Raw genomic sequence first — 55019 nt, 5'->3', positions numbered from 1 at the left:
TATTGCTGTTGCGCGAGCGCCAGGGGCTGGAACTGGAGGAGATCTGTAATCTTCTCGAGATTTCGCTCTCTAATGTCCGGGTACTGCTGCACAGGGCCCGACTGAAAGTCTTCGCGACCGTGGAGCATTTTGAGGAAACCGGCGAATGCTGACCTGCAAGGAACAAGTGGCACGCTCCAGCGACTACCTCGATGGCCAACTGAGCTTTCGGGAGCGCCTGATGGTGCGCCACCACCTGATGTTCTGCCCCAACTGCCGGCGTTTCATTCGCCAGATGCGGTTGATGCAGGGTGTGCTGAGGAAAATGCCCGAACCGCCGGTCGAGAATCTCGACGCTTTGGCCCGGCAGTTGTCCGCCGAGCAGCAAAACGCAGAAAAACCCTGATCCGCGATAATCTCAAAAAGCCACTATTTTCCGCGCAAAGCTCCGTCAACCGGGGCTTTGCGCTTTTTTGAATGTGTTTCAAAAAGTTCCGTTGTCATAAAACCTTAATGTACCAGCAACTCCGCTGAAATAACCCCACGCCAAGATTCCCTCCCAACAAAGCTGGTCGGGCCCTACGCAACGACCGCACAGGCGTTTGATGGCAATGGATGGCGCTCAGAACAGAAGCGTTTGAACCTTGAGGAGCGAAACAATGAAAAAATCCACCTTGGCCCTGGCTGTGGCCGTAGGGGTTTTGGCCCAGCACGCTGGCGCCGCCGGTTTTATCGAAGACAGCAAGGCTTCTATCAGCTCGCGTACTTTCTACTATCGCGCGGACACCCGTGAAGGCACTGCGAACGACCAGGATGAAACCGCGCAAGGCTTCAAGCTTGACTACAAGTCGGGCTTCACCCAGGGTACCGTTGGCTTTGGTCTCGACGCCCAGGCTCTGATGGGTATTCACCTGGACGGTGGCCGTGGCCATCACCCGGACAGCAACTCCTTCTTCCCCAGCGATAGCGATGGTTCGGCCTCCGACACCTGGGGTCGCGTAGGCGCGAACGCCAAGTTCCTCATTTCCAAGACCGAAGCCCACGTGGGTAGCGCCCTGGCGCCAAACCTGCCGATCCTGGTTTCCAACGACAGCCGCCTGCTGCCGCAAACCTTCGACGGTGGCATCGTCACCTCCAAGGAAATCGACAACGTCACCCTGACCGCAGGTCAACTCGAGCACGTCTATGGCCGTGCATCGAGCAACGACACCGGTTTTTCGGTTGCCGGTGCCACTCGTGACAGCAACCAGTTCCGCTTCGCCGGTGGTGATTGGAAAGTTACCAAAGACCTGATGCTGCAGTACTACCACGCAGAGATGCAGGACTTCTACAAACAGGACTTCCTCGGCTTGGTACACGTATTGCCGATCGGTGAAGACCAGTCGTTCAAGACTGACCTGCGTTACTTCGACAGCCGTTCCGACGGCAAGAATGGCGACGCCGGCTACCAGTTCAACAACAACGGTGGCTATGCCAAGAACAAGGGCGAGGTCGATAACAAGACCTGGACCGCCATGTTCACCTATACCCTGGGCGGCCATGCCATCATGCTCGGTCACCAGAGCGTCAGCGACGACGGCGGCTTCGTGTTCAACAACGAAGGCAACGTGGTCGATGGCAACGGTCGTGCCGAAGGCAACGGCGGTTCCAGCTTCTACCTGTTCACCGACAGCGTGGTTGGCAGCTTCATCCGTGCTGGCGAGCAGACCAACTTCGGTCAGTACTCGTACGACTTCGCCAAGCTCGGCGTACCTGGCCTGAAGGCATCGATCGCCTACCTGCGCGGTACCGACATCAAGGCCACCACCGGTGTCGGCAAGGACCAGACCGAATGGGAACGTGACCTGCGTGTGGACTACGTGATCCAGAGCGGCATGCTCAAGGGCTTCGGCACTACCCTGCGTACCGGTACCTATCGCGGCGACACCAACGTCGCGGCGCAAGACCAGACCCGTCTGATCTTCAACTACACCTACAACTTCCTGTAATTCAGGAAGCTCCAGCGTAATGGTCGCCTGGCCTGAGGGCCGGGCGACTTCGTGATCCCAAGCTTTTTCTTCATCCGTTAAAGCTTCCACGGCTCCTTGACCCTGCTTCGGCGGGGTCTTTTTTTGCCCTGGCGATCGTACGCTCGCCGCAGCGTTCCAGGCCGTTGCCAGCGCCCTTCAAGATGGGAGCAAGATTGCCCCCGCCGCCCGCGCAAGTCCAATGAAGAACTTTTTAACATCGGGCCGGCACAGGACTGCTGGTTCTCATGGCAGGGCACTTGCGCGATACTCCCACGGCGTTATGCACCTGCCTGGGGATACCGATGCCGCTACAACGTCTGCAAAGCCTGTCCGAGATCGTTCCCGCGGATTGGGATGCGCTGGTGCCCGCAGGGCAACCGTTTCTGCGCCACGCCTTCCTCAGCGCCCTGGAGGACAGCGGCAGCCTGGGTGAACATTCCGGCTGGCAGCCCGAGCACCTGCTGCACGTCGAGCAGGGACGGCTGATCGCGGCGCTGCCCAGCTATCGCAAGTGGCATTCCTACGGCGAGTATGTGTTCGACCACGGCTGGGCCGACGCCTGCGAGCGCGCCGGGATCGCCTACTATCCCAAGCTGTTGACGGCGGTGCCGTTCAGTCCGGTCAGTGGCGCGCGCCTGCTGGCGGCCAGTGCCGCGGATGGTTTCGAACTGCTGGCGGCGCTGCCGGGGTACCTGGAGATCGAGGAGCTGTCCAGCGCCCATATCAATTTCACCGACAGCCTGGCCGATGCCGCCCTGGCGGAACAGCCGGGCTGGCTGCAGCGTTTCGGTTGCCAATACCATTGGCAGAACCGCGAGTACCGCGACTTCCAGGATTTCCTCGACGTCCTGAGCTCGCGCAAGCGCAAGCAGATGCGCAAGGAGCGCGAGCAGGTCGCGGCCCAGGGCTTCGAGTTCGAATGGCTGGAAGGTCGCGAGCTGAGCGAGGCGCAGTGGGACTTCGTCTACGCCTGCTACGCCAACACCTATGCGGTGCGCCGCCAGACGCCGTACCTGACCCGGGAATTCTTCAGCCTGCTGGCCGAGCGCATGCCCGAGGCGATCCGGGTGGTCCTGGCCCGCCAGGATGCACGTCCGGTGGCCATGGCCTTCAGCCTGATCGGTGGCGACAGTTTCTATGGCCGTTACTGGGGCTGCCTGGCCGAGTTCGATCGCCTGCATTTCGAAACCTGCTTCTACCAGGGCATGGACTACGCCATCGCCCACGGCCTGCAACGTTTCGACGCCGGGGCCCAGGGCGAGCACAAGCTGATTCGCGGTTTCGAACCGGTGATCACCCATTCCTGGCATTACCTGCGCCATCCCGGCCTCAAGGCGGCGGTGAGCGATTTCCTGGCACGCGAGCGGGTCGGCATCCTGGTCTATGCCGAAGAGGCGAGGGCGGCGCTGCCTTACCGGCAGGCCTGACCTTCGCCGTTGCCGTATCAGCCATCGTCCTTGCCCAGCCAGCGATAGACCAGGCCACCGAACAGCGCCCCGAGCAGCGGTGCGAGCCAGAACAGCCACAACTGCTGGAGCGCCCAACCGCCGACGATCAAGGCCGGTCCGGTGCTGCGGGCCGGGTTGACCGACGTATTGGTCACCGGGATCGAGATCAGGTGGATCAGCGTCAGTGCCAGGCCGATGGCGATTGGCGCCAGTCCGGCGGGAGCGCGTGGGTCGGTGGCGCCGAGAATGATCAACAGGAACATCGCCGTCATGACCAGCTCGCAGACAAACCCCGCGACGACCGAATAACCCCCGGGAGAATGCGCGCCGTAGCCGTTGGCGGCCAGGCCCCCGGCCAGTTCGAAGCCGGGCTTGCCGCTGGCGATGAAGTACAGCAACGCCGCTGCGACGATGCCACCGATCACCTGGGCGAGCACATAGGCCGGCAGTTCCCGCAACGGAAAGCGCCCGCCGACCACCAGCCCGACGGAAACCGCCGGATTCAGATGACAGCCACTGATATGGCCGATGGCGAAGGCCATGGTCAGCACCGTCAGCCCGAACGCCAGGGAGACGCCGAGCAGGCCGATGCCCACGGCGGGAAATGCCGCCGCCAGTACCGCGCTGCCGCAACCTCCCAGAACCAGCCAGAAAGTACCTATTCCTTCTGTGATAGAACGTTTGAACAGAGACATGCGTCCCGTCCTTGATAGGTCAGCCTATCGCTTCGATAACGCGATGATGCATCCGTGCAGTCTGACAACAGGTCCCCTGCCGGAACCTGGGATGAGTACAGCAGGATCTACCGACAATTCCAGTGCCTGGAAACGACCACGGCCCTTGTTTTCAAAGGGCCGTGGCATCATCGGGGAAGAGCTGGCGCGAATCAGTCGATACCGACGAACCCACCGGTCTGGTGTTGCCACAGCCGCGCATACAGGCCGCCATGGGCCAGCAGCTCGGCATGGCTGCCGGTTTCGGCGATACGGCCGTTTTCCAGGACCACCAGGCGATCCATGCGGGCGATGGTCGAGAGACGGTGGGCGATGGCGATCACGGTCTTGCCCTCCATCAGGGTTTCCAGGCTTTCCTGGATCGCCGCCTCGACTTCCGAATCCAGTGCCGAGGTCGCCTCGTCCATGATCAGGATCGGCGCGTCCTTGAGCAGCACCCGGGCAATGGCGATGCGTTGGCGCTGGCCGCCGGAGAGTTTCACCCCGCGCTCGCCGACATGGGCGTCGAAACCGGTACGGCCCTCGGCGTCCGAGAGCAGGGGAATGAACTCGTCGGCCCTGGCCTTGTGCACCGCTTCCCAGAGCTCGGCATCGCTGGCATCGGGCTTGCCGTACAACAGGTTGTCGCGGATCGAGCGGTGCAGCAGCGAGGTGTCCTGGGTGATCATGCCGATGCGCTCGCGCAGGCTTTCCTGGGCGACTTCGGCGATGTCCTGGCCATCCACCAGGATGCGTCCGCCCTGCAGGTCATAGAGCCGCAGCAGCAGGTTGACCAGGGTCGACTTGCCGGCGCCGGAAGGGCCGATCAGGCCGATTTTCTCGCCAGGGCGAATGGTCAGGTTGAGATCTCCGATCACCCCGCTGCGCTTGCCGTAGTGGAAGTCCACATGCTCGAAGCGCACCTCGCCCTGACTGACCGCCAGGCGCGGGGCCTGCTCGCGATCGGTCACGCTGACGGGCTGGGCGATGGTCTGCAGGCCGTCCTGGACCATGCCGATATTTTCGAAGATGCCGTTGACCACCCACATGATCCAGCCGGACATGTTGACGATGCGGATCACCAGGCCGGTGGCCAGGGCGATGGCGCCGACCGAGATCAGCGACTGGGTCCAGAGCCACAGGGCCAGGCCCGTGGTGCTGACGATCAGCAGGCCGTTCATGCTGGTGATGGCGACGTCCATGCTGGTCACCACGCGGGAGGCCAGCTGGGTTTTCTCGGTCTGTTCCACCAGCGCCTCGCGGGCGTACTGCTGTTCGAAATGGGTATGGGCGAACAGCTTCAGGGTGGTGATATTGGTGTAGCCGTCGACGATCCGGCCCATGAGCTTGGAGCGCGCATCCGAGGAGATCACCGAGCGTTCCTTCACCCTCGGCACGAAGTAGTAGAGGGCACCGCAGTAGGCGGCGAGCCAGACCAGCAGCGGGATCATCAGGCGCCAGTCGGCCTCGACGAACAGCACCAGGGAACTGATCACGTAGATCAGCACATGCCAGAGCGCGTCGACGGCCTGGACGGCGGAGTCGCGCAGGGAGTTGCCGGTCTGCATGATGCGCTGGGCGATGCGTCCGGCAAAATCGTTCTGGAAGAAGTTCAGGCTCTGCTTGAGCACATAGCTGTGGTTCTGCCAGCGGATCATGCTGGTCATGCCCGGACTGATGGTCTGGTGCACCAGCAGGTCGTGCAGGCCGAAGAAGATCGGCCGCAGGACCAGGGCGACCACCGTCATCCACAGCAGCTCGCCGCCATGGATCGTGAAGAAATCGGTATTGGGCGTGCCCTGGGCCAGGTCGATGATCCGGCTCAGGTAGCTGAACAGTGCCACCTCGATCAGCGCGGCGAACAGGCCGACCACCAGCAGCGCGGCGAAACTCGGCCAGACCTGGCGCAGGTAATACAGGTAGAAGGGCAGGACGGTGTTGGGCGGGGCGGCGGTGGGGGCGTCGCGGAAGATATCGATCAGTTGTTCAAAACGACGATAGAGCATGGGGTCTGACGCCCGTCGGGCGGGCTCTCCTTGAAAGTGAAGCAGCGCCAGCCGCGGGCACCCGGCCCACGGTTGGCGCCTGCCTTTAGTCGATGCGCTTGGCCGACTTGATGATCACCGGATCGACCGGCACGTTCTGCATGCCTTGCTTGGTGGTGGTTTGCGAGTTGACGATGATGTCGACCACATCCATGCCTTTCACCACCTTGGCGAATACGGCATAACCGGCGTCGCGGCCCGGATCGAGAAAGGCATTGTCCGCGACGTTGATGAAGAACTGGCTGGTGGCCGAGTTCGGGTCCGAGGTCCGCGCCATCGACAGGGTGCCACGCACGTTGTGCAGGCCGTTGCTGGCTTCGTTCCTGATCGGAGCCTTGGTGTCTTTCTGCTGCATCTGCTGGGTAAAGCCGCCGCCCTGGACCATGAAGCCCGGAATCACCCGGTGGAAGATCGTGTTGGTGTAGAAGCCGCTGTCCACGTACTCGAGGAAGTTCTTGGTACTGATCGGCGCCTTGACCGGGTCCAGTTCGATTTCGATGGTGCCGTTGGTGGTCACCAGTTGCACATGGGGTGCCTTGGCGGCATCGGTAGCGGCCATCAGGTTGGCGGCGAACAAGACGGAGCCGGTGAAGAGGGCGATTTTTTTCAGCATGGTTCAGTGATCCTGGGTGGTGGTTTCGACTGCGGTTAGAAACTCGAGCAGGGTACGGTTGAAGACCTTGGGTTGGTCCAGTGGTGTCGCGTGACGGGAGTCGGCGATGACCACCAGTCGCGCGTCGGGAATCAGTTTGACATAGCTTTCCTTCAGCGCGACCGGGGTGTAGTCGCGGTCGGCGCTGACGATCAGGGTTGGACAGGCGATACGTGAAAGTCGTTCCTGCACCCCCCAGCCGACGATGGCGTCGAAGCTGGCGAGATAAGCACGTTTGTCGTTTTTTGCCCAGCGCTCGGTCATCTTGCGGCGCAATTCTTCCTGTTCCGGCTTGGGAAACAGCATCGAGCCGAGGGCCTTGCCGATACTGTTCAGGCTCAGCAGGCGCGCCAGGCTCCAGCGCTTGGCCCACTGCCAGTAGTCACCGGGGGTGCGCACCTTGACCTCGGGAGCACTGTTGATCACGCACAGGCTTCTCAGCAGCTGTGGCTGGTCCACGGCGATCTGGAAGCCGATCATCCCACCCATGGACAGGCCCGCCAGGTGCACGCGGCCCAGTTCCAGGTGTTCGATCAGCGCCACGATATCGGCGCTGAAGCCGCCGATGCTGTAGCGCTCGCGGGGCTTGTCGGAGCGGCCATGGCCACGGATATCCATGACGATCACCCGGTAGTGTTCGGCCAGCACCGGCACCTGCATCTCCCAGTCCAGGCCGCTGGAGCCCAGGCCGTGTACCAGCACCACCGGCGTGCCGTGGCCATGTTCCTCGTAATGCAGTGTGCAACCGTCGTGTTCGAAATAGGCCATCGGTCAACGTCCTGTCAGGCTTGCTGGGGAGCCGCGAAGGGGGCGTCCAGTGGCGCGGTGTCGAAGGTGCGCAACAGCTCGACGAGAATCTGCGTCGCCGGTCCCAGGGGTTTGTCCTTGTTCGAGTACAGGTAGAACGTCGGGTGGCGGCTGCCGCCCTGGTCCAAGGGTAGTTGCTTGAGCAGGCCTTCGCGGATTTCCCGTTCGATCATGTGGCGTGGCAACCAGGCAAAGCCCAGTCCGTTGCCGACAAAAGTGGCGGCGGTGGCGAGGCTGCCGACGGTCCAGCGCTGCTCGGCGCCGAGCCAGCCGACATCCCGTGGCTGTTGGCGGCCGGAGTCGCGGATCACCACTTGCAGCTGGCTTTCCAGGTCCTGGAAGGTCAGTTCCCGTTGCAGGCGATGCAGGGCGTGTTCCGGATGGGCGACGGCGACGAACTCCACCGCGCTCATTTCGGTGCCCAGGTAGCCGGGGATATTGAAACCGCTGATGGCCAGGTCGGCGACGCCTTCGAGCAGTACTTCCTCGACGCCGGACAACACTTCCTCGCGCAGGCGCACACGGCAGCCGCGGCTCTGCGGCATGAAGGCGGTCAGGGCCCGTACCAGCCGGGCATTGGGGTAGGCGGCGTCGACCACCAGGCGTACCTCGGCTTCCCAGCCCTGTTCCATGTGATGGGCGAGGTCTTCGAGCTGGCTGGCCTGTTTCACCAGTTGCCGCGAGCGGCGCAGCAACACGCCACCGGCTTCGGTCAGCACCGCCTTGCGCCCGTCGATGCGCAGCAGCGGCACGCCGAGCTGGTCCTGCATGCGGGCCACGGTATAGCTGACAGACGACTGCGAGCGATGCAGGGCTTCGGCCGCCTGGGCGAAGCCACCATGATCGACCACGGCCTGCAGCGTTCGCCATTGATCGAGGGTCACGCGGGGCGCTTTCAAGTTGGGCTCCTCTTGTCCTAAGCTGGCGGTCCACATTGGAGACTGCCGAATGAGAAAGATCTGTTGTGTGTTGCTGGCGCTGTTGCCACTCAGCGCGTTTGCCTATCCCATCGATGTCGAGAAGCAACTCAATGGCCTGAGTATCGACTACACCACCTACGACACCGATGAAGACATCGGCTCGATCAATCTGAGCAACTACGGCAAGACCGACGCGGTGTGCAAGGTGGTGTTCCGCAACGGCCCCGAAGCCCCGCGGACCCGCCAGGTGGAAGTGCTGGCCGGCAGGAACACCAACGTCACCGCCAAGTTCAACCGCAAGATCATCCGGCTGCGCATGGACCTGTCGTGCTCGGCGAAATGAGACCGGTGGGGCATTGCCGACAAGCATGCTCCGTCTATAAACAAATTTATAGATAGGTTGTAGCAGATTTTTCCGCTTTTTAATCGATATCCTGCTGTTTAACCTTCACTCCATCGACTTACCGCACCCACCGATGGAGCACCTCCCATGTCCCGCGTTCTGATCATCGAAAGCAGCGCCCGCCAGCAAGACTCGGTTTCCCGCCAGTTGACCCAGCAGTTCATCAGCCAATGGCAGGCTGCACACCCGACCGACCAGATCAGTGTGCGCGACCTGGCGAAAAGCCCGGTGCCCCACCTGGACGGCAACCTGCTGGGCGGCTGGATGAAACCGGTTGAACAGCGCAACGAGATCGAGCAGGCCTCCCTCGAACGCTCCAACCTGCTGACCGACGAATTGCTGGCGGCGGACGTGCTGGTACTGGCCGCGCCGATGTACAACTTCGCGATTCCGAGCACCCTCAAGGCCTGGCTGGACCATGTGCTGCGGGCCGGCGTGACCTTCAAGTACACCGAAACCGGGCCGCAGGGTCTGTTGACCGGCAAGCAAGCGTACGTCCTCACCGCCCGCGGCGGGTTGTATGCCGGTGGCACCAACGATCACCAGGAACCCTATCTGCGCCAGGTGCTGGCCTTCGTCGGTATCCATGACGTCAGCTTCATCCATGCCGAAGGCCTGAACATGGGCGGCGACTTCCAGGAAAAAGGCCTGAACCAGGCCAAGGCCCGGATCGCGCAGATTGCCTGAGACCTTAATCTTCAGCTAATCGCCGGGTGTTCTATTGGTCCTCAGCGAAATAGCCCCTTCAAGTTGTTTGCGCATCGAACCTCCCTTTGCACCGGTTGCTCCCTGGTGCACGTAACCCGATCCGGCTGCCCTGCCCGATCGGGTTTTTTTTCGCCCGAGATTTCACTCCCCCCGAAAAGCCGTTAAGGTCGCCGCCATCTATCTGTCCAGGCCGGTTTCCCTTGTGGGAGCGGGCTTGCCCGCGAAGCTGTTGGCGACCGCCAGGGCCTCTTCGCGGGCAAGCCCGCTCCCACACAGGATGTCGGCATACCGCACAACATGGGTGAGGCATTCATGGGTTATCTGCTTTTCGTCACGCTGATCCAGGCGTTTTCCTTCAGCCTGATCGGCGAATACCTCGCCGGTCACGTCGACAGCTACTTCGCCGTGCTGGTGCGGGTGTTGCTGGCCGGCCTGGTGTTCATCCCGCTGACCCGCTGGCGCCAGGTAGAGCCGGCGTTCATGCGCGGCATGCTGCTGATCGGCGCCTTGCAGTTCGGCGTGACCTACGTCTGCCTGTACCTGAGCTTCCGCGTGCTGACGGTGCCGGAGGTGTTGCTGTTCACCATCCTCACGCCCTTGCACGTGACCCTGATCGAAGATGCCCTGAACCGGCGCTTCAACCCCTGGGCCCTGGTCGCGGCGCTGGTGGCCGTGGGCGGCGCGGCGGTGATCCGCTATGACCGGATCAACCCGGACTTCTTCATGGGCTTTTTGCTGTTGCAACTGGCCAACTTCACCTATGCCGCCGGCCAGGTGCTCTACAAACACCTGGTGGCGCGTCATCCCAGCGACCTGCCGCACTACCGCCGTTTCGGCTATTTCTACCTGGGTGCGCTGGCGGTGGCGTTGCCGGCCTTCCTGCTGTTCGGCAAGGCCAACTACCTGCCGGAAGCACCGCTGCAATGGGCTGTGCTGGTGTTCCTCGGACTGGTCAGCACCGCGCTGGGCCTGTACTGGTGGAACAAGGGCGCCTGCCTGGTCAACGGCGGCACCCTGGCGGTGATGAACAACCTGCATGTGCCGGTGGGGCTGCTGATCAACCTGCTGATCTGGAACCAGCATGAAGACCTGGGGCGGTTGTTCCTGGGCGGTGGGGTGATTCTGGCGGCGGTATGGATCAGTCGGCTGGGGGTTCGCCGTACTGGTGTTTATCGCGGATAACCGTGGCGCCGGATTGTCGGAAGCCACGAGTTTTCCGATGCACACAAGGCATGTGCCCGACCGCATTCCTCTGGGAGCCGGGTTGCTTGAGAGGGTTGAACCGGTCAGTGTTCACCGTTGAGGGTCAGCCGACGGCTGCAGGTTGAGGGGAGGCTGGTCGGTCATTTGCCTGATCCGCCCTTCAAGACCGCCATTTTCCTGGTAGTTTGAATAAAGCGTGAATAGTCCGAACAAGGCCAGTGCCACGGCCACAGATGCGAAGCCGCTGAGAGTGTGGTTTCCCAATGCGCGCCAGAAACCGGGTTTCAAACTTTCGATTTTTTCTATAATCACGCTTTTTGTCATGGCGTCTTTCATTTCCTGACCCAGCTCTTCGAGCGAGACATCGATAAAGCTTTTTGCCAGTTGTTCCGCATGCTCGCGACACATGCTGACCTGCTGGGGCGTACAGGCTACTTGCTTGAACGCATCATGATTATCGCTGGCGTGGCTGCGAATCCATTCAATCTTGTGACGCTTGTACAGCGAGTAAGCGAGCAATCCGAGGAAGTCCTCATCTGACTCGACGAGACTGTTGAAGACATCGAACTGGACACCGGTTGCAGGGGCAGGCAAAAGGAGACCTCCAGTGAGATCAGCGATTCAGGCGGTCATAGGCTTTCTTCAGCATGGCGTTGATGGCTTGCTGAGAAAGCCTGGAGGAGCGTGCGGCAACATTCCTGCTGGCCGGCGAAGCGAGCCTCTTGTTGATTTCCTTGACGAGTGCAATCGATACGTTGGGCATCATAACCTCCAGTTCAACGATGACCCCTCGGGCTACCCGATAGCCATGACGAGAGTCTCCATCCGTGATCCTTTGACAAGTCGCCTTTGAAGTCAATGAAGGCCAAAGGCTACGCGCACTATCGTGTCCAGGCTGTCGCTAGTCCTGGATATGTAAGTTGTTCCAATCCCCACTCATATCAGCGGTCAGCCCTCATCCATAAGTGCCGCGATGCCGGCGCAAGGGACGTTATCGCCAGCGAGCCGCCTCCTACAGGGCACGCTGTTCCGGGCCTGGAATATGGCTGGCGCCCAGCAAGGCCGGCAACATCCCTGAGCGCAAGTCGCCGCCACTAGGCTGCTGGTACAGGCTCAAGCCAAACTCCGGCAGCACCGCCAGCAGATAATCGAAGATATCGCCCTGGATCCGTTCGTAGTCGGCCCAGGCGGTGGTGCGGGTGAAGCAGTAGATTTCCAGGGGCACGCCCTGGGCCGTGGTCTGCATCTGGCGGACCATGCAGGTCATGTTGGCCTGGATCTCCGGATGGCTTTTCAGGTAGGCCAGGGCATAGGCGCGGAAGGTGCCGAGGTTGGTCATGCGCCGGCGGTTGGCCGACATCGCCGCGACATTGCCCTGGGCCTCGTTCCAGCTTTTCAGCTCGGCCTGCTTGCGGCCGATGTAGTCGGTCAGCAGACGGACCTGGCTCAGACGCTGTTCTTCCTCGTCATGCAGGAAGCGCACGCCGCTGGCATCGATGAACAGGCTGCGCTTGATCCGCCGTCCGCCGGACTGCTGCATGCCGCGCCAGTTGCGGAAGGATTCGGACATCAAGCGCCAGGTCGGGATCGAGACGATGGTCTTGTCGAAGTTCTGCACCTTGACCGTGTGCAGGGTGATGTCCACCACATCGCCGTCGGCGCCGACCTGAGGCATCTCGATCCAGTCGCCGACCCGCAGCATGTCGTTGCTGGTCAGTTGCACGCTGGCGACGAACGACAGCAGGGTGTCCTTGTAGACCAACAGGATCACCGCCGACATGGCGCCAAGACCCGACAGCAGCAACAGCGGCGAGCGGTCGATCAGAGTGGCGACGATGACGATGGCGCCGAGCACGAAGAGCCCCATTTTCGCCAGTTGCACGTAGCCCTTGATCGAGCGGGTCCGCGCGTGTTCGGTCCGTGCATAGATATCCAGCAGGGCGTTGAGCAGGGCGCTCAGGGCCAGGACCAGGAACAGCAGGGTGACGGCCAGCGCCGCGTTGCCGAGGAACAGCAGGGCGGTCTTGCTCAGTTCCGGCACCAGGTACAGGCCGAACTGGATCACCAGCGACGGCGTCATCTGGGCCAGGCGGTGGAACACCTTGTTCTGGTGCAGGTCATTGAGCCAGTGCATCGCCGGCTGGCGCCCGAGCAGTTTGGTCGCGTGCAGGATCAGGTAGCGTGCCACTCGTCCGAGCAGCAGCGCCACCACCAGCAGGAACACCAGGCCCAGGCCGGTGTGCAGCAGGGGATGTCGGTCGAGGGCGCCCCAGAGGTCCTGGGCATTGAGCCAGAGCTGTTTCATATCCATGGGAAAAGAGGAATCTTCTGAAGGAAATAACGAATCGATTAGAGCATTTAAGCCTGCGGATGTGACGGTTGAAGACAAACCTGCTCACAAAAACGTCACTGTTTGTGGCTCAAAGTGCAAAGAAACTCGGCCTCGGCGCTCGAAACCGTTACCCTATGCAGCTGAATATTTTGCATTTCTTCGAGGTAGCACCCGTGTTTTCCCAATTCGCCCTGCACGAACGCCTGCTCAAAGCCGTGGCCGAGCTTAAATTTGTCGAGCCAACGCCCGTGCAGGCAGCGGCCATTCCGCTCGCGCTCGAAGGGCGTGACCTGCGGGTGACGGCGCAAACCGGCAGCGGCAAGACCGCCGCCTTCGTCCTGCCGATCCTCAACCGCCTGATCGGCCCGGCCAAGGTGCGTGTCAGCATCAAGACCCTGATCCTGCTGCCGACCCGCGAGCTGGCCCAGCAGACCCTCAAGGAAGTCGAGCGCTTCTCCCAGTTCACCTTCATCAAGTCCGGCCTGATCACCGGCGGCGAGGATTTCAAGGTCCAGGCCGCCATGCTGCGCAAGGTCCCGGATATCCTGATCGGTACCCCGGGGCGGATGATCGAGCAACTGAACGCCGGCAACCTCGACCTCAAGGAAGTCGAAGTGCTGGTGCTCGACGAAGCCGACCGCATGCTCGACATGGGCTTTGCCGAAGATGTGCAGCGCCTGGTGGACGAATGCCCGAACCGCCAGCAGACCATGCTGTTCTCCGCGACCACCGGCGGTTCCGGCCTGCGCGAGATGATCGCCAAGGTCCTGAACAACCCCGAGCACCTGCAGCTCAACGCGGTCAGCCAGCTGAACGACACCACTCGCCAGCAGATCATCACCGCCGACCACAACCAGCACAAAGAACAGATCGTCAACTGGTTGCTGGCCAACGAGACCTACCAGAAGGCCATTGTCTTCACCAACACCCGGGCCATGGCCGACCGTATCTACGGTCGCCTGGTCGCCCAGGAATACAAGGCGTTCGTCCTGCACGGCGAGAAGGACCAGAAGGACCGCAAGCTGGCCATCGACCGCCTGAAGCAGGGCGGGGTGAAGATCCTCGTGGCCACCGACGTCGCCGCCCGTGGCCTGGATGTGGAAGGCCTGGACCTGGTGATCAACTTCGATATGCCGCGCAGCGGCGACGAATATGTCCACCGCATCGGCCGCACCGGGCGTGCCGGTAACGACGGCCTGGCGATCTCGCTGATCTGCCACGGTGACTGGAACCTGATGTCGAGCATCGAGCGCTACCTCAAGCAGAGCTTCGAGCGCCGCACCATCAAGGAAGTCAAAGGCACCTACAGCGGGCCGAAGAAGGTCAAGGCTTCGGGCAAGGCCGTGGGCGTGAAGAAGAAAAAGACCGACGCCAAGGGCGACAAGAAGAAGTCGTCGGCCAAGGCACCGACCAAGCGCAAGATCGCCAACCGGCCGAAGACCGACGCCCTGTCGCTGGTCAGCAAGGACGGCATGGCACCGCTCAAGCGCCGCAAGCCGGCCGCTCCCGACGCGGAATAACCCGCCGTCGCGTTGTCAGCAGAACCCGGACCCTGTCCGGGTTTTTTATTGCCGCCTGTTGCCCGCGTGGCGATTTCAGTGCTGGCATTCTGATAAAAATCCACTGGCTCGGTAGGCACTTTTCCTACAGTGCTCTGTTACCATTTCGCGCTCACGTCAGCTCGTCAGGGCTAGGGATAAAGGCGTCTTGCCTCAGGGCGCCGCATAGGGAACAGGCTCATGAACTACCTCGAACGCTCCATGTCCGCGCTGCGCTCCATCGGCATCACTTTCCCTGACCAGAACGCTCCGGTGCTGGCGCTGCTGGACAAGGTGTCGGTGTATGACGCCAACCGTGTCACCAATATCGCCGCCACCCTGCAACAATCCACGGTGTTCAACGCCGCGGTCCGCGACAAGCTGCAGGGCATGGACATCAGTACCCGTTACGCCGATATCGCCACCAGCTTCGATTCGATCCAGTCCGATGCCAAGCAGATGATGGAGTGGATGGCCGATGGCAAGCTGCAATTTTCCGAGCGCATCCGCCTGGGCTGGATGAACATGCGCCGGGGGTCGATCCCGGACCGGTTCGAGGATATCCGCAAGAACTACCTGGACGTCGCCAAGTCGGCGAACGAGCAGATCCGCCTGGAAACCCTGATCCTGGAGGCCTATCAGGATTATCGCCTGGCCATGAAGACTGCCGAGGTCGACGCCAGCGAGGTGCAGAAGATCGCCCAGGCGAAGATGGACGCCGGGCGCAAGGCCCTCGCCGATGCCGGTGCGGCCCTGGAGCCCGCCGAGATTGAGGCGTCGGAGCGGGTCAAGCTGGAGCTGGCCCGGGATGTCGCCCTGCGTGACCTGCAGGACGAGGACAAGCGCTTTCAGATCATCACCGACATCGCCGAGCAGCTCAAGACTGCCTACAACGCGGCGGAACTGGTGTTCGCGCGCCTGAGCCAGTACCACTCGGTGAAGGAACGGCTGTACCAGCGTGCCGTCAGTTTCTTCGCCACCAACGAGATCGTGCTGACCGGCCTGGCGGCGGGCTTTACCTCGTCCGGTGGGCTGGCGGAAGTCACCAGCACCCTGAATGCGATGAACGACGGCATCAACTCCAGCCTCGAAATCCAGGCCAGGGTCGGTGGCGACCAGTTGAACGCGGCACTCAAGGCCGGTTACGGCGGGACCTTGAAAGCCAGTTCGGTCAAGGCCCTGGCCGATGCCGTGGTGGAGTTCCAGGCCAGCAGCCTGAACCTGATCCAGGAACTGCGCAAGGAGTCCTCAGCGGCGGCGGCCGAGATCGAGTCGATCACCGAGGACAGCAAGCGTCGCTTCACCGCACTCCTGCAAAAAGGAGTCTGAGGTGAGCAACGTCTCTCTCACCGACCAGATGGGGGCCATGGCCCTGGTCGACGAGTTGCGCTACAGCCAGGCCGAGATCCAGAAGCACCTGGATCTTCCCGGCCATCGCCGGCAGGTGGCCGAGCGTATCCGTGAGTTCTACCGCTCGAAAGGAGTGGAGGTCGACGATGCCCTGGTCGAGGAAGGTGTCCGCAACTTTTTCGCCAGTCGCCTGATCTATCAGGCGCCGACGATCGGTCCGGTAAGCCGGCGGCTGGCGCGGGCCTATATCGGCCGTGATCGCTGGCTGCGCCCGACGATTTTTGTCCTGGCGGCGTTCATGGTCGTGCTGGTCATTGGCAATCCGGTTTCGAATTTCTTCGGCAGGATCTCACGCGAGGGCTCTCAGATGGGCCTGGACAAGGCTCGCGAGCAGGTCGTGAGCCATGCCGGCCAGGTTGAGCAACTGGATAAACGTGTCGCCACGCTGAAAGCCGACCCGTTGCTGGCCAACGCTCCGGCTGCGCAGCGGCTGCTTGAGCAGGCCCGGTTGGCACTGGACAAGTCCCGTTCACTGAAGCTGCCCGCGTTACCCGAGCATTTCAGCAACGAGACCCGCGATGCCGAATACAAGCTCAAGAACACGGTGACCGAGCTTCTCGACAAGGATAACGCCGACCTGCAGGCGCTGACGGGGAAGCTGGATACACTGACCGCCCAGGCGATCGCCACCCGGCCGTTGCTCAAGCAACTGCAGGATGCCCGCGACAGCGTGCGCGGGATGGGCCTGAACAGCGCGGACAGCGAGCAGTTCCAGCCGTTGTTCGCCAGGGCCGAGCAGGCCATCAGGGTGCTGGACGCGCCAGCCGCCGAGCAGGCGTTGGCGGACGCCGGGCAACTGCGGGACGTGGCGGCGACGCCATTGACCCTGGAGGTGGTGAGCCGGGCCGGTGAAAAATCGCTGGTCGAACGCAACTATGATCCCAACGGCAGCAAGACCTGGTACTTGCTGACCGAGGCGACGGATGCGGCCGGCAACGTGGTTGCGGTGCCGATCACCAGTGTCGAGAGCGGCGAACGGCGTTATGCGGCGGTTTTTGGCGTGCGGGTCAATCAGGCCACCTACCAGTCGGTCCGCAGAGACAAGGAACAGGACGGTCATGTCGATGATCGACTGGTGGGCAGGAAGGCGGCCAACTCGCTGTCCTTCAAGTTCCTCAAGGGACCCGTCAAGGGCAAGGCTGACTACATCCTGGAGTGGCAATGAACGCGAGCAGCATGATGGCATCGCTGAGTGAGAACTCCCGGCGATACGAATACGAACTGCGCAAGCTCCAGCTGGAACTGTCCAATGCCCACGAGCAGGAGCTGCGGCTGCAACAGACGATGAGCACCGTCTTTCCGCAGTTGGCCAGTCATCAGTTGAGTGGTGGTGCCACCTTGTCCGTCGAGGTCCAGCGCCTGCTGGAGCAGCGCACCCAGGCCGAGGCCGAGTTGCGCCAGAGCCTGGCCCGGACGGAAGCGGCGATTGCCCTGCAAGTGCAGGCGGTGGCAGGTGTTGTCGATGAGCTCGAAGGCCTGGCCGCAGGTCTCGAACAACAGCTTGAGCAGGATCCGCTGTACCGGCAGCAGGCTGCCCTGCTGAATGAGTCCCTCGCCCGCTGTGCCGAGGCGGACAAGTCCTACAAGGAACTGCGGGCCGAATGCCGGGCCAAGCTGCCTGCCTTCCAGGTCGATCCGTTTTACCTCTATCTCAAGGGCCGCGGCTTCGGCACCGATCATTATTCTGGCCGGGCGCCCTGGCGTAGCCTGGACCGCTGGCTGGCGCGCCTGTGCAATTTCACCGAGAACCAGGCGTCCGAGCGGACGCTGCTGGCCATGCAGGAGGCCAATGAAGCGGCCAGATGGCAGCGTGACGCCAATCGCGGCATCCATGAAGCCGAGGTCGAGCGGCTGCGTCATGCGGTTGTCTCCGGCAGCGATATGTCGGCGATGCAGGTACGGCGGCAGCAGGCGCAACAGGCCGTGGACGCGGGCAAGGCGCAGGCCAACGCGATTCATGAGCGCCTGCAACCCTTTGTCACTCGCCAGGACAGCTATTTCGTCAAGGCCTCCGAGTTGCTGGCGCAGCAACTGGCCGATATGAGCCACGTGACCCTGGAGCGCCTGGCCGGGCAGACCACCGGCCTGGAAGATGACGAGCTGGTGCTGCGGATACGCGATCTGCGCACCGAGCTGGATGAGCTGCGACTGCGCGTACCGTTGCTGGAGATGAAGTGCCGCGACGCCACCAGCGACTATGAGCGCGCCAAGCAACTGGAGCGCGAGTTGCAGTCGGGCGAACATATCAGTGCCCGCTACGAGTATTCCGACAAGATCGATCTGCAAGCGTTGATGGTCGGTTTCATGGGCGGTGGCTTGTCCATGGGGCAGGTGGCGGATCAGGTGGACAGCTTGCGCAAGGCGGCCAAGGTGGTCTCCAGTTCATCGAGCAGTACCCATGCGAGTTTCAGTTGGAGCAGCAGTTCGGAGGGCTCGTCGAGCAAATCCAGTTCCAGCATCTCGTTCAGTTCCTCCCGGTCCACCGGAAGTGGTTTCTCCACCAGCGACAGCCTCTAGCGGGGCCAGGACGACGAATCACGGGGCAGCGCAGGCTGCCCCGTGTCGTTTGCGGCAATCGGTGTTGTTCCGCCCAACGGTCGGTGTCGGTGTGCAATCGGGCTGAACGGCGGCCGCTGCGGCCGGTCACTACTGATAAGGGAGATTTTTCCTTTCAACGGTTGGAGGTTGCATCAGGATGACGACTTATAACTGGGAGCTGATCGAGCGTCTGCTCCACGAAGTGCAAAACGGTGCGGGCCACAGCTTCGCGCCACGGGCCTATGCCGAGGAGCTTGCCGCCAGCCAGGCCGCCGAAGGCGAGCATCCGGGTAACCTGGATACCCTGAAAGCCCTGGCGGCGGACTATGAGCGGCTGTTGCTGAAGAACGGCTTTATCGAGTCGCGACCGGAAGAAGAGGGTGGCAATGGCGAGAACTTTGTCCTGACGCCCCGTGGTTCCAGCCTGCTGAGCCTGATCGACAGCAGCATCCCCGGCAATGACCATCCGCGCCAGGTGCTGGATGAACAGCCCGATGCACTGGACCCGCTGGTGTTCGACGAAGTGGCGTCCAGGGCGCAGATTGCCTGATCGCACTTTGATCGCTCCCGCGCGGCGCGTGGGAGCGATCATGTCTCAAGCCGCCTTCAGGCACTTCAGTTCGCTGAAGTCGCGGCGCAGGTCGGCGATTCTTTTCAGCAACTGATTACGCTGGGCGGGCGTACTCTCGGCCATCAGGTCCACCAGCAGGCTGCGGGCGGCCTGCTCGGTGCGTGCATAGGCCTGGCGGTATTCGGTGGTCCACAGGCTGTCCCGATGTTGCAACAGTTGCTCGATGCGCCGGGGAAAGTCGGGGCTCTGCCGGGCGGCGACCGCGGCGCTCAGTTGTGCCTGCCAGTGCGCGCGGTTGGCGATCCACAGGCGGTTCTGCTCGCCGAGTTCGGTTGACCACTCGATCACCCGTTGCTGTTGCTCCAGGCTCAGCGGACCGAGCCAGGCCTTCAGGCGCTTGCTCATCCGCTCCGCGCGCTGGCGCATCTGTTCATCCAGGGGCAGGGCGACATACTCGGCCTGACGTTCGCGCTGTTCCCTGGCGAACGCCTCGTTCATCTCGGCGACTTGCCGATCATCCAGGCCCTGGAGCAGTTCGACCGCTGACGGCGTGATTTCCCGGGCGACCTGGGCAATCGCCGCCTTGGCTTCAACGGTTCGTGCCTGCAGCTCGCTATCGTTGACCTGGCCGTTTTCGACCATGCGCTGCAAGCGGTCGAGCCATTCCAGATAGCCAGGCAATTGCGTGGTGCAATGCCATTGCAGGTGTTCCTTCAGGCGTTCGTTGAACCAGCCCTTCTGCTCGCGGTTCATGTCCACGTAGTCGCCGAGGGTCCAGGGGATGATCACATCCAGATTGCGATAGGCGACGCCGACCCGGGTGCAGGCAGCCAGCGCCAGGCCCAGTATCAGGCAGCAGAACAGGAAAAGGGATCGACGCGACATGAGCGAATCCTTGCGAGGGCGTTTTCCCATAGAACGCCTTGTGGCCTGGCGGTTCAATGCAAAGATGCGATCAGTGTCGGGGGAGGTCGCTTCAGCCCTAGCGCCTTGAGGATCAAAGCGCATAGCGGCCAAGGTGTCGCGAGGGGGGAAAGCTTCGAGGCGTGACTTACTTCTTGCCGAGGGTGATCTGTTTCGACGGGCCGAAAGTCTGGCCGCTGACGCCTTTGGCAATTTGCTGGATCTCGCCGCCGGATTTCAGGAAAGCAGCAATTTGCTCGTTGATCGAGTCGCTGGTCTCAACGGCTGGGGCTGGCTTTGCTTTGCTGTTGGATGCTTTTACGCGCATGGCGGCCATTAACCTGTAGATATTAACTGGATCGACCATCATACCTGAAAAGCTTGACAATAGCTTGGTAAATATCCTCCTGAAATACGCGGCGATATTATCCGCGCAATCTTCAAGTTGAACTCATTATTGTCCCCTAAGCCGCTGTTTTAATTCGTAACCCTGGCCCTCGGATTTTCCCGATGCGCCTGGTTTTGCCGTCAGGCTCGGGTCGCGGCCTGACGAGCGGTGCCATGATCTGCCGCGCAGGCCTTGAAAAACCGCGATTGCCGGGGAATTTCCCGGGGTGGGCGAGGGCTATGAAACAGCACCGCCAAACTCGGGTAGAATGGCGCCCACGCAATGAGGGTATTGGAAATGGCTTTAGTCGGGCGTTACAACAGCTTGCAAGTGGTTAAGCACACTAACTTCGGTTTGTACCTGGACGGTGCGCAGGATGGCGAAATTCTTTTGCCCAACCGTTATATCCCCAAGGATATTCCCAGTGAAGATGAAGACTGGCTGAATGTTTTCATTTATCTGGACAGCGCTGACAAGTTAATTGCCACCACTGAAACACCGAAAGTTCAGGTCGGTGAATTCGCCAGTCTCAAAGTCAAGGAAGTCAACAGCATCGGCGTGTTCCTCGACTGGGGACTGCCCAAGGACCTGCTGCTGCCGTATTCCGAGGAAAAGCGCCAGTTGAGCGCCGGCGAGTACTGCGTGGTGCATGTCTATCTCGACAAGCACACCCGCCGCATCACCGCCACCGCGCGCCTGGATCGTTACCTGGACAAGACGCCGGCCAACTACAAGGTTGGCGAGGAAGTCGACCTGCTGGTGGCCGAAGCAACCGACATGGGTTTCAAGGCCATTATCAACAACAAGCACTGGGGCCTGATTCACAAGAACGAAGTGTTCAAGTTCCTGCGTGCCGGCAAACAGGAAAAAGGCTTTATCAAGGAGATCCGTGCCGACGGCAAGATCAGCCTGAGCCTGCAACCGGTCGGCGAAGAAGCCGCCGGCAGCCTGAACTCGAAGATCCTCGCCAGGTTGCGCGAGAACAACGGTGTCCTGCCTGTTAGTGACAAGAGCGATCCGACCGTGATCAGCGGTCTGTTCGGAGTCAGCAAGGGCAACTTCAAGAAGGCCATCGGCGCCCTGTACAAACAGGGCCAGATCGTTATTCACGCCGACCGCATCGAGTTGAGCTGAATCCCATGCCGGGAGCGCCTTCGATCATGAGAAAAGTCTTGCTGGCCTACCTGGCCATGCTGCTGGCCTTTCTCGTGCTCGACGGGCTCTGGCTCGGGGTGCTGATGGGCTCCACCTACAGGAGCCTGCTCGGTCCACTGATGCTGGAGCAACCGCGCTGGGTGCCGGCGATCCTGTTTTACCTGCTGTATGGCGTGGGCATGCTGGTGTTGGTCGTGCTACCGGCGGCGGCTTCGCGCAGCAGCCGTCGCGCCGCGGGCCTCGGAGCCCTGCTGGGGTTGGTGGCCTACGGGACCTACGATTTGAGCAACTGGGCAACATTGCAGGCCTGGTCGGGTCAGTTGGCACTCATGGACCTGGCCTGGGGGACTCTGGTGAGTTGCCTGGTCAGCCTGGTGGGGTACTGGCGGATGCGGTCCGGGGCCTGATCCGTTTCCCGGCACTTGACGACGCTCTCGGCTATCCTCGAGTCTTTTTCCACGGTTTTTTTCTGACCGATGGGTAAAAACTGCCTGTAGGATTCGCTCACCTGATTATCAACCCTTGCACACGTATGCCAGGGGGCCTTGCCTTCTCTTTTGCGGAAACTGCCATGTCTTTGTTTTCTTGCCCGGGGTGCCCATGAGCACCTCGCGGCGTAACGCCGATCGTTTTGCCATCCAGGTGATGCTCGGGCTGTGCCTGATCTGGGGCATCCAGCAAGTGGTGATCAAGTGGGCCGCGGCGGATATCGCCCCGGTCATGCAGGCGGCCGGGCGCTCCGGGATCTCGGCGCTGCTGGTGGGCCTGCTGATGTGCTGGAAGGGCGGCTGGAGCCATATCGGTGCGACGTGGCGCGGCGGCCTGCTGGCGGGAGCGCTGTTCGGCCTGGAATTCCTGTTTATCTCCGAAGGCCTGCAACGGACCTCGGCCGCGCATATGTCGGTGTTTCTCTACACCGCGCCGATCTTTACCGCCCTGGGGGTGAACTGGCTGTTGCCCAGCGAACGCCTGAAGCCCTTGCAATGGCTGGGGATCGGCCTGGCCTTTGTCGGTATCGTCTTCGCGTTTGCCGGCGGGGTATCGTTCTCCGACATGGACAGCAACATGCTCCTGGGCGATGCCCTGGGGGTGCTGGCCGGTGCCGCCTGGGGCGCGACCACCGTGGTGGTGCGCGCGTCACGGTTGTCGGAAGCACCAGTGACACTGACGCTGTTCTACCAGTTGATCGTCGGTTTCGTCGGGCTGCTGGCGATTGCCGCCGTCTCCGGCCAGATCGGTCATGTCAGCCTCACCGCCGTTGCCGTCGGCAGCGTGCTGTTCCAGGGCCTGGTGGTGTCGTTCTTCAGCTACCTGGTGTGGTTCTGGCTGCTGCAACGCTACCTGGCGTCGAACCTGGCGGTATTTTCCTTCATGACGCCGATGTTCGGCGTGACCTTCGGGGTCGTCCTGCTCGGCGACCCCTTGAGCTTCAACTTTGTCATCGGCGCGGTGCTGGTGCTGCTGGGAATCACCCTGGTCAGTGCCGAGCAGTGGATACGCCGTCGTTTGCGTAAGGCACTGGGACAGTAACCGGCCGCAGCGAAACCAGTCCGGCGATCACCAGGCCGCTGCCAGCGACCATCAGCGCCGGCTGCAGGCCGCCGCTCCAATGGCTGCTCAGGGCGGCCAGCAGCGGGCCACTGAGCTGGCCGACGGAGAAGCAGACGGTCAGCAGGCCGGCATTGCGCTGGGTTGTGTGCGGTGCCAGTTCCCGCGAGCGCTGCATCACCAGTTGCATGCAGGCGAGGAACGGCGCACCGCAGAGAATCACCCCCAGCACCAGTCCCAGTCCGCTGGACAACAGGCAGGCGAAGACACCGGCGGCTTGCAGCCACAGCGTCGCCATCAGCCAGTGACGGGTGACCCGGGGATTGTGCCGGCGCAGACTGACCAGCAGGACCCCCAGGGCGGCGGCAAGGCCGAAGCAGGGCCAGAACAGGTCGGCCTGCCATTCGCCGTGGAAACGGGCGCTGGCCATCTGCGAAAGAAAGGTCGCCGGGATGATGTAGCCCAGCCCGTACAGGAAGTAGACCAGGCACAGATGACCGATGCTGCCGCCCGCCGAGGCATTGGCGATATGCACCGCCGTGGCGGGCGTTGCCGTCGAGTGCGGGAGGAATGGCAGGATCATCAGCAGCAGCAACAGGCCGGCGACGGCATACACCAGCCACAAGGTGGATGAAGTCTGCCCCAGCAGATTGGAGCCCATGGCCAGCAGGCCGGTGAGCACGATGCCCAGGCCGGGCCCGGCGAACACCAGCGCCCCCAGGCGATGCCGGCCGCTGCTGGCCGCCAGCGGTTGGCTCAGGCTGGTAATCATCACCACCACCCAGGCACTGGCGATCCCGGCGCCGAAGCGCAATGCCAGGTGCGACCAGAAACCATGGGCCCAGAACGACGCCAGGGTCAGCAGCACGCACAGCCACAGGCCACCGAGCAGGCGCTGGCGGATCTGCTCCGGCCGCCGGGCAAACATCGCATCCGCGGCACCCAGCAGATAGCCCAGGTAGTTCGCGGCGGCGATCAGGCCACCGGCGGTCAGATCGATCTGGCCTTCGCTGATCAGGTGCGGCAACTGCGGCGTCAGGGAAAAACGGCCGATGCCCATGACCATCATCAGGGCGACGAAACAGGCGACTAAACGAATCAGCGGCGACATGGCGGCAATTCCTGGAGAAGGGACGATTGACCGTCAGGCTAGGACTGATTGACTTTCTTTAAAAATGAATAATATTAAGTAACTTGTTCGTTTTTGGAGAAGATCATGGAGTTCAGTCAACTGCGGATCTTTCAGGCCGTGGCCGAGGAGGGTTCCATCACCCGGGCGGCCGAGCGTTTGCATCGGGTGCCGTCGAACCTGTCGACCCGGCTCAAGCAGCTCGAAGAGCAACTCGGGGTCGAGTTGTTCCTGCGCGAGCGCCAGCGTTTGCAGCTGTCTCCGGCGGGCAAGGTCCTGCTGGACTACTGCGCCAAGCTGTTCCTGCTGCATGACGAAGCCCAGGCGGCGGTGCAGGGCGGCCAGCCGGGCGGCGACTTTGTCCTGGGAACCATGTACAGCACCGCGGCGATCCATCTGCCGCCGCTGCTGTCGCGTTATCACCGCGCCTATCCCGCGGTGAACCTGCAGGTGCAGTCGAGCATCAGTTCCGAGCTGTTCGAGGGCGTGCTCAGCGGTCGCCTGGATGCCGCGCTGGTCGACGGCCCGCTGCAACTGGCCGGGCTGGAGGGCATCGCATTGTTCCAGGAATCGCTGGTGATGATTGCCGCCGCCGACCATCCGCCGATACGCACGGCACGGGATATCGAGGGGCGGGCGGTATTCACCTTCCGTCCCGGCTGTTCCTACCGTGTTCGCCTGGAGGCCTGGTATGCGCATTATCAGGCGGCGATGGGGCGGGCCATCGAAATCGAGTCCTACCCGGGCATGCTGGCCTGCGTGACCGCCGGTTCCGGCGTGGCGATGATGTCCCGCTCGATGCTGGCCAGCCTGCCGGGGCGCGAGAATGTCTCGGTGCACCCGATGGCCGCACCGTTCGACACCGCCACCACCTGGCTGATGTGGCGCAAAGGCATGAAGGGCGCGAACCTGACGGCCTGGATCGAGATGGAAGAGGAACGCAAGGCGCAGCTGAGTGCCGGGATCGTGACTGTCCGTGCGTCGGCCTGAAGCTTTTTGCCATGATTTGGCGCAATCAACCCCGTGGAAAGGAAGCATTGCGTAGGACTTAGAGCTATGATCTGTGTGAAGCGGCTACAGAACTATGTCGCTCGCATTACCCTGAAGGGGGCTATATGAAAGACAAACTGCAAACCTGGCTCCATGACCTCGGTGTCGCCCTCGGCCTGATCGAGCCACCGCTGCAACCCGTGCCGATTCGCACGGACGACGAACGCCGCCGTCGGCAGCCGCGCCGGTAACGCTTTCATACCGACTCAAGCCCTCCAGCCGTGGTGGTTTCCTTGAGCGCGCGCGTCACCCTGCCGGGCAATGACCCTGCAATCGCGGTTCAGTGCGAGGGCTGGGTCTTTTCGTAGATGAACCGGCTGAGGTCGCCGATGGTGCTGATACCCCTCAAGTCACGGTTGAGGTCCAGCCGCACATTGAACTGACATTCAAGGTGCTGGAACAGCGCGGCGATATCGAGGGAGTAACTGTCATCCGCCGCCAGGGAGGGATCCCGGGGCCATTTCAACGACAATTGCTGTTCTATGGAATGGCAGATCTGTTGATGAATCTCGAGCCTGTTCATGAATGCCTCGCAGGAAAGTACTTTCTTCTTGTTCGACCCTTTCCCAGGGCATTGCGATGGCTGTCGGAAGGACGACACCAGCGATCCTTGTACCTTGGGACTCATCCGGAACCTGATTCCAGAATACCTTCCCCAAGGCAGTCGCTGATTGCCAGTACAGCACAGGTTTGTTCAGTGTCGGTGACCATTGGTCGGCGCCGAAGCGGCGGCCATGGGAAAAAAAACGGATGCGACAACCGACGTCGCACCCGCTGAAGTAACTGCATTGTCAGATGGCGCTGGCCACTGTCGCCGGACGAGGGGACAGCAGGCTGACCACCACGAAGCTGACCAGGCCGACAGCCAGGCTGTAGTAGATCGGTGTATTCGCGTCGAGCCCGTCGATGATCATGAACACCAGCGCGGTGATGAAGCCCAGGGCCATGCTGGTGATCGCGCCGGCGGTGGTGGCGCGTTTCCAGAAAATGGCACCGATCAGCGGGATCAGCATGCCGCCGACCAGCAGGTTATAGGCCAGGGTCAGTGCACTGATCACATCGCTGACCACCAGGGCGATACCCAGCACCACGATCCCGGTCAGGCAGGTGAACAGGCGGTTGACCGCCAGGCTCGACTGCTTGCCGCCGCGCAGTTTCGGCAACAGGTCTTCGGTCAGTACGGTGGAGGCGGCCAGCAGGCCGGCGCTGGCGGTGGACATCATGGCGGCCAGGGCCGCGGCGATCACCAGGCCACGGATACCATCGGGCAGCGACAGCTTGACGATGGCGGCGAAGGCGTTGTTGACGTTGTCCAGGTCCGGGATCAGCACATGGGCGGCCATGCCGATCAGGGCGCAGGCCAGGCCGTAGGCGATGCAGTAGATCCCGGCGACGCTGCCGGCGTACTTCGCGACTTTCTCGTCCTTGGCGGTGAACACCCGTTGCCAGATGTCCTGGCCGATCAGGATGCCGAAGAAGTAGATCAGGAAGTAGGTGATGATGGTGTCCCAGCCGATGGTGGTGAAGCTGAAGCTCGCCGCCGGCAGCTTGCTCACCAGTTCGTCCCAGCCGCCGACGCGGTACAGGCAGATCGGCAGCAGGATGAACATCAGGCCAACGGTCTTGATGATGAACTGGACGATATCGGTCAGGGTCAGCGACCACATGCCGCCGATGGTCGAGTAGACCACCACGACACCGCCGCCGAGCAGCACCGAGAGCCAGAACGGCAGGCCGAACAGCACTTGCAGCACGGTGCCGATGGCGAGGATCGAGGTCACGCCGATCATCAGCGCGTAGGCCAGCATGATCACCGCGCTGGCCTGGCGCGCCATGGGGTTGTAGCGCTTTTCCAGCACCTGGGTGACGGTGAAGATCTTCAGCTTGAGCAGCGGCTTGGCGAGGAACAGGTTCAGCGCGATGATGCCGAAGCCCAGGGCCGCGCAGAGCCAGAAACCGGAAATCCCGTGGACATAGCCCAGGCGCACGGTGCCTACGGTGGAGGCACCGCCCAGTACGGTCGCGGCCATGGTGCCCATGTACAGGGTCGGGCCCAGGTTGCGCCCGGCAACCAGGTAGTCTTCGTGGGTCTTGGCCTTGCGCATGCCGTAGTAACCGAGCACGAGCATGCCAGCGGCATAAATGAGTACAACCAGTAAATCCAGGGCCATGACGGCGTGTCTCCGATTATCTTTTTTATGATGGAACAATAAGCAGTGTGAGTGCGTTGGTTGTCGTGGGAGCTGGCTGGCCGGCGATGGCGGCCAGACAGGCGGTGCAAGGCTCAGGGGCCTCATCGCTGGCCAGCCGGCTCCCACAAGTTCAGGCCGGCTGGCGCAAGGTCGGTTTCTCTCCTGCGTTCAGGCCTTGGCTGCGGGCATCATCCGGCCCGTAGACCTCCGGCGTTTCCGGGAACAGGCTCAGCAGCGCCAGGTACATCAGCGAGGCCAGCCCGAGGGTGATCGGCAGGCTGATGTCGATGCCATCGGCCAGGTTGCCCAGCGGACCGACGAACTGTCCCGGCAGGTTGACGAAGCACAGGCCGACCAGCGCGCTGGGGATCCAGGCGCCAAGGCCGCGCCAGTTCCAGCCGTGGCTGAACCAGTAGCGCCCGCCGGTTTCGCCGCGGGTGAAGACCTGCAGGTCGTCCGGACAGTAGTAGCCGCGACGCACCAGCAGGCCGATCAGCATGATCACCATCCAGGGAGTGGTGCAGGTGATGATCAGCACGGCGAAGGTCGACACGCTCTGCACCAGGTTGGCCGCGAAGCGCCCGATGAAGATGAAGGCGATCGACAGTACGCCGATCAGCAGGGTCGCCTTGACCCGCGACAGCAGTCGCGGAAACACGCTGGACATGTCCAGCCCGGTGCCATACAGCGAGGTGGTGCCGGTGGACATGCCGCCGATCACCGCGATCAGGCACACCGGCAGGAAGAACCAGCTCGGCGAGACGGCCAGCAGGCCACCGACATAGTTGTTCGCGGCGATGTAGTCGGGGGCCTTGATCGCCACGATGGTCGCGGTGGCAAGACCGAACAGGAACGGGATCAGGGTGGCGACCTGCGCGGCGATCACCGCCAGCATGATGCGACCTTTCGGCGTTTCCCGCGGGATGTAGCGCGACCAGTCACCGAGGAACGCGCCGAAGGAGATCGGGTTGCTCATGGCTACCAGCGCGGCACCGATGAAGGCTGCCCAGAAACCCGTCTGGCCGAGGGCCACGGTGCCGGCGAAGTGGCTGTCGAAGGCCGGTGCGAAGGCGAAGATGCCCAACAGGAACAACAGGCTGGCGGCCCACACGGCGATGCGGTTGACCCACAGCATGAAGCGGAAGCCGTAGATGCACACCGTCAGGACCAGGATCGCGAACAGGCCGTAGGCCAGGCCCAGGGTCAGGTCGGTTTCCGGTACATCGATCAGGCGCTTGGCGCCGCCGATCAGTGCGTCACCCGAGCTCCACACCGAGAGCGAGAAGAACGCGATGGCGGTCAGCAGGGACAGGAACGAGCCGACGATCCGTCCGTGCACACCGAAATGCGCGCCGGAGGACACGGCGTTGTTGGTGCCGTTGATCGGTCCGAACAGGCCCATGGGCGCCAGGATCAGCGCGCCGAGAATCACCCCCAGCACAATCGCCCAGACACCGGCCTGGAAGGACAGGCCGAACAGCACCGGGAAGCTGCCGAGCACGGCGGTGGCAAAGGTGTTGGCGCCGCCGAAGATCAGGCGAAACAGGTCGCTGGGCCGGGCGTCGCGTTCGTGGTCCGGAATCTGCTCGACCCCGTTTGTTTCAATGCTGCTAAGACTTTTTTCATTGTTATTCTTATTCATGATCGCTCCGATCACTGCGGTGCCCCCATCTTCCGCGGGGGCTACCGGCGTTGGCTAAGGGGAGGGCAGTCCTTGGGGTGGCGCAGACAAATGTTCGTGGCAGGCCAGCCATGGGCCCTGTTCCTGTTGTTTGCGAAACACAATGGTCTCGCGCTCCTGGCTGAAGAGAAGCTCCCCTTGCATGCGCAGCTCGGTGGCTACGTCATGGATGAAAATCGCCACGTCGCCCTGCAGGCTGACGAAGGCGTTGCTCGAGGTGCATGAGAGCACCTCGAAGCCATCCTCTGAACGCCAGCGGTCCCACAAGGCCTGGTAGGCATCGCGCGACAGCAGCGGCTGTTCGAGGGTGTAGAAGACAAAGCTGGCATCGGCGCTGAACGCGCCGAAGTAAGCTTCGCGATCGTTGGCGGCAAAGGCGGCCACCAGTTCGGCGGCGGCCTTGAGCACCTGGTCACGGTCGTTCATGGGGTTGCCTCAGCGGTGGGCCACGCCTGGAAGTACACAGAGCATTTCGTAGAGCAGGTTGGCGCCCAGCAGCGAGGTGTTGCCGGTGGTGTCGTAGGGTGGCGAGACTTCCACCAGGTCGCAGCCGACCAAGTCGAGGCCCTGGCAGCCACGGACGATCTCGATCGCCTGGATGGTGGTCAGGCCGCCGATTTCCGGGGTGCCGGTGCCGGGCGCCCAGGCCGGGTCGATGCCGTCGATATCGAAGCTCAGGTAGACCGGACCGTTGCCGACCTTTTCCCGGACTTCGGCCATCAGCGGCGCGAGGGACTGGTGCCAGCACTCTTCGGCCTGGACCACACGGAAGCCCTGCTTGCGGCTCCAGTTGAAGTCTTCGGCGGTGTAGCCCTGGGCGCGCAGGCCGATCTGTACCACCCGATCGCAGTCCAGCAGGCCTTCTTCCACGGCGCGGCGGAAGGTGGTGCCGTGGGCGATCTTCTCGCCGAACATGTGATCGTTGACATCGGCGTGGGCGTCGATGTGCACCAGGCCGACCTTGCCGTGTTTCTTGTGGATCGCCCGCAGGATCGGCAGGGTGATGGTGTGGTCGCCACCCAGGGTCAGCGGGATCACGTCGTGTTCGAGAATGCCGTCGTAGGCTTCTTCGATGATGCGCACGGCGTCGAGCAGGTTGAAGGTGTTGATCGCCACGTCACCGATATCGGCGACCGACAGCGAGTCGAACGGCGCGGCGCCGGTGGCCATGTTGTACGGGCGGATCATCACCGATTCGGCGCGGATTTCCCGCGGGCCGAAACGGGTCCCGGCGCGCAGCGAGGTGCCGATGTCCAGCGGGATGCCGATAAAGGCGGCGTCGAGGCCGGCGGCCGATTGCAGGTGGGGGAGGCGCATCATGGTGGCGATGCCGCCGAAACGCGGCATTTCGTTACCGCCCAGTGGTTGGTGAAGAATCTTGTCCACGGGTAAGCCTCATCATTTGTTTTGGTTATCTGGTGGCGATTCTGCGAAAGGTGGCGGATGGGAAGAATCGCTGTCGGCAAATACTTAGTTCAGATTTTTCTAAACTAATGCCCGGGGCGAGGTTAGACTCTTGAGCGTTCCCACGCTCCACGTGGGAACGCATCTGCGGACGCTCCGCATCCAGTCTCTTCGGAGTGTTCCATGGCCAACGCTTTACCCGACCTGAAACTATTGCGCATCTTCGTCAGCGTGGTGCGCCACCAGGGATTTGCCAACGCCCAGCAGGAACTCAACCTGTCGACCTCGGCCATCAGTACCTACATGAGCCAGCTCGAGGCCGCGCTGGGACTGGTGCTGTGCCATCGTGGCCGGGGTGGTTTCAGCCTGACCAGCAAGGGTGAGCTGTTCCATCAGGAAACCCTGCGGCTGCTCGGCGAACTCGAAGGGTTCGAACAGTACGCCGCCGCCCTCAAGGGCGAGTTGCGCGGGACCCTCAACCTCGGGGTGATCGACTCCACCGTCAGCGAGCCGGCCTTGCCCCTGGCCGAAGCCATTGGCGCCTACAGCCAGGAACACCCGGCGGTGCACCTGCACCTGTCGGTGATGAGCCCCTACGAACTGCAACTGGGGGTGCAGGACAACCGCCTGGACCTGGCCATCGGCGCGTTTTCCACGCGCATGAGCGGGCTGGTCTACCAGCCGCTGTACCGCGAGCAGCACTGGCTGTATTGCAGCAACCGCCATCCGCTGTACAACGAGCGCAGGATTCCCGAGCAGGTCATTACCCAGCAGCGCATGGTCGGCCGCGGCTACTGGAGCCAGGCCGAACTGGCCCGTCATGGTTTCAAGCACAGCGCGGCCACCGTCGAGAGCATGGAGGCGCAACTGATCCTGGTGCTGTCCGGCGCCTACATCGGCTACCTGCCCGAGCATTATGCCCAGCCCTGGGCGGACAAGGGCGACCTGCGGGTGCTGCTGCCGGCGACCTTCGGTTACCAGGCGCCGTTCTCGATGATCCTGCGCCGGGGCCGCAGCCGCGAGCCGTTGATCCAGACTTTCCGCGACCTGCTCAAAGCGCAGCTCAACCAGCCCTGATCGGAGTCTTGTTCATGTCCAGAGCTCGCTGCGAGCGTTGCCTGCGTCCCGAAACCCATTGCCTGTGCGCACTGATCCCGCAACTCGACAGCCGCACCCGGGTGCTGGTGCTGCAACATCCGAGTGAGGTCGGCCATGCCTTGAATACGGCGCGGCTGGCGACCCTGGGGCTGAGCAATGCCGAGTTGCGTGTCGGCGAGGTGTTCGAGGACCTGCCGGCGTTGCTGAACCCGCCCGGTTATCAGGCGTGCCTGCTGTTCCCGGCGGACGATGCACGGTTGCTGCAAGCCTACCCGTCGACTGGCGAGGGCCAGCCGCTGCTGCTGGTGGTGCCCGACGGAACCTGGCGCAAGGCGCGCAAGCTGTTGTACCTCAACCCGTTGCTGGCGGCCTTGCCGAGAGTGACCCTGGGGCAGGGCGCGGTGTCCCGCTATCGCTTGCGCAAGGCCCCGGAGCCGGGGGCGTTGGCGACGGTGGAGGCGATTGTCCAGGCGCTGGAAACCCTGGAGCGGCCGACTTCATTCGGCGCCTTGCTGAAGCCGTTCGAAGCGTTGATCGAGGGACAGATCCAGGCCATGGGCCGCGACACCTACCAGCGCAACCACGGCGCCTAGCGTCGCGGCTCCAGGGTCTTCTGGCGCAGGATGTAGATCGTCACCAGGACCGCGCTGGTCAGCATGAAGCCGCGGGCCCAGGGCAACGGCACCAGGTAGCAGGAAAAACCGATGCTCAGCCACATCAGGCCGATGGCGTAGACCTTGCCCTTGAGCGGGATGCCGTTGCCATCCAGATAGTCGCGGATCCATGGACCCAGGCGCGGGTGCTCCACCAGCCAACGGTAGAAGCGGGGTGAACTGCGGGCGAAACAGGCGGCCGCCAGGAGCAGGAAAGGCGTCGTCGGCAAGACCGGCAGGAAAATCCCGATCACCCCCAGCGCCACGCTCAGCCAGCCGATGGCCAGCAGCGCGTAGCGCACAAGCGGCGGGCGATTGCCCCTGGGGCTTGCCGCCACAGGTTGCGACTCAGTGGTGACGAGGCTTGAGGATCGCCGGCTTCTCGTCGGGAGCGTTGCACAGCAGGTACAACGCGGTCAGGGCTTCCGGGATCTGGACGATCATGTCGTCCATCAGGTTGGCGTCGGCGGCGATGTCGGAGAACTCCGGTTGCTCATCGAACAGGCCCGAACCGACCATGATCGGCAGGAGCATTTCGCTGACTTCTTCCTCGGCGGTTTCGAACCAGGCGGCTTCGCGCAGGAACACCCCTTCCATGAAGCCGATGCACCAGCCGCGCAGGTCGGAGTCGTCCGGGTCGTCGCCCAGGTCGAGGTCGCACGGCAGCTCGAACTCCTCATCGGAGGCCAGCTGACGGGCGATGTGGGCCTTGAGCTGAAGCAGCGTGGCTTCGATTTCTTCACGCTGGGCGGCATCGCTGTAGTGTGGCTCCTCGGCGAACAGGGCATCGATCCATTCGCGATCGGGCACCACTTCCGAGCAGATCGACAGCGCGGTCAGGTAGCCATGGGCGGCCACATAGTCCAGCGCTTCTTCGTGCAGCTCGTCGGCGTCGAGGAAGGCTTGCAGGCGGGTGAGTTGCTCAGCGAAGGACATGGGGGGCTACCTTGGGAATAAACGATGCTGAATTCTAGGCGTTCTTGAGCGTGCAGGCCAGCAAGCACGTAGATTTGCGCGGTTTTAGCGGTGAATAAGTCCTCGGGTCGACCGACCGGCATTGCCCTTTGCCGTCGAGTGCTCGGGTATACTCCCGCGTTTTGTGATGCCCTGCCGAGGGTGGCGATGGCTGGAGAAATCCCCGCTTACGGTTTTTTCCGTGATAACGGCGGTTTTTCGACCAGCCTTCAGGCAGGGGCGTTTCGGTGATTTTTGGAGTGGTTATGCTCGAACAGGCTCAACGCGTCCTCAAGGACATCTTCGGTTACGACAGCTTTCGTGGTCGCCAGGGTGCCATTATTGAGCGCGTGGCCAATGGTGGCGACGCCCTGGTCCTGATGCCCACCGGCGGCGGCAAGTCGCTGTGTTTCCAGGTTCCGGCATTGTTGCGTGACGGGCTCGCGGTGGTGGTCTCGCCGCTGATCGCGCTGATGGACGACCAGGTCGCGACCCTGGAAGAGCTGGGCGTGGCCGCCGCGTCGCTGAATTCGACCCTGAGTGCCGAGCAGCAACGCGACCTGGCCGCGCGGATCCGCCGGGGCGAGGTGAAGATGCTGTACCTCGCTCCCGAGCGCCTGGTGCAGCCGCGCATGCTGGCGTTCCTGCAGAACCTCGATATCGCCCTGTTCGCCATCGACGAAGCCCACTGCGTTTCGCAATGGGGCCACGACTTCCGGCCGGAATACCTGCAACTCGGGCAACTGGCCGAGATGTTCCCCAATGTGCCGCGTATCGCCCTGACCGCCACCGCCGACAAGCGTACCCGCGAGGAGATCGTCAATCGCCTGCACTTGCAGGATGCCGAGCGTTTTCTCTCCAGCTTCGACCGGCCGAACATCTTCTACCGGATCGTGCCCAAGGAGCAGCCGCGCAAGCAGTTGCTGGCGTTCCTCTCGCAACGTCGCAGCGACGCCGGGATCGTCTACTGCCTGTCGCGCAAGAAGGTCGATGAAGTGGCCGCGCTCCTTTGCGAGCAGGGCTTTCCGGCCTTGCCGTATCACGCCGGCCTGCCCAACGAAACCCGGGCGGCCAACCAGAAGCGCTTCCTCAACGAGGAAGGCCTGATCATGGTCGCGACCATCGCCTTCGGCATGGGCATCGACAAGTCCAACGTGCGTTTTGTCGCGCACCTCGACCTGCCCAAGTCCCTGGAAGCCTATTACCAGGAAACCGGTCGTGCCGGCCGTGACGGCCTGCCGGCGGATGCCTGGATGGCCTACGGCCTGCAGGATGTGGTGATGCTCAAGCAGATGCTGCAGAACTCCGAGGGCGACGAGCGCCACAAGCGCCTGGAACATCACAAGCTCGATGCGATGCTGGCGCTGTGCGAGGAAACCCGTTGCCGGCGCCAGACCCTGCTGGCCTATTTCGACGAAGACCTGCCGCAACCCTGCGGGCATTGCGACAACTGTGTCGACGGCGTGCAGACCTGGGACGCCACCGAACCGGCGCGGCAGGCACTGTCGGCGATCTATCGCACGGGACAGCGTTACGGTGTCGGCCACCTGGTGGATGTGCTGCTGGGCAAGGAGAACGACAAGGTCCGCAGCTTCGGCCACCAGCACCTGGCGGTGTTCGGCGTGGGCAAGGCCCGCAGCGAGGGCGAGTGGCGCTCGCTGTTCCGGCAACTGGTGGCCCGCGGGCTGGCGGATATCGACCTGGAAGGCTACGGCGGCCTGCGCCTGACCGATACCTGCCGGCCGCTGCTGCGCGGCGAGGTCACCCTGGAGTTGCGTCGCGAGCTCAAGCCGCAGACCACCGCCAAGAGCGTCTCCGCCAGCCCGGCCAGCCAGCTGGTGCGCGGCGAAGAGCGCGAGCAGTGGGAAGCCCTGCGGGCCCTGCGACGCAAGCTGGCGGAGGAGCATGGCGTACCGCCGTATGTCATTTTCCCCGACTCCACCTTGCTGGAGATGTTGCGCAGTCAGCCGACCTCCCTGGCGGAAATGGCCCGGGTCAGCGGCGTCGGCGCGCGCAAGCTGGAGCGTTACGGCGAAGCCTTCCTCGAAGTGCTGGGCGGCGAGGCCGAGACGCCCAAGGTGGTCGCCGATATCCGTCACGAACTGATCAGCCTGGCCCGTGCCGGCATGACGCCGCTGCAGATTGCCGGTCAGCTGCAATGCTCGGAAAAGAATGTCTATACCCTGCTGGCCGAAGCCATCAGCCGTCAGCAGCTGTCGCTGGAGCAGGCCCTGGACCTGCCCGAGGACCTGCTCGGCGAGGTGCAGGATGCGTTCCTCGACGGCGAAGGCGAATTGCCCGCCGTGACCGAGATCGCCGCGCAGTTCGCCGGGCGTGTCCCGGAGGGTGTCCTGTACTGCGTACGGGCGGCCCTGCAATCCGAATTCGAACTATAAGGAGAGGGAAATGGAATATTCCCGACACCATCGCTGTTTTAATTGCGACAAGTCATGTTTGCACACAGTGCAGGCCTTGCCTCCAGCCGGGCTCCATGCTTAGCTGACTAATAATTAGTTTTGTCTATTTTCAGTCTAACCATGAGTCTTTTATGTCGTTAACCGATGAACACCGTTTTGGCATGCAGTTGGCGCACATGTCCCGAGGCTGGCGCGCCGAGCTGGATCGTCGCCTGGCCGGCCTGGGCCTGTCGCAGGCCCGCTGGCTGGTATTGCTGCACCTGGCGCGCTTCTCCGAGGCGCCTACCCAGCGTGAGCTGGCGCAGAGTGTCGGCGTCGAAGGGCCGACCCTGGCCCGTTTGCTCGACAGCCTGGAAACTCAGGGACTGGTGCAGCGCCAGGCGGTACTCGAAGACCGGCGGGCAAAGAAGATCGTGCTCTGCCCCTCGGCCCGCCCCTTGATCGAGCAGATCGAAACCATTGCCACCGCCTTGCGCCACGAGCTGTTCGTGGGTGTCGACGACGAAGAGTTGCGGATCTGCATGCGGGTTCACAGCCGCATCCTGGCCAATCTGGAAAAGTCCTGACGCATTCCCGCTCTGCCGGATTTGGAGAATCTCCGGCCGGCAGACTATAAGAGTTACTGGTTCTGTGTATTGTGTCGGCATTCCGGTCCGGCTGGCGCCGGAGGTGTTATTGCCTTCTTAAGGGAAACTCATGCTCGAGAGTTTGCAGTCCGCGTCGCGGTGCTCCACTGAAAAGTCCCCGGTGACCAAGATCCGCCTGCGCTGGATGGCGGTGGCAGCGGTATCACTGCTGCATTCGACATTGGCCTCGGCCATGGGACTGGGGGACATCACCCTGCATTCGGCGCTCAATCAGCCGCTCAATGCGGAAATCGCCCTGGTCGATCCGGGTGACCTGGCCGAAGGCGAGCTGTCGGTCAGCCTGGCGACACCCGAAGAGTTCAGCCGCGCCGGTGTCGAGCGGGTGTTCTTCCTCAACGACCTGCGCTTCACGCCGATCCTGCGGGGCAACCGCAGTGTGATCCAGGTGCAGTCGAACAAGCCGGTCAGCGAGCCTTTCCTGAATTTCCTGGTGCAGGTCAACCGGCCCAATGGCCGTTTGCTGCGCGAATACACGGTCTTGCTCGATCCACCGGGCAGCGCTGCCAGCGCCTATAACCTGCCGGCCCGCAGTGCCGCGCTGGAGCCGCAGGCGCCGCCGGTGAGTATCGCGCCACCGCCGGCAACCCAGGGCAAGCGTTATACGGTGGTCAAGGGCGACAGTTCCTGGATCATTGCCAAGCGCCTGCGCGACGCCGGCAGCCAAGCCAGTGTCAATGAGTTGTCCCAGGGCATCCGCGCGCTCAATCCCGGCAGCGAGCGGCTGACAGTGGGCCAGAGCCTGTTGCTGCCGGATGTGGCGGTGGTGCCGGGTGCTCCTGCGCCGGCTGCTGCCCAGGCCCCGGCGGCGCCGGTGCCTGAAGCGACGCAGAATGCCGAACAACTGGCCGCGGCGACCCTGGAAAACCAGCAACTGCAGAAAAACGCCGACGAATTGCAGGCGCGGCTGAAGGCACAGGATGAGCAGATCGCCAGCGACCAGAAGCAATTGGGCGACCTGCAAGCCCAACTGGCGGAACTCAAGGCCAAGGCCGTTGCCGCCCCCGTCGTTGCTCCCGCGCCGGTGACCCCGCCGGTGGTGCCGGCTCCGGTGGTGGCCGAAGAGTCCGGCGGATTCAACCTGCTGCTCCTGGCCGCGCTGGCCTTGCTGATCCTGCTGCTGGCCGCGGCGCTGGTTGTGCGTCGGCGGCGGCAGTTGGCCGAAGTGGCGGGCGAGCCCGTGCCTGTCGCGCCAGTGGTTCAGGACTCGCCGATGGTCAGCCGGGTCGTGCCCGCCGTCGCGCCGGTGGCCGCCACTGCCTCGGCCGGGCGGATCGAGCCGGTGGTCGAACCGCTGGCGCCCGCTCGACGCGAGAGCAACGAAGTCCCGGATGCCCTTGAGGGCGTGAGCATCTATATCGCCTACGGCCGCTTCAGCGAGGCCGCCGGTATTCTGCGCGAAGCCATGCTCAAGGAGCCCCAGCGTACGGACCTGCGCCTGCGCCTGCTGGACGTGCTGGCCCAGCAGGGCGACAGTGCCGGCTATGCGGTCGAAGAGCAGAGCCTGTTGGCGTCCGGCTTCAGCGAGTCGACCTTGCGCGACCTGCGTTCCAAGCACCCGAAACTGCAGGCCGCCGCGGCGCCGGTTTCCGCACCCGCGCCTGTTGTACCTCCTGCGCCCGCTCCCACGCCGGTGCCTGCCAGCGCCCCGGTGGTGCCGGTCGCTGCCGCCGCCGCGGTCGCCGCGCCGGTGCTGGCCGCCGAATGGATGGAAACGGTGCCCAAGGCCGAGACCAAGCCGCTGGAGGACGAGTTCCAGCTCAATCTCGATGACTTGTCGATGGATGCCGACTGGGATCTGGTCAGCCCGTTCGACAACGCACCGCAGCAACGCAGCAAGACGGCTGCCGAATCGCCGGTAGTGTCCGCTGCCGAACCGGTATTCGCCAGCAACCTCAATGAACTCCCTGAAGTGCTCGAGATGCCCGACGAGCAGTTCCTCAGCGATTTTGCCGAGCCGGAGCCCGAGTTACCGGTCGAAACCGAACTGAGCCTGCCGCTGGTGGGCGATACGCTGGACGACGAGTTTCTCGACAGCTTCATGGACGATGAGCAGCCCCTGGATATCGAACCGCTGGAAGTGGACTTCGACAGCCTGGAGCGTGAGCAGGCCACCGCGAGCAAGCTGGAGCAGGCGCAGACCTGTATCAATATCGGTGACCTGGATAACGCCAGCCAGTTGCTCCATGAACTGCTGCGCGAAGGCGACGAACCACTCAAGCAGACGGCGCGCACGCTGCTCGCCAGCATCCGCTAGGGCCACTTGCCTAGCGCTCCACCGACAACGCCGCACCTGACCCGTGCGGCGTTGTCGTCTGCGGCTTCAGAAGGTCTGCCCGAGGTTGAGATAGAGGGCCTGCTGGTTATCGTCGTTGACCCCATAGCTGAAGTTCAACGGCCCCAGCGGTGTGTCGAAGCCTAAGAAGATGCTGGCGGCATTGATGTAGCCGCTGTCGAACTGGTTGTCGTTGTTCCAGGCGCGACCACGCTCCAGCGAGGCGCCCATGTACAACGGGAAGTCCAGCGGCAGGTAGGAGCGTGGGGTCAGCCGCCGGTAGTACACGGCGCGCATCAGGCTGACGTTCTGTCCGGTGACCGAATCCTGGCGGAACCCCGACAGTTGCCGGGCACCGCCGAGCAGAAAGCTCGAGGTCACCACTTCGGCCTTGTCCAGGGTGCGTCCGTAGCGGCCGCCGAGGATCCAGGTGTTAGGCCCCTGGCTGAGGGCCTTGTCCAGCTTGAACTCCCACTGCCGGTAGCGCTGGTCGGAACCGAGGCTGGGATCGAACTGGCGCAGGGTCAGGCCGATGTCCTCGCCGTTATGGGGGAAGTAGACGTTGTCGAGGGAGTCGAAGGAGTACTTCAACTGGTAGAAGCCCTCGCTGAAGCTCACCCGCGGCAGGTCGCGATCGCCGATCTTGACGTCGGCCTTGCCCCAGGCCTCGCCGATGCCGAAGCGGATCTCGCCGTTATTGGCGATCTGTCGGCCCAGGTTGAGGCCGAAACCGTAGCGTTCCAGCCGGTATTCGGCGATCGGGTCGCTGTCGAGCGTGGCCTCGACGTTCTGTGACTGGGCGTTGAGGTAAGGCGCGACAAAGTACCGCGACCCCTCGTCCAGCGGCTGGTAGAACTCGCTGTAGAGGTCTTGGGTGTCGCCGATCTGCACGCGTGTCAGCCACTCGCCACCGAGGCGGTTGATGCCATTGACCCGATAGCTGGCGCCGATGTTGAAGGCGCTGTCGCCACGCAGGTCGTCGGAGAGGTTCAGGCCCAGGCGCAGGTAATCGGTGCCGCTGCGTTTGCCCCGGGCGCTGATCACCAGGGTATTGTCCTGGCCCTTGTGTACCACCCGGTACTGCACCTGCTCGAAGTAGTCCAGGCCGTAGAGCGTGCCCATGTCCGTCTGCAGGCGACCCAGGTCCAGAGGTTCGCCGAGGTTCTGGCGGATGTAGTAGCGAATCACCGAGTCGCCGACCTTCGAGTCGTTCTCGATCTTGATGGCGGTGATGATCGGCGTGCGTTGTTCCGGTGCGCGGGCGGCATTCAGTTCGGGATCGGGTTTCTGCAGCGGGCGCAGCGAGGCCAGGCGGGCGTCGAGAATGCGCGTCGCCCGGTAACCGGCCTCGATGATATCCCGGGCCCGGCCGAAGTCGGTTCCGGAGTAACTCGCCAGGGCCGGCTGGATCAGGATGTCGTCGCGGCGCAGGGTCGCCAGCTGTTCTTCCGAGTTGCGCCGGGTCATCAGGGTGATCGACTGGTTCAGTACATCGACCACCGTCGCCAGTTGCTTGCGCGAGCGCAGCGGGGTGCCGATGTCGACCACGATGGCGATATCGACGCCCATTTCCCGCACCACATCCACGGGGATGTTGTCGGTCATGCCGCCATCCACCAGCAGCCGGCCATCCAGTTCGACCGGAGCGAACACCGCCGGGATCGACATGCTGGCGCGGACCACCTTGGGCAGGTGGCCCTTGCGGAACACCACTTTTTCACCGCTGGCGATATCGGTGGCGACGGCACGGAACGGAATCGGCAGCTTGTCGAAATCACGGGTATCGCTGGCGTGGGCCAGCATGCTTTCGAGCAGCAGGGCCAGGTTCTGCCCCTGGATCACTCCCAGTGGCAGGCCGAGGCTGCCATCGTCGCGGAAGCTGAGTTTCTGTTTCACCAGGAAGTCGCGGTCATCCTGCTTGCGGCGGAAAGGCATGTCCTCGCGTGGCGGGTCGTCGGACAGGGCGCGTTTCCAGTCGATATCCAGGGCCAGTTTTTCCAGTTCGTCGATCTTGTAGCCGGACGCATACAGGCCGCCGATTACCGCCCCCATGCTGGTGCCGGCGATGGCATCGATAGCGATACCCTGTTCCTCGAGGGCCTTGAGCACGCCGATATGCGCCAGGCCACGGGCCGCGCCGCCGGAGAGCACCAGGCCGACCTTGGGCCGGGGAGATTCGGCGGCATGCGACAGAAGGGGGAGCAGGCAGAGCAACAGGCAAGACAACAGGCGGCGCATCACGGATCTCGGGGGGAGCATGAAAGAGCGCTATTATAGCGGCGCCCGATCAGCCAGGAGCCCGAGCCAATCATGTCCGCAGGTAAACCGGAAATCGTCATCACCTACTGCACCCAGTGCCAATGGCTGCTGCGTGCCGCCTGGCTGGCCCAGGAACTGTTGAGCACCTTCGCCGACGATCTCGGCAAGGTTTCCCTGGAGCCGGGGACCGGCGGGGTGTTCCGCATCACCTGCGACGCGGTGCAGATCTGGGAGCGCAAGGCCGATGGCGGCTTTCCCGAGGCCAAGGTGCTCAAGCAGCGGGTGCGCGACCGGATCGACCCCGAGCGTGACCTGGGCCACAACGAGTCGCGCTGATCGACGGCAACGTCATTGCCGCGCAATGGCGGTAATGACGTTGTCACGCCGGTTCTCCCCCCGCCGGTTTACTGGGCACTCAGCTTGGCCTTGATGAAACCGGCGATCAGGCTCAGGACCGCACCGCCGACACCGCCGCCGGCGATACTGCTGATAATGGCGGTCAGGTCCATGTCGCCGACGCTGCCACCCAGGCTGCCGTTGGTGATGGCCGAGAGCACCTGCGTCAGCAGCACCCCGCCGATACCGCCGGCCAGTGAATTGAACCAGGGGCCCAGGCTGTACTTGTCGCTGGCGGCGCCCGCGAGATTGCCACCCACCGCGCCACTGACCAGTTGAATCAGGAGACTGATGAAATCCATGGATAAACCCTCCACAGTTTGAGTAGGAGGGCAACTGGCATCGAGCTACTACCTGGAACACTGCCGCTGGCGCCGAGCAGCCCTTGTATCCGGATAACGACGGCTGGCTGTTGCGGATGCTCGAAGTATAGGACAGTCCCCGAAAATCAATGGTTCGGGGCGATTTTCGCGGTTTTCGGGGCGGCTGCCTGGCCCAGCACGCTCGACAGCACGATGGCGACAATGATCAGCGCGCCGCCCAGCAGCATGCGCAGGCTCGGGTTTTCGCCGAACAGCAACCAGGCGGCGGTGATGCCGTAGACCGGCTCCATGGCGAAGACCACGGCGGCGGTACGGGCCTTGATCACCGCCAGGCTGGCGACGAACAGGCTGTGGGCGACGCCAGTGCAGAGGATCCCGAGCAGGCCGATCCACAGCCAGTCCAGTGCGCGCACGTCTCCCAGCCCAGGGGCGGCCCAGGGCAGCAGGCAGGCGGCGACCACCAGGTTCTGGCACAGCGCCGCCTGCACCGGCGGGATCCGCCCGGAACCGGCACGGTTGGTCAGGGACAGCAGGGCGAACAGCAATCCGGACAGGACCGCCCAGAGCAGGCCGCTGGTGGCCTGGCTGGCGAGGTCGAAATCAGGCGTGACCAGTACCAGGCCGATACTGACCAGCAATACCAGGACGATTTCGTTCAGGCGGATGCGCTCGCGGAAGATCAGCCCTTCGAGGATCACGGTAAAGGCCGGGAAACTGGCAAAACCCAGGGTGGCGATGGCGACACCGGCGACTTTCACCGAAATGAAGAAGCTCACCCAGTGGCCCGCCAGCAGCAGGCCGCTGAGCAGCAGGCCCTGCCAGTCGCGGGCGTGCAGGCGTTGCCAGCCGCCATTGCGGGCCAGGCCGGCGAACAGCGCGAGGGCGAGCACGGCAAAGGCGGCACGGCCAAAGACGATGATGGCGGGGGAGGCGGCGGCGAGCTTGCCGAACACGCCGGTCAGGCCGAACATCAGTGCGCCGATATGCAGGGCGCCGAGGGCGGAACGGGGAGTCATTGCAGTCCTTGGAAGCGCGGGTTCACAAGGCTGCAGTCTAGAGGGGCGGGCGCACCGCTGTCTGTCGCGGGACTCGCGCTAGTTGTCGCCAGACTCGCGGCGCAGGGCACCGGGCGAGGCGCCGAATTCGCGTGACATCGCGGCGCAAAAGGCGCTCTGCGAACTGTAGCCGACGCGCAGGGCGATCTCGCCGATCGGCAACGCGGTTTCCCGCAGCATCCCCAGGGCCAGCCGCAGCCGGCGACCGCGGATGTAGTCCATGGGCGTCTGCCCGCATTCGGCCATGAATCGTGCATGCAGGCGGGCATTGGACAGTTCGGCGATCCGCCCCAGGTCGGCGACCTGCAACGGGCGTGCGGCATGGCGATCGATATGCGCATCCAGCGCGGCCAGGGGCAGGCGCTTGCCGTCGCCGCTACCGGCGGCGTCGTTGTTCAGGCTGGCGAGCAACAGCACGGCGCCTTGCCGGGCGATCAGCGGGTCATGCACCGGGCTGTTGGCCAACCAGTTCACCAACTGGCCCTGGCTGGCATTCAACGGTCGCGGACCGGGGTTGTCGAGCAGGCGCCGGCTGGCATCGGCGTGGTCGCCCAGGGATTGCACCAGCCAGTGTTCGTCGGGCACGTCCAGCACCAGGCAACGGCTGCCGTCCGGGCTGCCGCAGGTGTGGTGGGCGTCATAGGGAATCACCGCGACGCTCTGCTGCACGACCCGGCTGCCGCGCCCTTCGATTTCGAAGTCGAGCCGACCCGAGAGCCCGAACACCAGTTGGGCGTGGGCGTGGCTGTGGACGATCAACTCGTCGCTGTACTGGCGCAGGGTCAGGAACGGTCCCATGGCGGTCTCCTCGGCAAGTCCGCAGTCTATACCGGTTGAACTTGAAGCGGTTATGTCAGGTCGGCGGCTGTCATCAGACTGTCGCGGGAGTGTCATGGTGCATTAACTGCCCCGGTGCAAGCTCAGGAAAAATCCGGAGAATGCCCATGACCCGTGCGGAGCTCGCCAAACCCAGCCGTAAGCAACGTGTGCGAACCCTGTGGATTTCCGATGTGCACCTCGGTACCCGCGATTGCCAGGCGGAGCATCTGTCGCAGTTCCTCAAGGGCTATCACGCCGACCGGGTCTACCTGGTCGGGGATATCATCGACGGCTGGAAGCTGCGCAGCGGCATGTATTGGCCCCAGGCCCACACCAACGTGATTCGGCGCCTGCTGACCATGAGCAAGCGCGGCACCGAGGTGATCTATGTCACCGGCAACCATGATGAGTTCCTGCGTCGCTATTCGAAGCTGATCCTGGGCAATATCCAGCTGGTGGACGAAGCGGTGCATGTCACCGCCGATGGTCGCAAGCTGCTGGTGATCCACGGCGACCAGTTCGACGTCATCACCCGCTACCACCGCTGGCTGGCCTTTCTCGGCGACTCGGCCTACGAGTTCACCCTGACCCTCAACCGCTGGCTGAACCACTGGCGGGCGCGTTACGGTTATGGCTACTGGTCGCTGTCGGCGTACCTCAAGCACAAGGTCAAGACCGCGGTCAGCTTCATCAGCGACTTCGAGGAGGCCATCGCCCACGAATGCGTGAAGCGTGGCCTGGATGGCGTGGTCTGCGGGCATATCCACCACGCCGAGATTCGCCAGGTCGGTGAAGTGGAGTACCTCAACTGCGGTGACTGGGTCGAGTCCTGCACGGCGCTGATCGAGCACTGGGATGGCACCATCGAGCTGTATCGACTGGCGGATGCCCAGGCTCGCGAGGCCCAGCTCAAGCTGGAGCTGGAGAAGGTCGCGCAGGTCGGTTGATGATCGTTCAGGCCGACTGCTGTTCCATCGCCGCCTTGTAGATCGAGTTTTTCGGCTGGGCGAACAGGCGTTGCAGCATCGGCTCGAAAAAGCTCAGGGGCAGGGTGTCGTAGGCCGGGTCGAAGGCCGCGGCGTCATAGCGGGCACAGAACTCGATGGTCGGTTGATACTGCGGATGCTCGCTGAATTGTTCGCGCAGGTGTCGATCCATACCCAGGTGATGGAAGAAATAGTAGCCCTGAAAGATCCCGTGCTTCTCCACCATCCACAGGTTTTCCGGGCTGACAAACGGCTTGAGGATCGCCGTGGCGATATCCGGGTGATTATAGGAGCCGAGGGTGTCGCCGATATCGTGGAGCAGGGCGCAGACCACGTATTCCTCGTCTCGTCCATCGCGCCAGGCGCGGCTGGCGGTTTGCAGCGAGTGGGTCAGGCGATCCACCGGGAAGCCGCCGAAGTCCCCTTCCAGCAGCCTCAGGTGGGCCACGATCCGCGCCGGCAACTGCCGGGCGTAGGCGCTGAAGTCGGCGGCGATGATCGCCCAGTCTTCCTCGGTACCGTCCTGCATATGGGTAAAGCGGGCCTGGACATTCATCGGCGGTCCTTTCCTGTGCTGTGGATCCTGCCTTCAGTCTAGGCCGCGCACCGCGCCTGACAGTGGCTGCGCGAGACGGATCGCTGGCCTGCGGGGCCTCGATGGGTGGCCTAGAACGGCACCTTGCCCAGCAACATGTCGCGGTACATGACGAAATCACCCAGCAGGCTGTAGAAAGGATGCTGAAAGGTTGCCGGGCGATTCTTCTCGAAGAAGAAATGGCCGACCCAGGCGAAACTGTAGCCGGCCACCGGCAGCGCCCACAGCAACCACCAGGCCGAGCGACCGATGGCCATGGCGAGAATGAAGATGACCAGGCTGGTTCCGACGAAATGCAGGCGACGGCAGGTGCTGTCGCCGTGCTCGCTCAGGTAGTAGGGGTAGAACTCGGCAAAACTGTTGAATTTCCTGGCGTTTTCCAAAGCGTACTCTCCGTGCTTCAGCGATGGGGCGCGGGCGGTTCCCCGGGGAGCTTATTTGAGTCTAGAGTCATTAGCTGTAACGACCAGTGACAATAGGCGCCACTTTAGTATCCTTAGGCCATCAGTCGTAATATGCGGCTTACCATGTAAGAAAAGGCCATGAGCGAAAGAACGACTTCTGCAAGCTGGGCGATGGGGATTGTCAAAGCGCTGGAGATGGACGGTCTGGATTGCCGTGCCCTTTTCAGGCAGCTCGGGCTCGATTATGCCGCGCTGGATGACCCTGACGCGCGCTTCCCCCAGGACTCCATGACGCGGCTCTGGCAGCGTGCGGTGGAACTGTCCGGCAACCCGGCGATCGGCTTGAACATGGGCAAGGTGGTGCGTCCGGCGTCCTTTCATGTGGCCGGTTATGCGTTGATGTCCAGCCAGACCCTGGCCGAAGGTTTCATGCGCCTGGTGCGCTACCAGCGGATCATTGCCGAAAGCGCGGACCTGAGCTTTCGCCTGCTGCCCGAGGGCTATGCGCTGATCCTCACCGTGCATGGCGATCACCTGCCGCCGACCCGGCAGAGCGCCGAGGCATCGCTGGCCTGCGCCCTGGCCTTGTGCGGCTGGCTGACCGGGCGTACGTTGCAGCCGCGCAAGGTCCTGGTCCAGGGCTCCCAGCCGGAAGACATCGGACCCTACAAAGAAGTGTTTCATGCGCCGCTGGTGTTCAACGCGCCCTACGACGCGCTGATTTTCGAGAAAGCCGATATGGAAGCACCGTTACCCACCGCCAATGAGGCGATGGCCCTGTTGCATGATCGCTTCGCTGGCGAATACCTGGCGCGCTTTTCCGAGAGCCGGGTGACCCACAAGGCGCGCCAGGTCTTGTGTCGGTTGCTGCCCCAGGGCGAGCCCAAGCGCGAGATGGTCGCGCAGACTTTGCACCTGTCGCAGCGGACCCTGCAGCGGCGCTTGCAGGAGGAGGGCACGAGCTTCCAGACCCTGCTCGACGACACCCGTCGCGAACTGGCCGAGCAGTACCTGGCGCAGCCGCGCATGACCCTGCTGGAAATCGCCTATCTGCTGGGCTTTGCCGATCCGAGCAACTTTTTCCGCGCGTTCCGCCGCTGGTTCGAAGTGACGCCCGGCGAGTACCGGGCGCGCCTGCTGGGGACGGTGGCGACGGTCAGTGACGCCAGAATGCCGGAATACACAGCACGAACACTGTGATGATCTCCAGCCGGCCCAGCAGCATGCCCAGGGACAGGATCCACTTGGCCCCGTCCGGCAGGCTGGCGAAGTTGCCCGAGGGGCCGATCACTTCGCCCAGGCCGGGGCCTACGCCGGACACGGTGCTGGCGGCGCCGGTCAGGGCAGTCATCCAGTCCAGGCCGAGCAACGACAGGGCCAGGGCAATCGCGCAGATGGTGATGGCGAAGAAGAACGAAAAGGTCAGGATCGAGCGGACGATTTCCTCGTCGAGCCGGTGACCGTTGTACTTCTGCTTGATCACCGCCCGCGGATGGATCAACTGGTTGAGGTTGGCCTTGAGCAGGATATAGGCGACCTGGAAACGGAAGATCTTGATCCCGCCCGCCGTCGAACCTGAACACCCGCCGATAAAACCCAGGTAGAAAAACAGCATCAGCGAGAAATTGCCCCACAGGCTGTAGTCGCCCAGGGCAAAGCCGGTGGTGGTGACCACCGAGGTCACGTTCAGCGCCACGTGGCGCAGGGCATCGAGCCAGTGCAGGTCGGTGGTCCACCAGTACCAGGTGCCCAGTACCAGCCACGTCACCAATAGAAGCCCCAGCAACCCCTGGACCTGCTGGTCCTTGATCAGTGCCTTGCGGTGCCCGCGCAGGGTCGCGACGTAGAGGGTGAACGGCAGGCTGCCCAGAATCATCACCACCACCGCCACCCAGTGCACCGCCGGCTGATGCCACTTGGCCAGGGACTGGTCGGAGGTCGAGAAGCCACCGGTGGAAATCGCCGACATCGAATGGTTGATCGCATCGAACAGGTTCATGCCGGCCCACCAGAAGGCCAGGCTGCCGAGGATGGTGATGCCGACATAGGCGGTCACGATCAGGCGCGCCACCATGTGCGAGCGCGGCATGACTTTCTCCGAACGGTCCGAGGACTCGGTCTGGAACAGGCGCATGCCGCCGATTCGCAGCAGCGGCAGGATCGCCACCGCCATGCCGATAAAGCCGATGCCCCCCAGCCAGTGCAGCAGCGAGCGCCAGATCAGGATGCCGGGGGACATGTTGTCCAGGCCGCTGAGCACTGTCGAGCCGGTGGCGGTGATGCCCGACATGCTTTCGAAGAAGGCGTCGGCGTAGCTGGTGTGCAGGGTCAGCAGAAAGGGCAGGGCGGCGAAAATGCACACCACCACCCAGCTGGAGACGGTCAGCAGGTACATGTCCCGGGGGCGCAAGTGCACCTGTTCCGGGCGACCCGGGATCACCAGGGCCAGGCCGGCGATAAAGGTGATGGTGCTGGCCCAGAGAAACGACGGCAGGTCGCTGGTGCGTTCGAAAATCACCAGGGTCAGCATGGGCACGACCATGCTGATAGCCAGGGTAATCAGGAAGATGCCGATGATGAAACCGATGATGCGCAGGGTCGGCAACGCCATGAAATAAGCTCGGGGCAGGGGAAGGGCGTCATTCTACCTGCGGGCCTGTCCATGTAAACCGCCAGGGCCGCTACGGATGTGGCTAGAATAGCCGCACATTTTCCCGAGGAGGTGGCCGATGGAGGCTCTCGACAATTTGCTCAACCGTGTTTCCGCACCGCGCCTGCTGGATCCGGCACCGACGGCGGCCCAGCGCGAAGTCCTGTTCGCGGCCGCCATGCGCGCGCCGGACCATGGGCAGCTGCGGCCCTGGCGGTTCCTGACGGTAGAAGGCGCGGCTCGCGAACAGTTGGGGCAATTGCTTGCCGAGGCGGTGCAGCAGCAAGGTGGCGAAGTGACCCAGGCGGCACTCGACAAGGCCCATGGCATGCCGTTGCGGGCACCGCTGGTGGTGGTCGTGGTCGCGCGTTTGCAGGAGCATTTCAAGGTGCCGAAGTCCGAGCAACTGCTGGCCGCCGGCTGTGCGGCCCACGCGATCCTGCTGGCGGCGCACGCCCAGGGCATCGGTGCGGTCTGGCGCACCGGCGAACTGTCCTACTCGCGCCATGTGGCCAAGGGCCTGGGCCTGAGCGACGACGAGGAAGTGATCGCGTTTCTCTACCTGGGCACGCCGCAGAACGAATTGCGCCCGGCGCCCAAGGTCGACCTGACGGAGTTTGTCAGCGCCTGGTCGGCCTGAAATCCCGGGGCTTGTGTGGGAGCCGGCCGGCTCCCGCTCGATTCCGCTTGCGCAGGGACAAGGTTCAACTGGTTGTTCCCGGCTCCAGCGGCAAGTCCAGGGTGGCGATAAAGCCGCCTTGCGGATGATTCGCCAGCACCAGGCTGCCGCCATGCCGTTCCGCTGCCCGGCGCGCAATCGCCAGGCCCAGGCCATGGCCCGCCGCGGTCTGGCCGGGAGCGCGGAAGAACGGTTCGCCCAACTGTGCCAGGTGTTCGGCTTCGACGCCGGGGCCATGGTCGCGGACGCTGATTTCGATCCGTTCGCCCTGGCGCCGCGCCGAGACTTCGATGGCCTGGCCTTCGGGGTTGAAGCGCTGGGCATTGCGCAGCAGGTTATCCAGTGCCCGTTCGATCATGGTCGGCCAGCCCCTCAGGCTCAGCGCCTGTTCGGCCTCCAGTTGCACCGGTTGCTCCGTTGAGCCGAGCACGGCCTCTCTTTGCAGGACCGTCAGCAACTGATTGAGATCGACCTCTTCGGCGCTGGCCTGGTCGGCATCGACCCGGGCCAGGGCGAGAATTTCGCTGATCAGCGCTTCCAGGCGATCGCATTCGCGGGTCAGTCGCGGCCAGAGTCGTTCACGTTCCTCGGGGTTCGAACGTTCGGCCAGGGCCAGGGCGATCCGCAGGCGCGCCAGTGGCGAGCGCAGCTCGTGGGAGACATCACGCAACAATTGCCGCTGGCTGCCGATCAGGCTTTGCAGGCGGGCGCCCATCAGGTTGAAATCCTTGGCCAGCACGCCGAACTCATCGCGCCGCGCAGCCAGTTTCGCCAGGCTGTTCTGTTGATAGGTGGCCTGGCCGAGGTCATGCACGGCACCGCGCAGGCGACTCAGCGGCCGGGTGATCGACAGGGTCACCAGCAGGCTGAACAGGGTCAGCACCACCAGGGCGATGCCCAGGGCACTGAGGGGCCAGAGCAGGCTTTCACGGTGCCAGGCATCCAGCTCCGGGTGGGGAATACGGTAGATCAGCAGGTAGGTATCGCCGCTTTTCGGGCTGGTGTATTCGACCGTCAGGCGCCGCCACGGCAACCGGCGATCGTCGTTGTTCTGGCGGGCCTCGAAGGCCGCGGCACGACGAGGGAAGGTGCCCCGCACCACCGGGTCGCCGCTTTCGTTGAGGACCTGGACATCGATGTGATACTGCTTCTTGCGCTGTTCCAGGATGTCCTGGGCGGCATCTTCGCCCTGGTTTTCATAGGTCTGGGTCCAGTCTTCGGCCAGGGTCGCCAGGCCCGGATGCCGGCTGAGGATCCAGGCGTCCTGGTTGAGCATGTGTCCGAGCAGAATCGACAATCCCGCGACAAGGGCAATGGCCAGCCAGAAGCTGGCCAGGATGCGCCAGAACAGTGATCGCACGGCAATTCCTCAACCAATCAAACAGGGAAAGCCCGGCGGCATTGGCCGTCGGGCTCGGGGTAGAAGCGGATTATTGCGCTTTTTGTGGCTGCTGTGCTTTCCAGGCCTTGAATTCGGCCCATTCGGCACGGCGTTCGGCGTGTTTCTTCTGGATCTCGTCGAAGGTCTTCTGCTGGTCAGGCTTGAGCAGCGCGCGGATTTCGCCCTGGGTTTTCTGGCGAGCGGCATCCCGTTCGTTCTTGAACGCCGTCTGGTCGGCCGGCGAGAGCTTGGCCAGGTACTTCTCGGCGAGCATCTTGCGATCGCGCATCTGTTCACCCATCAGCTTGCCGATGGCGTGGCGCTGGTCAGGGGTCAGGTCCAGTTGGCTGTAGGGCGCCCGCCAGTGATTGCCGCCGCCATGGTGTGGGCCGTCCATCGGGCCACCGCTGCCAGGCATGGCCATGGCGACGGTTGGCAGGGCTGCAGCGAACATCAGGGCGATAAGGGTCTTGCGCATGGTGTTTCTCCTTGTCTCGGTTCCGGTCAGTCCGGGTGAGTACAGATTAAGGAGATCAAGGTCAGCGGCGGTCAGCGGAGGGTAAAGCTTGGGTAAAGAGGGGCTCGGGCAGAACTTACAAAGCCGTTTTGATCGTTCCCACGCTGGAGCGTGTGAGCGATCAATGATCATCGCTGGCTCACGGTGCGTAGTAATAACCGCGGCTGCGCAACGCGACGATCCGCGGGCGCCCGTCGGGATGCGGGCCGATCTTCTTGCGCAGGTTGCTGACGTGCATGTCCAGGCTGCGATCGTAGAGGGTCAGCTTGCGACCCAGGGCGATCTGCGCCAGTTCCTGCTTGTCCAGCGGTTCGCCGGGTTGCTGCAGGAGGGCTTCGAGCAGGCGGCTTTCGGAGACGGTGAGGGTGAAGTCCTGCTGATCGATGGTGACCACGCCCCGCACCGGACTGAAACACAGGTCGCCCAGTTCCAGCTGGCTCGACGTCGCGGTCGGGTGGCTGCGGCGCAGCACCGCGCGCAGGCGGGCGGTCAGTTCCCGGGGGTCGCAGGGCTTGGCCAGGTAGTCGTCGGCGCCCAGTTCGAGGCCGAGGATACGGTCCAGGGGTTCGCCGCGGGCCGAGAGCATCACCACCGGCAGTTCCGGGTGATCGCTGCGCAACTGCTTGAGCAGCTCGAGGCCGCTGCCGTCGGGCAGCATCACGTCCAGCACCACCGCCGCCGGGGCGCTGTCGGCCAGGGCCTTGCGGGCACTGAGGCCATCGTGGCAGGCACGTACCTGAAAGCCTTCCTGGCTCAGCCAACTGGTCAGGAGCTCGCACAGCTCCTGGTCATCGTCTATCAGTAACAGGTCGCTCATGAAGTTCTCGATAACAGATCGCCCGATGGCGCTCTCAATTCAACCATTGCCGGCGCTGTCTGCGCCCGCCACTGGCGAAGATACCGCAGAGCAGGGCCAGGAGTGCAACTCCCCCTCCGGTGACAAACCATTGCTGCTGGTCGGTCAGCAGGCGGGGAACAGGGTTGGCCTGTGCCTCTTTGAGTTGCAGCTTGAGGCGTTGGTTCTCCTGACGCAACCGGCTGAGCTGGGCGCTTTCACGCTCGGCGTCGGCGCTGGCCAGCTGCTTGCTCAGTTCTTCGCGCTGTCGCTCGCTTTCTTTCAGGCGTTGCTGCAAATCGGTGATCTGGCTTCCGGCGCTCAGGGACAGGGGCGTGGAATTGCCCGCGCCGCTTTCTTCAGCCTGGGCGATTGCCCCGATCGATAACATGACGCACAGCAGACACAACGGACCTTTACGCATCGGAAACTCCTGATTCCAATCGGTATTCAGAACGTTGTCGGCTGTCGAACGAGAATAATGAGCGATTGCCTGCGCGATGATCCCTGGCGGGGCATCGCGCCGGCGCCGGCTCAGGGCATTGATTGGCGGAATGGCTTGACCAGGACGTGGCCGTAGACGCCGGCGGCGACGAACGGATCGGCCTCGGCCCAGGCCTGCGCGGCTGCCAGGGACTCGAACTCGGCGACGATCAGGCTGCCGGTGAAGCCGGCGGCGCCAGGGTCGTTGCTGTCGATGGCCGGATGCGGTCCGGCGAGGATCACCCGGCCCTCGGCATTGAGCTGTTGCAGCCGCTCGATATGCGCCGGACGTGCCGCCAGGCGTTTTTCCAGGGAGTTCTCGACGTCGGTGGCAATGATTGCGTAGAGCATGTCAGTCCTCGGTTTTTGGCGTGGTGGGATCGGCGTCGTGCAGATGGCGGGACAGGTAGATACCCTGGCCGATCAGGAACAGCAGGGTCATGCCCAGGCTGCCGAATACCTTGAAGTCCACCCAGTACTGCTGGAAGGTGAACGCGACGAACAGGTTGGCCGCGCCACAGAACAGGAAGAACACGATCCAGGCGACGTTCAGGCGCGTCCAGACCGGGTCCGGCAGGTTCAGGGCATGGCCCATGATGCGCTTGATCAGCAGGCGGTCGCCGATGAAATGGCTGCCGGCAAAGGCCAGGGCGAACAGCCAGTTGACCACCGGTGCCTTCCACTTGAGGAAGGTTTCACTGTGGAAGGCCAGGGTCAGGCTGCCGAACACCAGGCAGGCGACCAGCGTCAGCCACTGGCTTTTCTCCAGCTTGCGCTGCTTGACGAACAGGGCGCCGTAGACCACCAGGGAACTGATGATCAGCACCGCCGTGGCGCTGTAGATGCCACCGACCGTCACATTGTTGCCGGCGATGTCGATGATGCGGGGTTCGATTTTATAGACGATGAAAAACAGGAACAGCGGGATGAAATCGATGAATTGTTTCACAGTGGCAGCCAGAAGCAGGATGTAGCGGCATAATAACAAACATACTTGCCAGCGAAAGCGCCACCTAGAGGTTATTCAGTTCCCGTGGAAATCGACCTGCACTGCCATAGCACGGCTTCCGACGGCGCCCTCGCGCCCGCGGTCCTGGTTGCCCGTGCGCACGAGAAAGGCGTGCGAGTCCTGGCCCTGACCGACCATGACACCCTGGAGGGCCTTGCCGAGGCCCGTGCCGCGGCGGATGCGCTGGGCATGCGGCTGGTCAATGGCGTCGAGTTATCCTGCACCTGGGGCGGCGCGACCATCCATGTGCTGGGGTACGGTTTTGATGTCAATGCGCCAGCGCTGGTCGAGGCCATTGCCAGGCTGCACGAGGGACGCTGGCTGCGCTCCGAGGAAATCAGCCGCAAGCTCGCCCTCAAGGGCATGCCCGGTGCGCTGGACGGCGCGCGGGCGATCCAGCAGGAGCTGGGCGACAGCGGCAATGCGCCGGCGCGCCCGCATTTCGCCGACTTCCTGGTCCGCGAGGGCTTCGTCAAGGACCGGGCCGAGGCTTTTCGCAAGTGGCTGGGGGCCGGCAAGCTGGGGGACGTCAAGCTGCACTGGCCGACCCTGGAGGACACCGTGGGCACCTTGCGCGCGGCCGGTGCCTGGGTCAGCCTGGCGCACCCCTGGCACTACGATTTCACCCGCAGCAAGCGCCGCAAGCTGATTGCCGACTATATTCAAGCGGGAGGCCAGGCACTTGAAGTGGTCAACGGGCACCAGCCGGCCGAGCAGGTCGGCAGCCTGGCGATCCTGGCCCGTGAGTTCGGGCTGCTGGTCAGTGCCGGCAGCGATTTTCATGGCCCTGGAGGCTGGTCCGAGATCGGTGAGTACCGCCCGCTTCCCGAAGATCTGCCGCCGCTCTGGTGTCGGTTCAAATATGACCAGCCAACAACCGCATGCGTCTGAACAGGTAGAAAATGTGAGTCAATTTTTCCAGATTCATCCGGAAAACCCGCAGGCGCGCCTGATCAAGCAGGCGGTGGAAATCATTCGCAAGGGTGGGGTCGTGATCTATCCGACCGATTCGTCCTATGCCATTGGCTGCCAGATCGGCGACAAGAATGCGGTCGAGCGTGTGCGGCGGTTGCGGCAACTGGATGACAAGCACAACTTCGCGCTGATCTGTGCCGACCTGTCGCAACTGGGCCTGTTCGCCAAGGTCGACACCGGCCTGTTCCGCCTGCTCAAGGCTCATACGCCAGGGCCCTACACCTTTATCCTGAATGCGACCCGGGAAGTGCCGCGGCTGCTGCTGCACGCGAAAAAACGCACCATCGGCCTGCGTATCCCCAGTCATCCGATTGCCCTGGCGCTGCTGGCCGAACTGGGCGAGCCGCTGATGAGCGTGAGTCTGATCATGCCCGGCGACAGCGATCCGATGATCGATCCCTACGAGATCCGCCAGTTGCTCGAACATCAGGTCGACCTGATCATCGATGGCGGCTTCGGCGGGATCAAGGCGTCCACCGTGATCAATCTGGCCGATGGCGAGCCGGAAGTGGTCCGGGTCGGTTGCGGCGATCCGGCTCCCTTCATGGTCGAGGCCTGAATGTCCGCTGTTGAAACGGTCGACAGCCAGGCCGGAGCGCAGCAGGAACTGCCCTTTGCCATGGTCTATGGCCAGGCGGTCATGGAAATGCCGCTGGACCTGTATATTCCGCCAGATGCGCTGGAAGTCTTCCTCGAGGCCTTCGAAGGCCCGCTGGACTTGCTGCTGTACCTGATCCGCAAGCAGAACATCAATATCCTCGACATCCCGGTGGCGGAAATCACCCGCCAGTACATGGGCTATGTCGAGCTGATGCAGTCGGTGCGCCTGGAACTGGCGGCCGAATACCTGGTGATGGCGGCCATGCTCGCCGAGATCAAGTCGCGC

At 63.1% G+C, this 55019-nt stretch carries 60 protein-coding genes (2 of these 60 only partly in view); 29 read left to right on the top strand and 31 right to left on the bottom strand.

The window, feature by feature from the left end; genetic code table 11:
* From HX881_RS32120 to HX881_RS32105, 4 genes are all read left to right on the top strand, one after another.
* Positions 1–152, top strand: the final stretch of a protein-coding gene (locus HX881_RS32120; RefSeq protein ID WP_017124532.1) for an RNA polymerase sigma factor. 460 nt of this gene lie to the left of the window's left edge; the window shows 152 of its 612 coding nt (coding positions 461–612); its start codon lies beyond the left edge, outside the window; its stop codon occupies positions 150–152.
* Complete coding sequence (locus HX881_RS32115) at positions 146–385, top strand: anti-sigma factor family protein (RefSeq protein WP_017124531.1); 240 nt, start codon at positions 146–148, stop codon at positions 383–385. The genes HX881_RS32120 and HX881_RS32115 overlap by 7 nt, the downstream gene beginning before the upstream one ends.
* A gap of 253 nt (positions 386–638) precedes the next feature.
* A complete protein-coding gene (locus HX881_RS32110; protein WP_177088584.1) occupies positions 639–1967 on the top strand; it encodes an OprD family porin in 1329 nt (442 codons plus the stop codon).
* A gap of 323 nt (positions 1968–2290) precedes the next feature.
* A complete protein-coding gene (locus tag HX881_RS32105; protein WP_177088582.1) occupies positions 2291–3415 on the top strand; it encodes a GNAT family N-acetyltransferase in 1125 nt (374 codons plus the stop codon).
* Between the two features lie 17 nt (positions 3416–3432).
* On the opposite strand, the gene aqpZ is transcribed toward HX881_RS32105, so the two are convergent.
* The 5 genes from aqpZ to HX881_RS32080 all read right to left on the bottom strand — a co-directional run bounded on the left by aqpZ (position 3433) and on the right by HX881_RS32080 (position 8552).
* Entirely contained in the window at positions 3433–4131 is a 699-nt protein-coding gene (aqpZ, locus tag HX881_RS32100) for an aquaporin Z (RefSeq protein WP_177088580.1), read from the bottom strand.
* A 191-nt stretch (positions 4132–4322) separates the two neighbouring features.
* Positions 4323–6155, bottom strand: a complete 1833-nt coding sequence (locus HX881_RS32095) for an ABC transporter ATP-binding protein (RefSeq protein WP_017124528.1) — start codon at positions 6153–6155, stop codon at positions 4323–4325.
* 85 nt (positions 6156–6240) lie between these two features.
* The gene (locus tag HX881_RS32090; RefSeq protein ID WP_017124527.1) at positions 6241–6807 is read right to left on the bottom strand and encodes a peptidylprolyl isomerase; all 567 of its coding nucleotides are present in this window, start codon (positions 6805–6807) and stop codon (positions 6241–6243) included.
* Between the two features lie 3 nt (positions 6808–6810).
* Positions 6811–7614 (bottom strand): alpha/beta fold hydrolase, encoded by an 804-nt coding sequence (locus HX881_RS32085; protein ID WP_177088578.1) that lies wholly within the window; start codon positions 7612–7614, stop codon positions 6811–6813.
* Positions 7615–7628: 14 nt separating this feature from the next.
* Complete coding sequence (locus HX881_RS32080; RefSeq protein WP_017124525.1) at positions 7629–8552, bottom strand: PA3225 family LysR-type transcriptional regulator; 924 nt, start codon at positions 8550–8552, stop codon at positions 7629–7631.
* A gap of 49 nt (positions 8553–8601) precedes the next feature.
* Between HX881_RS32080 and HX881_RS32075 the strand changes: the two genes are divergently transcribed.
* The 3 genes from HX881_RS32075 to HX881_RS32065 all read left to right on the top strand — a co-directional run bounded on the left by HX881_RS32075 (position 8602) and on the right by HX881_RS32065 (position 10866).
* Complete coding sequence (locus HX881_RS32075) at positions 8602–8916, top strand: 3-phosphoglycerate kinase (RefSeq protein WP_177088576.1); 315 nt, start codon at positions 8602–8604, stop codon at positions 8914–8916.
* A 147-nt stretch (positions 8917–9063) separates the two neighbouring features.
* Positions 9064–9663 carry an FMN-dependent NADH-azoreductase gene (locus HX881_RS32070; RefSeq protein WP_017124523.1) on the top strand — a complete coding sequence of 200 codons (600 nt, stop codon included), beginning with the start codon at positions 9064–9066 and terminating at the stop codon, positions 9661–9663.
* Between the two features lie 333 nt (positions 9664–9996).
* Entirely contained in the window at positions 9997–10866 is an 870-nt protein-coding gene (locus HX881_RS32065; protein WP_042934669.1) for a carboxylate/amino acid/amine transporter, read from the top strand.
* 111 nt (positions 10867–10977) lie between these two features.
* On the opposite strand, the gene HX881_RS32060 is transcribed toward HX881_RS32065, so the two are convergent.
* The 3 genes from HX881_RS32060 to HX881_RS32050 all read right to left on the bottom strand — a co-directional run bounded on the left by HX881_RS32060 (position 10978) and on the right by HX881_RS32050 (position 13198).
* Positions 10978–11481: a hypothetical protein gene (locus HX881_RS32060; protein ID WP_177088573.1), complete on the bottom strand. Its 504-nt coding sequence runs from the start codon at positions 11479–11481 to the stop codon at positions 10978–10980.
* 19 nt (positions 11482–11500) lie between these two features.
* Positions 11501–11650 carry a hypothetical protein gene (locus tag HX881_RS32055; RefSeq protein WP_177088571.1) on the bottom strand — a complete coding sequence of 50 codons (150 nt, stop codon included), beginning with the start codon at positions 11648–11650 and terminating at the stop codon, positions 11501–11503.
* Between the two features lie 249 nt (positions 11651–11899).
* Complete coding sequence (locus HX881_RS32050) at positions 11900–13198, bottom strand: mechanosensitive ion channel family protein (protein WP_177088569.1); 1299 nt, start codon at positions 13196–13198, stop codon at positions 11900–11902.
* A 194-nt stretch (positions 13199–13392) separates the two neighbouring features.
* Between HX881_RS32050 and HX881_RS32045 the strand changes: the two genes are divergently transcribed.
* The 5 genes from HX881_RS32045 to HX881_RS32025 all read left to right on the top strand — a co-directional run bounded on the left by HX881_RS32045 (position 13393) and on the right by HX881_RS32025 (position 19255).
* Positions 13393–14739: a DEAD/DEAH box helicase gene (locus tag HX881_RS32045; protein WP_042934668.1), complete on the top strand. Its 1347-nt coding sequence runs from the start codon at positions 13393–13395 to the stop codon at positions 14737–14739.
* Positions 14740–14958: 219 nt separating this feature from the next.
* Positions 14959–16086 carry a hypothetical protein gene (locus HX881_RS32040; protein WP_017124519.1) on the top strand — a complete coding sequence of 376 codons (1128 nt, stop codon included), beginning with the start codon at positions 14959–14961 and terminating at the stop codon, positions 16084–16086.
* 1 nt (position 16087) lies between these two features.
* Complete coding sequence (locus tag HX881_RS32940) at positions 16088–17332, top strand: DUF6384 family protein (RefSeq protein ID WP_343054891.1); 1245 nt, start codon at positions 16088–16090, stop codon at positions 17330–17332.
* On the top strand, positions 17329–18684 hold the full coding sequence (locus HX881_RS32030; RefSeq protein ID WP_177088567.1) for a hypothetical protein: 1356 nt from the start codon (positions 17329–17331) through the stop codon (positions 18682–18684). The genes HX881_RS32940 and HX881_RS32030 overlap by 4 nt, the downstream gene beginning before the upstream one ends.
* A gap of 178 nt (positions 18685–18862) precedes the next feature.
* On the top strand, positions 18863–19255 hold the full coding sequence (locus tag HX881_RS32025; protein WP_177088565.1) for a transcriptional regulator: 393 nt from the start codon (positions 18863–18865) through the stop codon (positions 19253–19255).
* Between the two features lie 45 nt (positions 19256–19300).
* Here HX881_RS32025 and HX881_RS32020 read toward each other — a convergent pair whose 3' ends face one another.
* Both HX881_RS32020 and HX881_RS32015 read right to left on the bottom strand, forming a co-directional pair.
* Positions 19301–20161 carry a DUF6279 family lipoprotein gene (locus HX881_RS32020; protein WP_177088562.1) on the bottom strand — a complete coding sequence of 287 codons (861 nt, stop codon included), beginning with the start codon at positions 20159–20161 and terminating at the stop codon, positions 19301–19303.
* Positions 20162–20327: 166 nt separating this feature from the next.
* Positions 20328–20516: a hypothetical protein gene (locus tag HX881_RS32015; protein ID WP_176987101.1), complete on the bottom strand. Its 189-nt coding sequence runs from the start codon at positions 20514–20516 to the stop codon at positions 20328–20330.
* A 348-nt stretch (positions 20517–20864) separates the two neighbouring features.
* Between HX881_RS32015 and HX881_RS32010 the strand changes: the two genes are divergently transcribed.
* The 3 genes from HX881_RS32010 (at position 20865) to HX881_RS32000 (ending at position 23252) form a co-directional block, all read left to right on the top strand.
* On the top strand, positions 20865–21701 hold the full coding sequence (locus HX881_RS32010; RefSeq protein ID WP_017124513.1) for a CvfB family protein: 837 nt from the start codon (positions 20865–20867) through the stop codon (positions 21699–21701).
* A gap of 26 nt (positions 21702–21727) precedes the next feature.
* Entirely contained in the window at positions 21728–22129 is a 402-nt protein-coding gene (locus tag HX881_RS32005; RefSeq protein ID WP_177088560.1) for a DUF2177 family protein, read from the top strand.
* 193 nt (positions 22130–22322) lie between these two features.
* Complete coding sequence (locus HX881_RS32000; RefSeq protein WP_017124511.1) at positions 22323–23252, top strand: DMT family transporter; 930 nt, start codon at positions 22323–22325, stop codon at positions 23250–23252.
* Here HX881_RS32000 and HX881_RS31995 read toward each other — a convergent pair.
* A complete protein-coding gene (locus tag HX881_RS31995; RefSeq protein WP_177064767.1) occupies positions 23200–24381 on the bottom strand; it encodes an MFS transporter in 1182 nt (393 codons plus the stop codon). The genes HX881_RS32000 and HX881_RS31995 overlap by 53 nt on opposite strands.
* A gap of 105 nt (positions 24382–24486) precedes the next feature.
* Between HX881_RS31995 and ptrR the strand changes: the two genes are divergently transcribed.
* Together ptrR and HX881_RS33040 are read left to right on the top strand one after the other, a co-directional pair.
* Positions 24487–25389, top strand: coding sequence for a putrescine utilization regulator PtrR (gene ptrR, locus HX881_RS31990; RefSeq protein ID WP_042934666.1), 903 nt, complete (start codon positions 24487–24489; stop codon positions 25387–25389).
* 125 nt (positions 25390–25514) lie between these two features.
* Positions 25515–25640, top strand: coding sequence for a PA1414 family protein (locus tag HX881_RS33040; protein WP_017124508.1), 126 nt, complete (start codon positions 25515–25517; stop codon positions 25638–25640).
* Between the two features lie 89 nt (positions 25641–25729).
* Here HX881_RS33040 and HX881_RS31985 read toward each other — a convergent pair whose 3' ends face one another.
* From HX881_RS31985 to speB, 5 genes are all read right to left on the bottom strand, one after another.
* Positions 25730–25972 carry an acyl carrier protein gene (locus HX881_RS31985; protein ID WP_017124507.1) on the bottom strand — a complete coding sequence of 81 codons (243 nt, stop codon included), beginning with the start codon at positions 25970–25972 and terminating at the stop codon, positions 25730–25732.
* Positions 25973–26240: 268 nt separating this feature from the next.
* The gene (locus HX881_RS31980) at positions 26241–27620 is read right to left on the bottom strand and encodes a sodium:solute symporter family protein (RefSeq protein WP_017124506.1); all 1380 of its coding nucleotides are present in this window, start codon (positions 27618–27620) and stop codon (positions 26241–26243) included.
* 151 nt (positions 27621–27771) lie between these two features.
* Positions 27772–29283, bottom strand: coding sequence for a purine-cytosine permease family protein (locus tag HX881_RS31975; RefSeq protein ID WP_177088558.1), 1512 nt, complete (start codon positions 29281–29283; stop codon positions 27772–27774).
* Between the two features lie 54 nt (positions 29284–29337).
* Positions 29338–29748, bottom strand: coding sequence for a nuclear transport factor 2 family protein (locus HX881_RS31970; RefSeq protein ID WP_017124504.1), 411 nt, complete (start codon positions 29746–29748; stop codon positions 29338–29340).
* A gap of 9 nt (positions 29749–29757) precedes the next feature.
* On the bottom strand, positions 29758–30708 hold the full coding sequence (speB, locus tag HX881_RS31965) for an agmatinase (RefSeq protein WP_103032476.1): 951 nt from the start codon (positions 30706–30708) through the stop codon (positions 29758–29760).
* Positions 30709–30909: 201 nt separating this feature from the next.
* Here speB and HX881_RS31960 point away from each other — a divergent pair, with 201 nt between their 5' ends.
* Both HX881_RS31960 and HX881_RS31955 read left to right on the top strand, forming a co-directional pair.
* On the top strand, positions 30910–31803 hold the full coding sequence (locus HX881_RS31960) for a LysR family transcriptional regulator (RefSeq protein ID WP_017124503.1): 894 nt from the start codon (positions 30910–30912) through the stop codon (positions 31801–31803).
* A gap of 14 nt (positions 31804–31817) precedes the next feature.
* Positions 31818–32417 carry a tRNA-uridine aminocarboxypropyltransferase gene (locus tag HX881_RS31955; protein ID WP_017124502.1) on the top strand — a complete coding sequence of 200 codons (600 nt, stop codon included), beginning with the start codon at positions 31818–31820 and terminating at the stop codon, positions 32415–32417.
* Here HX881_RS31955 and HX881_RS31950 read toward each other — a convergent pair.
* Together HX881_RS31950 and HX881_RS31945 are read right to left on the bottom strand one after the other, a co-directional pair.
* On the bottom strand, positions 32414–32815 hold the full coding sequence (locus HX881_RS31950) for a YbaN family protein (protein ID WP_042934637.1): 402 nt from the start codon (positions 32813–32815) through the stop codon (positions 32414–32416). The genes HX881_RS31955 and HX881_RS31950 overlap by 4 nt on opposite strands.
* Before the next feature lie 10 nt (positions 32816–32825).
* Complete coding sequence (locus tag HX881_RS31945; protein ID WP_017124500.1) at positions 32826–33413, bottom strand: UPF0149 family protein; 588 nt, start codon at positions 33411–33413, stop codon at positions 32826–32828.
* 284 nt (positions 33414–33697) lie between these two features.
* Between HX881_RS31945 and recQ the strand changes: the two genes are divergently transcribed.
* The 3 genes from recQ (at position 33698) to HX881_RS31930 (ending at position 38749) form a co-directional block, all read left to right on the top strand.
* Complete coding sequence (gene recQ, locus HX881_RS31940) at positions 33698–35827, top strand: DNA helicase RecQ (RefSeq protein ID WP_177088556.1); 2130 nt, start codon at positions 33698–33700, stop codon at positions 35825–35827.
* A 152-nt stretch (positions 35828–35979) separates the two neighbouring features.
* A complete protein-coding gene (locus tag HX881_RS31935) occupies positions 35980–36414 on the top strand; it encodes a MarR family transcriptional regulator (RefSeq protein WP_017124498.1) in 435 nt (144 codons plus the stop codon).
* Positions 36415–36544: 130 nt separating this feature from the next.
* Positions 36545–38749, top strand: a complete 2205-nt coding sequence (locus HX881_RS31930) for a motility hub landmark protein FimV (RefSeq protein WP_177088554.1) — start codon at positions 36545–36547, stop codon at positions 38747–38749.
* A gap of 66 nt (positions 38750–38815) precedes the next feature.
* Here the strand turns inward: HX881_RS31930 and HX881_RS31925 are convergent, their stop codons facing one another.
* Positions 38816–41005 carry a patatin-like phospholipase family protein gene (locus tag HX881_RS31925; protein WP_177088552.1) on the bottom strand — a complete coding sequence of 730 codons (2190 nt, stop codon included), beginning with the start codon at positions 41003–41005 and terminating at the stop codon, positions 38816–38818.
* Between the two features lie 72 nt (positions 41006–41077).
* On the opposite strand from HX881_RS31925, the gene HX881_RS31920 reads away from it, so the two are divergent.
* The gene (locus HX881_RS31920; RefSeq protein WP_017124495.1) at positions 41078–41362 is read left to right on the top strand and encodes an Rdx family protein; all 285 of its coding nucleotides are present in this window, start codon (positions 41078–41080) and stop codon (positions 41360–41362) included.
* Between the two features lie 68 nt (positions 41363–41430).
* Here the strand turns inward: HX881_RS31920 and HX881_RS31915 are convergent, their stop codons facing one another.
* The 3 genes from HX881_RS31915 to HX881_RS31905 all read right to left on the bottom strand — a co-directional run bounded on the left by HX881_RS31915 (position 41431) and on the right by HX881_RS31905 (position 43598).
* Entirely contained in the window at positions 41431–41724 is a 294-nt protein-coding gene (locus HX881_RS31915) for a hypothetical protein (protein WP_177088550.1), read from the bottom strand.
* 146 nt (positions 41725–41870) lie between these two features.
* The gene (locus tag HX881_RS31910) at positions 41871–42761 is read right to left on the bottom strand and encodes a DMT family transporter (RefSeq protein ID WP_177088548.1); all 891 of its coding nucleotides are present in this window, start codon (positions 42759–42761) and stop codon (positions 41871–41873) included.
* Positions 42762–42839: 78 nt separating this feature from the next.
* Complete coding sequence (locus tag HX881_RS31905) at positions 42840–43598, bottom strand: helix-turn-helix transcriptional regulator (RefSeq protein WP_017124492.1); 759 nt, start codon at positions 43596–43598, stop codon at positions 42840–42842.
* Between the two features lie 146 nt (positions 43599–43744).
* Here HX881_RS31905 and HX881_RS31900 point away from each other — a divergent pair, with 146 nt between their 5' ends.
* Positions 43745–44566, top strand: a complete 822-nt coding sequence (locus HX881_RS31900; RefSeq protein ID WP_017124491.1) for a UDP-2,3-diacylglucosamine diphosphatase — start codon at positions 43745–43747, stop codon at positions 44564–44566.
* A 7-nt stretch (positions 44567–44573) separates the two neighbouring features.
* Here HX881_RS31900 and HX881_RS31895 read toward each other — a convergent pair whose 3' ends face one another.
* Together HX881_RS31895 and HX881_RS31890 are read right to left on the bottom strand one after the other, a co-directional pair.
* Positions 44574–45161: an HD domain-containing protein gene (locus HX881_RS31895; protein WP_017124490.1), complete on the bottom strand. Its 588-nt coding sequence runs from the start codon at positions 45159–45161 to the stop codon at positions 44574–44576.
* Between the two features lie 110 nt (positions 45162–45271).
* The gene (locus tag HX881_RS31890) at positions 45272–45583 is read right to left on the bottom strand and encodes an Mpo1-like protein (protein ID WP_017124489.1); all 312 of its coding nucleotides are present in this window, start codon (positions 45581–45583) and stop codon (positions 45272–45274) included.
* 159 nt (positions 45584–45742) lie between these two features.
* Here HX881_RS31890 and HX881_RS31885 point away from each other — a divergent pair, with 159 nt between their 5' ends.
* The gene (locus HX881_RS31885; protein ID WP_177088546.1) at positions 45743–46804 is read left to right on the top strand and encodes an AraC family transcriptional regulator; all 1062 of its coding nucleotides are present in this window, start codon (positions 45743–45745) and stop codon (positions 46802–46804) included.
* Here HX881_RS31885 and HX881_RS31880 read toward each other — a convergent pair.
* Positions 46761–48215 (bottom strand): TrkH family potassium uptake protein, encoded by a 1455-nt coding sequence (locus HX881_RS31880; RefSeq protein WP_177088544.1) that lies wholly within the window; start codon positions 48213–48215, stop codon positions 46761–46763. The two genes, HX881_RS31885 and HX881_RS31880, sit on opposite strands and share 44 nt — an antisense overlap.
* A 118-nt stretch (positions 48216–48333) precedes the next feature.
* On the opposite strand from HX881_RS31880, the gene HX881_RS31875 reads away from it, so the two are divergent.
* On the top strand, positions 48334–48894 hold the full coding sequence (locus HX881_RS31875) for an NAD(P)H nitroreductase (RefSeq protein WP_177088542.1): 561 nt from the start codon (positions 48334–48336) through the stop codon (positions 48892–48894).
* A 64-nt stretch (positions 48895–48958) separates the two neighbouring features.
* Here the strand turns inward: HX881_RS31875 and HX881_RS31870 are convergent, their stop codons facing one another.
* The 6 genes from HX881_RS31870 to HX881_RS31845 all read right to left on the bottom strand — a co-directional run bounded on the left by HX881_RS31870 (position 48959) and on the right by HX881_RS31845 (position 53098).
* Positions 48959–50293: an ATP-binding protein gene (locus HX881_RS31870; RefSeq protein WP_177088540.1), complete on the bottom strand. Its 1335-nt coding sequence runs from the start codon at positions 50291–50293 to the stop codon at positions 48959–48961.
* Between the two features lie 70 nt (positions 50294–50363).
* Positions 50364–50792, bottom strand: coding sequence for a Spy/CpxP family protein refolding chaperone (locus tag HX881_RS31865; RefSeq protein WP_103032647.1), 429 nt, complete (start codon positions 50790–50792; stop codon positions 50364–50366).
* A gap of 178 nt (positions 50793–50970) precedes the next feature.
* Positions 50971–51648: a response regulator transcription factor gene (locus HX881_RS31860; protein ID WP_017124485.1), complete on the bottom strand. Its 678-nt coding sequence runs from the start codon at positions 51646–51648 to the stop codon at positions 50971–50973.
* A gap of 34 nt (positions 51649–51682) precedes the next feature.
* Positions 51683–52090, bottom strand: a complete 408-nt coding sequence (locus HX881_RS31855) for an SH3 domain-containing protein (protein WP_177088539.1) — start codon at positions 52088–52090, stop codon at positions 51683–51685.
* Between the two features lie 110 nt (positions 52091–52200).
* Positions 52201–52500 carry a YciI family protein gene (locus HX881_RS31850; RefSeq protein WP_017124483.1) on the bottom strand — a complete coding sequence of 100 codons (300 nt, stop codon included), beginning with the start codon at positions 52498–52500 and terminating at the stop codon, positions 52201–52203.
* A gap of 1 nt (position 52501) precedes the next feature.
* Complete coding sequence (locus HX881_RS31845; protein ID WP_177088537.1) at positions 52502–53098, bottom strand: septation protein A; 597 nt, start codon at positions 53096–53098, stop codon at positions 52502–52504.
* Between the two features lie 84 nt (positions 53099–53182).
* Here HX881_RS31845 and HX881_RS31840 point away from each other — a divergent pair, with 84 nt between their 5' ends.
* The 3 genes from HX881_RS31840 to HX881_RS31830 all read left to right on the top strand — a co-directional run.
* Entirely contained in the window at positions 53183–54049 is an 867-nt protein-coding gene (locus HX881_RS31840) for a PHP domain-containing protein (protein ID WP_017124481.1), read from the top strand.
* Between the two features lie 13 nt (positions 54050–54062).
* Entirely contained in the window at positions 54063–54692 is a 630-nt protein-coding gene (locus tag HX881_RS31835; protein WP_017124480.1) for an L-threonylcarbamoyladenylate synthase, read from the top strand.
* A gap of 120 nt (positions 54693–54812) precedes the next feature.
* Positions 54813–55019: the 5' end (the start) of a segregation and condensation protein A gene (locus HX881_RS31830; RefSeq protein ID WP_177060501.1), read on the top strand. 492 nt of this gene lie beyond the right edge of the window; 207 of the gene's 699 nt are visible here — the first part of the coding sequence; it begins with the start codon at positions 54813–54815; its stop codon lies off the right edge, out of view.

Source organism: Pseudomonas gingeri (assembly GCF_013386115.1).
Lineage (GTDB): Bacteria > Pseudomonadota > Gammaproteobacteria > Pseudomonadales > Pseudomonadaceae > Aquipseudomonas > Aquipseudomonas gingeri.
The sequence above is the reverse complement of the archived record's forward strand: the minus strand, read 5'-3'. Positions and strand labels throughout refer to the sequence as shown.

Excerpts from the sequence above, each read along its gene's own strand:
- HX881_RS32115 (WP_017124531.1), top strand. The coding sequence starts at position 146 with ATGCTGACCTGCAAGGAACAAGTGGCACGCTCCAGCGACTACCTCGAT.
- HX881_RS32110 (WP_177088584.1), top strand. The coding sequence starts at position 639 with ATGAAAAAATCCACCTTGGCCCTGGCTGTGGCCGTAGGGGTTTTGGCC.
- HX881_RS32105 (WP_177088582.1), top strand. The coding sequence starts at position 2,291 with ATGCCGCTACAACGTCTGCAAAGCCTGTCCGAGATCGTTCCCGCGGAT.
- aqpZ (WP_177088580.1), bottom strand. The coding sequence starts at position 4,131 with ATGTCTCTGTTCAAACGTTCTATCACAGAAGGAATAGGTACTTTCTGG.
- HX881_RS32095 (WP_017124528.1), bottom strand. The coding sequence starts at position 6,155 with ATGCTCTATCGTCGTTTTGAACAACTGATCGATATCTTCCGCGACGCC.
- HX881_RS32090 (WP_017124527.1), bottom strand. The coding sequence starts at position 6,807 with ATGCTGAAAAAAATCGCCCTCTTCACCGGCTCCGTCTTGTTCGCCGCC.
- HX881_RS32085 (WP_177088578.1), bottom strand. The coding sequence starts at position 7,614 with ATGGCCTATTTCGAACACGACGGTTGCACACTGCATTACGAGGAACAT.
- HX881_RS32075 (WP_177088576.1), top strand. The coding sequence starts at position 8,602 with ATGAGAAAGATCTGTTGTGTGTTGCTGGCGCTGTTGCCACTCAGCGCG.
- HX881_RS32070 (WP_017124523.1), top strand. The coding sequence starts at position 9,064 with ATGTCCCGCGTTCTGATCATCGAAAGCAGCGCCCGCCAGCAAGACTCG.
- HX881_RS32065 (WP_042934669.1), top strand. The coding sequence starts at position 9,997 with ATGGGTTATCTGCTTTTCGTCACGCTGATCCAGGCGTTTTCCTTCAGC.
- HX881_RS32055 (WP_177088571.1), bottom strand. The coding sequence starts at position 11,650 with ATGCCCAACGTATCGATTGCACTCGTCAAGGAAATCAACAAGAGGCTC.
- HX881_RS32050 (WP_177088569.1), bottom strand. The coding sequence starts at position 13,198 with ATGGATATGAAACAGCTCTGGCTCAATGCCCAGGACCTCTGGGGCGCC.
- HX881_RS32040 (WP_017124519.1), top strand. The coding sequence starts at position 14,959 with ATGAACTACCTCGAACGCTCCATGTCCGCGCTGCGCTCCATCGGCATC.
- HX881_RS32030 (WP_177088567.1), top strand. The coding sequence starts at position 17,329 with ATGAACGCGAGCAGCATGATGGCATCGCTGAGTGAGAACTCCCGGCGA.
- HX881_RS32025 (WP_177088565.1), top strand. The coding sequence starts at position 18,863 with ATGACGACTTATAACTGGGAGCTGATCGAGCGTCTGCTCCACGAAGTG.
- HX881_RS32020 (WP_177088562.1), bottom strand. The coding sequence starts at position 20,161 with ATGTCGCGTCGATCCCTTTTCCTGTTCTGCTGCCTGATACTGGGCCTG.
- HX881_RS32015 (WP_176987101.1), bottom strand. The coding sequence starts at position 20,516 with ATGGCCGCCATGCGCGTAAAAGCATCCAACAGCAAAGCAAAGCCAGCC.
- HX881_RS32010 (WP_017124513.1), top strand. The coding sequence starts at position 20,865 with ATGGCTTTAGTCGGGCGTTACAACAGCTTGCAAGTGGTTAAGCACACT.
- HX881_RS32005 (WP_177088560.1), top strand. The coding sequence starts at position 21,728 with ATGAGAAAAGTCTTGCTGGCCTACCTGGCCATGCTGCTGGCCTTTCTC.
- HX881_RS32000 (WP_017124511.1), top strand. The coding sequence starts at position 22,323 with ATGAGCACCTCGCGGCGTAACGCCGATCGTTTTGCCATCCAGGTGATG.
- HX881_RS31995 (WP_177064767.1), bottom strand. The coding sequence starts at position 24,381 with ATGTCGCCGCTGATTCGTTTAGTCGCCTGTTTCGTCGCCCTGATGATG.
- ptrR (WP_042934666.1), top strand. The coding sequence starts at position 24,487 with ATGGAGTTCAGTCAACTGCGGATCTTTCAGGCCGTGGCCGAGGAGGGT.
- HX881_RS33040 (WP_017124508.1), top strand. The coding sequence starts at position 25,515 with ATGAAAGACAAACTGCAAACCTGGCTCCATGACCTCGGTGTCGCCCTC.
- HX881_RS31985 (WP_017124507.1), bottom strand. The coding sequence starts at position 25,972 with ATGAACAGGCTCGAGATTCATCAACAGATCTGCCATTCCATAGAACAG.
- HX881_RS31980 (WP_017124506.1), bottom strand. The coding sequence starts at position 27,620 with ATGGCCCTGGATTTACTGGTTGTACTCATTTATGCCGCTGGCATGCTC.
- HX881_RS31975 (WP_177088558.1), bottom strand. The coding sequence starts at position 29,283 with ATGAATAAGAATAACAATGAAAAAAGTCTTAGCAGCATTGAAACAAAC.
- HX881_RS31970 (WP_017124504.1), bottom strand. The coding sequence starts at position 29,748 with ATGAACGACCGTGACCAGGTGCTCAAGGCCGCCGCCGAACTGGTGGCC.
- HX881_RS31960 (WP_017124503.1), top strand. The coding sequence starts at position 30,910 with ATGGCCAACGCTTTACCCGACCTGAAACTATTGCGCATCTTCGTCAGC.
- HX881_RS31955 (WP_017124502.1), top strand. The coding sequence starts at position 31,818 with ATGTCCAGAGCTCGCTGCGAGCGTTGCCTGCGTCCCGAAACCCATTGC.
- HX881_RS31945 (WP_017124500.1), bottom strand. The coding sequence starts at position 33,413 with ATGTCCTTCGCTGAGCAACTCACCCGCCTGCAAGCCTTCCTCGACGCC.
- recQ (WP_177088556.1), top strand. The coding sequence starts at position 33,698 with ATGCTCGAACAGGCTCAACGCGTCCTCAAGGACATCTTCGGTTACGAC.
- HX881_RS31935 (WP_017124498.1), top strand. The coding sequence starts at position 35,980 with ATGTCGTTAACCGATGAACACCGTTTTGGCATGCAGTTGGCGCACATG.
- HX881_RS31930 (WP_177088554.1), top strand. The coding sequence starts at position 36,545 with ATGCTCGAGAGTTTGCAGTCCGCGTCGCGGTGCTCCACTGAAAAGTCC.
- HX881_RS31925 (WP_177088552.1), bottom strand. The coding sequence starts at position 41,005 with ATGCGCCGCCTGTTGTCTTGCCTGTTGCTCTGCCTGCTCCCCCTTCTG.
- HX881_RS31920 (WP_017124495.1), top strand. The coding sequence starts at position 41,078 with ATGTCCGCAGGTAAACCGGAAATCGTCATCACCTACTGCACCCAGTGC.
- HX881_RS31915 (WP_177088550.1), bottom strand. The coding sequence starts at position 41,724 with ATGGATTTCATCAGTCTCCTGATTCAACTGGTCAGTGGCGCGGTGGGT.
- HX881_RS31910 (WP_177088548.1), bottom strand. The coding sequence starts at position 42,761 with ATGACTCCCCGTTCCGCCCTCGGCGCCCTGCATATCGGCGCACTGATG.
- HX881_RS31905 (WP_017124492.1), bottom strand. The coding sequence starts at position 43,598 with ATGGGACCGTTCCTGACCCTGCGCCAGTACAGCGACGAGTTGATCGTC.
- HX881_RS31900 (WP_017124491.1), top strand. The coding sequence starts at position 43,745 with ATGACCCGTGCGGAGCTCGCCAAACCCAGCCGTAAGCAACGTGTGCGA.
- HX881_RS31895 (WP_017124490.1), bottom strand. The coding sequence starts at position 45,161 with ATGAATGTCCAGGCCCGCTTTACCCATATGCAGGACGGTACCGAGGAA.
- HX881_RS31885 (WP_177088546.1), top strand. The coding sequence starts at position 45,743 with ATGAGCGAAAGAACGACTTCTGCAAGCTGGGCGATGGGGATTGTCAAA.
- HX881_RS31880 (WP_177088544.1), bottom strand. The coding sequence starts at position 48,215 with ATGGCGTTGCCGACCCTGCGCATCATCGGTTTCATCATCGGCATCTTC.
- HX881_RS31875 (WP_177088542.1), top strand. The coding sequence starts at position 48,334 with ATGGAGGCTCTCGACAATTTGCTCAACCGTGTTTCCGCACCGCGCCTG.
- HX881_RS31865 (WP_103032647.1), bottom strand. The coding sequence starts at position 50,792 with ATGCGCAAGACCCTTATCGCCCTGATGTTCGCTGCAGCCCTGCCAACC.
- HX881_RS31860 (WP_017124485.1), bottom strand. The coding sequence starts at position 51,648 with ATGAGCGACCTGTTACTGATAGACGATGACCAGGAGCTGTGCGAGCTC.
- HX881_RS31855 (WP_177088539.1), bottom strand. The coding sequence starts at position 52,090 with ATGCGTAAAGGTCCGTTGTGTCTGCTGTGCGTCATGTTATCGATCGGG.
- HX881_RS31850 (WP_017124483.1), bottom strand. The coding sequence starts at position 52,500 with ATGCTCTACGCAATCATTGCCACCGACGTCGAGAACTCCCTGGAAAAA.